Raw genomic sequence first — 55,391 nt, forward strand, 5'->3', positions numbered from 1 at the left:
CATCGGTGGGATGCGTCCCTTTGGCGTCCTGGCCTGGGAAATCCATCAGGTCAGCGAACTGACCCTCACAGGTTTGCTGACGGGCGAGTGGCCCATGCCGGAGTGGCGAAACGGCGTCTCGCAGGACCGTGCCGAACTTCTCGATGCCTGGGACGAACTGACGGCCCGTATCGAAACGGAGATGCCGAAGGTGGATCCGGCGTTCTTCCCGCGCCTGCATACGCTGCCCTGGGGAGAGATGAGTGGCTGGGCGGCAGCGATCTACAACATCGACAACGAGATTCATCACCGGGGTCAGGGCTACGTGTATCTGCGGGCGCTGGGCATCGAGCCGCCTGCCTTTCCCGCATACATGGGGCCATGAACGCGGCCAGAGGGGCAGAGCGTGGTAGAGATGCTGACCTTCATGACGCCCGTGGAGGGTTCGGCGGTGTATGTCGCCATTGAAGTCGTGCATGCCACGCTGAACGGCAGGCAGGGCGGGTTTGCCTTCTTCCATGCGGGCGTCAGCGAACGCGGCGGCCAGAGCCTGACTTACCGGGTGGTTCCCGATTCCGGCAGCGGGGAACTGCTGGGCCTGAGCGGAGAGTTGACGCTGAAAATTATGGACAAGGTGCATCATTACACCCTCGAATACACACTGCCCAGTCCATGATCCTGGAGTTCAGTGGTCCCCTGTGGTACTGGCGCGGCCCCTCCCCGTTCTACTTCGTGACTGTTCCTAAGGGACAGGCCGAAGAGATCAGGGCCGCTGCCCACCTCATCACCTATGGCTGGGGCATGATCCCGGTGCGGGCCAAGGTGGGCGACACCGAATGGAAGACGTCGCTGTTTCCCAAAGATGGGCTGTACATTCTGCCCATCAAGCTGATAATCCGAAAGGCCGAGAAGATTGAGGAAGGCGACGACGTGGCTGTGCAGCTAGCAGTGGGCTGAACGCCTGCGCAGAGGAGAAAAAATGACCGATTTGACCCTACTTCACGAATCCTTTGGCCGCAATGGCCGTGTCAACGTATTTCTGCTCCATGCCCTGACCGATGCCGATTTTGGTCTATCGGATGGTCAGGGTGGCTGGACCGTCGAGAAGCATCTGCGGCATATGGCGGGCTTCCGCGTCGGCTGGCTGTGGAACCTGTCGCGCCCCCACGCCGAGCCGTTGCTTGATCCAACACAAAAAGATGCGGACGGTGATCCCCAGTGGCGCTGGCACGACTGTCCGCCCGGCGAGCTGGCCGCTGCCTTTAAAGCTGGGGACGAGGCGGCACTAAAAGCAGTTCAAGCCGCGCTGGACGAAAACCGCGCCTTTGACGATCCCTGGAAGGAAGGGGCATACCAGACCAATCCGGCCCACTTCCTGCAGCACACCATCGTCCACGACAGCCACCACCGGGGGCAGATCATGGCGTTGTTGCGGATGGGTGGGCATACGGCAGAGGAAATGGACGCGCTGGACAACCACTGGGCGATCTGGAGAGAATGATGAAAATTCCCGAACTGTATGCCTACCTCGTTCGCGCCCGGCGTGACCTGTGGGCCACCCTGGAAACGGTGCCAGACGAGGTGCTGTCCCGAAAAATGCTGGACGGCGACCGGATGCAAAGCATCAAAGACCTGATCGCCCATACCGCAGGCGTGGAGGACGGCTGGCTGCATTACACGATCTTGCAGGACACGCCCGTGGAAGATTCCTTTCCTGCAATCAAAAATGCAGGGAGCGGCCCGGCCTACGCCAATTTTCCGCTCGCAGACCTGCTGGACTACTGGCGGGCAGTGGAGGCGAGTACGCTGAGTTATCTCACCACGCTGACCGACACAGATCTGGAACGGGTGATTGAGGACACGCCCGAGGAACACTTCAAACTGGATGGTCTGCTATGGCACGTCATGTTGCACGAGGTCCGGCACACTGCTCAGATCGCCGCGCTGCTGCGGACGCAGGGCATCAAACCGCCGTCGATGGATTTGCTGTTCTACCTGCCGAACCTTAAAGCGTAAGCAGCAGGCGCAGGCAGACACAAAAAACCCCCGCATCTCGGCGGGGGCTTTCAGTTCTATCGGTTGAAGAGGAGGCTTACGCCGTCGTCTGCGGCATCGGCATCTGCGGATTGGCAATCTTTGCCACCGCATCGCGCACCACGTCGCCAGTGATCAGTTCCTGGGTCAGTAGGGCGTCGGCCACCTCATGCATGGCAGCCTTGTACTCCACCACCAGATCGCGGGCGCGGTCAAAAGCGTGGTTCAGGATGCGCTTGACGTCCTCGTCCACCAGTTGGCTGGTGTGTTCGCTGAACGCTTTGGGGCGGGCCATGTCCTCGCCCAGGAAGACCGGGCCGGAATCGCTGCTCAGGGCCATGTTCTTGAAGTTCTCGCCCATACCCCATTCCAGCACCATCTTGCGGGCGATGTTGGTGGCCTTGCGGAAGTCGTCGGCTGCGCCAGAGGTCACGCTGCCCATGAAGACTTCCTCGGCGGCGCGGCCTCCCAGGGCCACGACGAGCTGGTTTTCCAGGCGTTCCTTGCTCATCAGCACCTGCTCTTCCGGCAGATAGAACGCTGCGCCCAGGGCACGTCCGCGCGGAATGATGCTGACCTTCTGGAGCTTGTCGCTGCCGGGGATCACGGCTGCCGTTACTGCGTGTCCGGCCTCGTGGTAAGCGATGGCCTTGCGTTCCTCGGGGCTGACGGTCAGTGAGCTGTTTTCCAGCCCCAGCGTGATCTTGTCCAGCGCGCGGTAGAAGTCGCTCATGTCGATCTGGGTCTTGCTCAGGCGGGCAGCTTCCAGGGCGGCCTCATTGGTGATGTTCTTAAGGTCCGCGCCGCTGAAGTACGGCGTGCTGCGGGCGACCTCGTTCACGTCCACGCCGTCGGCAATGGGCTTGTTGCGGAGGTGGACCTTCAGGATGGCCTCGCGCTCCTTCATGGTGGGCAGGTCGATGGTCACCTGACGGTCAAAACGCCCTGGACGCAGCAGCGCCGGGTCCAGCACGTCGGGGCGGTTGGTCGCGCCCAGCACGATCACGTTGCTGGACTGATCGAAGCCGTCCATTTCCGACAAGATCTGGTTGAGTGTCTGCTCGCGCTCGTCGTGACCGCCGCCGATGCCTGCACCGCGCTTGCGGCCAATCGAGTCGATCTCGTCGATAAACATGATCGCGGGCGCACTCTTGCGGGCATCCTCGAACAGGGCGCGTACACGGCTCGCACCGACACCGACGAACATTTCCATGAACTCGGAGGCGCTGACGCTGAAGAACGGCACGTCTGCCTCACCGGCAATGGCGCGGGCCAGCAGGGTTTTACCCGTGCCGGGAGGGCCGACGAGCAGCACGCCCTTAGGGATTTCTGCGCCGATCTGGTGGTACTTGCCGGGGTTCTTCAAGAAGTCCACGACCTCGATCAGTTCCTTCTTGGCTTCCTCGTGACCGGCCACGTCGGTGAACTTGGTCTGCACGCGGTTTTCCTTGCCATACTTCTTGGCCTTGCTCTGCCCGAACTGCATGACGCCGCTCTGGCCGCCCTGCGCCCGCATGAAGAAGAAGTACATCACGCCCAGCAGCAACACGATGGGCAGGAAGCTCAGGACGATGTTCAGCCACTGGCTGGGGGCCACGAAGCGGTAATCCACGTTCTGGGTTTCCAGCGCGCCGATCAGGCTGCTGTCGGGCACCGCCAGACTGCCCGGCAGACGCACCGAGAAGCTGGTGGTCTGGGTGGTCCGGGGAGGCTGACCAGGATTGACGGCCAGCTTGACCTCGGTGGGCGCTTTCAGGGTCACGGCGGCGTTGCTTTCGGTGATCACGACCTGCGAGACGCTGCCCTGATCCAGCAGGGCTTTGAATTCGTTATAGTTGACGTTGACGCGCCCGTTGGGCGTCTGCGAGAACATTAAAAAGAGTGCCAGAACAAATAGGACGATCAGCCAGGGATTGAGCCGCTTCAAGAACGTTCCTCCAGGGGAAAAGTGGGGAAATGGGGCGCATTTCGCCCCTTCTAGACTTGAGTGTACCAGACTCAAGGTGTATGAAATTGTCCCGCATTACAAGTGCTGAATGGGGGGTGTCTTTAGCGTTCCGAAAGGTTCTCCGGGGTCTGGAAAAGCCAGCATGGCATGGGCAAGCGGGGGGCGGATGGCGCAACGTTCATTCCCTCCGGGGCTGCATCTTTCCGCACACGGTCAACCCGCTGATGGATGGACTATCCTAGCGGGGAATGATTGACGCGGACACCACCTGGCAACAGGCTTGCACGGCCCTGGCTGGGGGCGACTATGAGACTGCTTTTGGCGTTCTGAGCGCTGCACTGGACGAGGCCATGCCAGCCGCAGTGGGCAAGGGCAAAGGCGCGGCGGTGTCCCCGGTTGCGGCGCGCATCTGCGTGTATCTGGGCAGCCTGCATGCCCTGTACGGCGACGGCGCAGCCGAGCAACTTGAGGCGACGCTGGCCGAGGCGCGTGGGCTGAATCCGGCGGTGGGCAGTGAGGCGCTGTATCTGGCCCTGAGCGCTGAGCTGGAAGCCCGCACGCGCGGCCCGGAGGCGGCCCCACCATCCGGGGCTGTGCGCGAGGCGCTGGATCCGGTGGCCCGTTTTCATGCGCTGTGTGCGCTGGCGCTGGCCGAGCAACCACAGGCGGCACTGGACATCCACCTGGCGGTGGGTGAACTGCCGCTGCATCTGCGCTGGCGGCTGCGCTCGTGGCAGGCCGATTGCCAGGAGCAACTGGGTCACACGGCGGACGCCATCAACCTGTACGCCGAGGCCGCGCATCTGGCGGGTGGTCTGGACCGCGCAGTGATGGTTCAGGAGCAGGCGGCGCTGCTGATCCAGGACGGGCAGCCCGAGGAAGCCAAAAAGATTCTGGACGGCGCGCGGCTGCTGTACGGCAGCAAGCAGACTCCACAGATCAACCCAGTACAGGGCGAGGACGAGGGCCTGAATCTGGCGACGTGGCACTACCTGTGTGCCCAGGCGCTGCTCCAGATGGATCAGGCGGACGCGGCTTACGAGATGATCCGCGAGGCAGACCGCCTGGAGCGGCAGTACGGCACCCCCGGTTACGTGGTGGCGCTGCTGACCGGCCAGATCCTGAGCCATCTGGGCCAGCAGGAAAAGGCCATCACTGCCTTTGAGTCGGCCCTGAAACTGGCCGAGGACAGTGACCGCCCCTACGCCAACCACGAGTTGGGTGTGGCCCTGCTGGACATGGACCGCCCGGTGGAGGCCCGTGACCGGCTGGAAGTGGCCCTGAACGAACCTGACTACCCTTATCAGCCCGAGGTCTTGGCCGATATCGCCGAGTGCGATTACCGCCTGGGCCGAATGCCCGAGGCGCAACTGGCCGCCGAGCAGGCATTGGCGCAGGGTGCGGTGATTCCCGCCAGTCTGGTGCTGGGTAGCGTGGCCCTGGATTATTTTCAACTGGACGAGGCCCTGGAACACTACGAGCGCGTGGTCCGCGAGGCCGCCCCGGACAGCCGCGACTGGATCATCGGGCACCAGATGGCTGCCGACGTGATGGCGCAGCAGGGCTTTCCAAATCCTGCCGCAGCCGTCGCACACGCCCAGCAGGCGCTAGACAACACGCCCGAGAGTGATGACTGGCACGGCACCTTGCAGGATCTTTTGGCGCGGGCACAGACGCTGATGGGGCAGCAGGACGGGCGGATGCTGAACTAGCGTTGGGCTTGGGAGTGTGCCGCTCAGGTGGGCGCTGGTCTTGACCATCATATTCTCCTCGTGAAAGGGCACTCTACTCACCGAAATCAAGGCACTGCTTGCTTATTCTCCTGAATTGCAATCTGCTGAATGGGTTTGGAGGCTGATGAACAAGCTGTAAAAAACTGCCCTTGTACGTAGCGCGTCTAGCGTAAGTTGAGCTACTGCTGAGGCGGCATATCGCGGGATGTGCTGGCTGGTCTCGAAGGTGAGGGAACCGTCGCCCATCGTGCCTGGGCTAAACGCTAGCGCAGCATGAGAATTACACCGGGTTGATGTGAGCAGAGCACGTTGATCTTCCAACGAAAAAGACCAGAATTCCCCGTCCAGAGCGGGGTTTTTTTTATGTGCCATGAATGTCCCAGTCCCAGCGTTCGTGAGCGTTCAGGGGTCGTTCAGGGGTCAGAGATCACAGTGGCCTCAGTTCAGAAAGGAAGCAGGGAAGCATCAGACAAGACAGGGAAAACTTCGGTTTCTGCCGCTCTGCGTTCGGTCACTCGCCTCAATCACCCACAGCACTATCCAAGGAGAACACCATGACCCAGCTCGTTAAGCAAGCTCATGTTCGCACCACCTTCCTCCTGACCGCCGCCCTCATGTTCAGCAGCATCGGTGCAGCCCAAACGGCCCTAACCACGGCTGCAAATACCACGGGCAGCGACATACTCGCTCAGCTCAGGCCATCAGTGCGTCAGGCTCCCGCCACCGCCACACCAATCACGGTGCCGGTTAACCCGACGATGGTGATGGATGATCGGGGGCTAACCTGCTGCCCAGCCGTCATGCAGGGGACGTTCTCGCAGTACTTCCGGTATCACCAGTTGCCGGGCAAGAACATCACGCAGTCGTATGGGCTGGAATTTTTAAGCACCTTCAACTATCCCGGAACTGAAACCATTCCCCAGACCCTGACGCTGGATCAGCAGATGATGCCATTCGCCTTCTATATCGGTTCCACTGGGGCGGGGATACTTCCAAGTGGATATGTTGCGAATTCCGTAATTCTCAGGGCCGAAATCAGGGAAATTACCACTCCGACTGGTCCAAATGGAACACCGACTTCAAATGATTGGAACCAACCAAGTGCAATCGCAAGTTCGACTGGGACACCCGCTGTCCGCGCTTGGTGGGCTGGGATTATGCCACCTTCCACGAACCCTTACAATGTCTGGGACGGTTCAGGCGGTGTCAGCGGTTTTCACACTGAATATATGGATGGCCGTCCTCACCTCAGTCCCACCTACCTACTCCCCAATCACACTTACATGATGAAGATGTCACTGGTCTTGGCATACAAAAAGACGCCAAACGACGATACTTGGTTCATCAAGGATATCAACTGTAGCAGTATGAGAGGCCCTTTCTGGTGGAATGTCAGGGATGGTAATCTAAAGACGGCACCAGGGGCGACTGCCCAGCCTCAGATTCAATTCAACGAAGTGAAGTAGGCAATCGACAGTCTGGTATAAAAAAACCGCCCTCCATATGGGGACGGTCTTCTTTTGCCTACTCAGAACTCAGTCTGCTGCTGACCCGTGGTTCTTGGCCTGCAAAAGCTCCTTGTCCTTTTTCGCATCGGCTTCCAGCTTGGCCTTGATCTTTTTCAGGGTAAAGCTGGCCTCGCGTTCGCGCTGGTCCAGCACGCTGCGAATAAAGCGGATGTCATCCTGAATGCCGGGAATCAGAACCTGCTCCAGCGCGTTCACGCGGCGCGAGGTTTTCTTGATTTCCTCGCCAATGCGGCGCAGCTTGGTCTCAGTTCCGGCCACCTTGACGATGCCGTCCATCACGCCGCCAAAATCGGTGGCGGCCTGGATGGTGCGTGCGCCCACGTTGATCGGGCTGAACGTGGTGGCCTTGTCGCGCTCAGGAACGGCGATGCGCGGCACTTTCACGCCGTACAGGTTGTCAATCTGCATGTCGATGGCGTAATCGCCGCTGCCCGCCAGGCTCAGGCTTTCAACGGCTTCCGGGCTGTCCCACGCTTTCGCGCCAAACAGGCTGGTGTACGCGCCCTTGCTCACGCCCGAAAGTTCCTCGCGGGCAGCCAGTGCGTCCTTGACCAGCGCAAAGAACTCGCCGATCAGGGCGTCGCGCTTGCGCTTCAGCAGGTCTGCGCCGCTCTGCGCGGTCTTGAGGCTGGCCTTGCTCGCCAGCATTGCGCTGCGGGTGGGGCTGATCTGTCCTGCCATTTGTGTTCACCTCCTTTGTCGGTGAATACCCGAAGGTCTAACTGCCGTGGAGACTGGCAATTAGACTTTCAGATTTGTTTACAGGCTCATGCTCCGTCCGCCGCGCCACATCTCGTCCATCTTCTCGCCGTAGAACTTGTCGATGGAGTCCTTGGACAGACGGGTCAACTGGCTCTGGGGCAGCTTGGACAGAATGCCCCAGGCCACGGTCAGGCTGTCGTCGATGCTGCGGTCCTGATCGCCCTGGCCGATGAAATACTGCTCGAAGTCGTCAGCAAAACGCAGGTACAGCTTGTCGGTGTCGGTCAGGGCGTCTTCACCCGTGATCGCCACCAGTTTCCGCAAATCCAGTCCGTTGGCGTAGGCGGCGAACAACTGATCGGACACGTTCTTATGGTCGGCGCGGGTCTTGCCCTTGCCGATGCCGTTGCCCTGGAGGCGGCTCAGGCTGGGCAGCGGGTTGATCGGCGGGAACACGCCCTTGGCGTTCAGCGTGCGGTCCACCACGATCTGGCCCTCGGTGATGTAGCCGGTCAGGTCGGGGATGGGGTGGGTAATATCGTCGTCGGGCATGGACAGAATCGGAATCTGCGTGACACTGCCGGGCTTGCCCTGCACCACGCCTGCGCGTTCGTACAGCGAGGCCAAGTCGGTGTACATGTAGCCGGGGAACCCACGGCGTCCGGGGATTTCCTCGCGCGCACCGCCGATTTCACGCAGCGCCTCGCAGTAGTTGGTCAAGTCGGTCAGGATCACGAGGACGTGGTAACCGTGTTCGAAAGCCAGATACTCTGCCGTCGTCAGGGCCATACGGGGGGTCAGCAGACGTTCCACGGCGGGATCGTCGGCGCGGTTCAGGAACAGCACGGCGCGGGCGAGTGCCCCGGTGCGCTCGAACTCCTGCGTGAAGAAGGAGACCTCGCGCTGCGTCAGACCCATCGCCGCGAAGACCACCGCGAAGGGTTCATCCGAGCCTGGAACCTTCGCCTGACGCGCAATCTGGGCGGCCAGTTCGTTGTGCGGCAGACCGGAGCCGGAGAAGATCGGCAGCTTCTGCCCACGGATCAGGCTGGTGTTCACGTCGATGGTGGAAATCCCGGTCTGAATAAATTCTTCGGGCTTGGCGCGGGCGGTGGGGTTCATGGCCTGACCGTTGATGCTCAGGCGCTTCTCGGCCACCACGGCGGGCAGCCCGTCGATGGGGCGGCCCAGGCCGTCGAAGCGGCGTCCGATCATTTCCTTGGACACGCCCAGGCGGGCCACGTCTTCCACCAGGCTCACCGAAGCGGTGGCGAGGTCGAGGCCGCGTGTTTCACCGAACACCTGGATCACGGCGTTCTGATCGGTCACTGAAATGACCTGACCGCCGCGCAGCTTGCCGCTCTCGTCCTTGATGTTCACGATTGCGCCGTAAGCCAGATCGCTGGCCGCATTCACGAACAGCAGTGGCCCGGAAATATAGGCGACATCGTTGTATTCCTTCTGGAGAAGGGTCATGCAGTCACTCCCTTGAAGGTCTGGTCGAGTTCGTTCATGACGCCCTCGCCGTAGGCATTGAATTCCGTCTCGGCGACGTAGCGGGCGCGGGCCAGCTTCTCGATCACCGGGTTCTGGATGATGTCGTCGATGGTTGCGCCGCTCTTGAGGGCCGCGCCCGCTTCCTCGTAGAACTTCAGGAACATCTTCATCAGGCCGTAGTTCTTGGGCATTGAGGAAGAGGCGTCCACGGCGTCAAAGCCGTTTTGCTGAAGGAAATCCTGACGCAGCATGCGCCCGGCTTCAATAATCAGCCGCTCGTTGTCCTGAAGGGCGTCTGGCCCGACAAGCTGCACCACTTCCTGCAAGGAGGCTTCTTCCTGGAGGATGTTCTGGATGCGCTGGCGCAGTTCGGGGAAGTCCTGCCCGACGTTCTGGCGATACCAGCCGTCCAGAATGGGGGTGAACAGGCTGTACGAGCCGTTCCAGTTGATCGCCGGGAAGTGGCGGCGGCGGGCCAGACCTGCGTCCAGACGCCAGAATGCGCCGGTAATACGCAGGGTGGCCTGGGTGACGGGTTCGGACATGTCGCCGCCTGCGGGGGAGACTGCGCCGATCACGCTGACTGCGCCGTCCTCGCCGCCCAGGGTCTTGACGGCCCCGGCGCGCTCGTAGAACGCCGCCAGTTTTGCGCCCAGGTAGGGGGGATACCCCTCTTCTGCGGGCATTTCTTCCAGACGCGAGGAGATTTCGCGCAGCGCCTCGGCCCAGCGCGAAGTGCTGTCGGCCATCAGGGACACGCTGTAGCCCTGGTCGCGGAAGTACTCGGCCAGAGTGATGCCCGTGTAGACGGACGCCTCACGCGCTGCCACAGGCATGTTGGAGGTGTTGGCGATCAGGATGGTGCGCTGCATCAGCGGGTTGCCGGTCTTGGGGTCTTCCAGTTCAGGGAATTCCACCAGCACGTCGGTCATCTCGTTGCCGCGCTCGCCGCAGCCTACGTACACCACGATGTCGGCGTTGCCGTACTTGGCCACGCTCTGCTGGGTCACGGTCTTGCCCGAGCCGAAAGGACCGGGGATCGCCGCTGCGCCGCCCATCACCAGGGGGAACAGCACGTCCAGAATGCGCATCCCAGTCAGGAAGGGCAGGCTGGGGTCCAGCTTCTTGGCCACAGGACGGGGCGCACGAACGGGCCAGTAGTGGGCCATCCGCAGCTTGGTGCCGTCTTCCAGCTCGGCAATCGTGTCGTCAATGGTGTACTCGCCCGCCGCCACAACGCTTCTGATCTTGCCGCTGCTTTCCGGCGGAACCAGAACCTTGTGGGTGAAGGCAAATTCCGGCACGGTGCCCAGGATCGAGCTGCCGATCACTTCATCGCCAACATTGACGCTGGGAGTGAAGTTCCACTTGCGTTCACGGTCCAGGCTGGAAACCTCGATGCCGCGTGCAATGAAGTCGCCCGACAGTTCGCGGATCTTATCTAGCGGGCGCTGGATGCCGTCGTAGATGCCATTGAGCATGCCTGGGCCAAGTTCGACCGACAGGGGCAGCCCGGTGGTTTCCACGGGTTCGCCCACGGTCAGGCCAGCGGTATCCTCGTACACCTGCACGAAGGCGGTGTTGCCGTCCAGACGAATAATTTCGCCCACCAGACGTTCTGTGCCCACGCGCACGATGTCGTACATTTTCGCGCCGTACATGCCGTCCGCGATCACCGCAGGTCCGGCGATGCTCTGCACGACGCCACTCTTGTTCTGAGTCATTGAATCTCCTTGGGAGAGGTCTGAAAGGCTAAGGTCAAACAGTCTAGAGGCGGAACAGAACAGCATTTGTGCTTTGTGCCGTCTGGCCGTTAGACGGTCTGACCTTTGGCCCGTTTAAAGCTTGATATCGAAGCCGATGGTTTCGCGCACCAGTTTGCCCATGTACGCCTTGGCGTCCACGGTTTCGGGCGAGAAGGCGTCTTTCAGGCTGGGAATGGGGAGCAAGATGGGCAGGTCACGGCCCCGCATGACGCGGGCGGTGGACGTGGCCGGGTCGGCGATCAGGCTGGTGTCGATGGCGATCAATCCATAGTCGCCCTCGGTGATCAGCTTTTCCAGCGCGGCCTGCGCCTTGTCGGGGGTGGTGTCCACCACCTCGGCCCCGGCCAGCCGGAAGCCGGTGGCGGTCTCGTGATCGGTCAGAACGACGACTTTACGCACCTTCCAACTCCCTTTGCAGCTCGTCCTTGGACAGGCCATAGAACTTGGCGCGGCCAATCAGGCGCATGCGGGCGATTTCCTGTTCCTTGCGGCGCAGGTAATCCAGGGCCACGCCCGGCCCCAGTGCGTCGGCCATCGCCACGTTGCGGCTGGCCTCGTCCAGGAGCCGCCGGGCAATCGCCTCGGAGCTGCCCAGATCGGGGGCTTCCAGCACCGCACCCAGATCGGGGGCCGAAACGCTGTTGTCGCCGCCCGCGATTCGCAGGAAATCGGCCTCGGACACGTCGCGCCCGCCGGGAATGAAATAGCGGACGTTGGGGGCCGCGCCGCGCAACTGGCGGGCAATCAGCAGGTTTCGCACATCGATCTCGCGCGTAAAATATCGGCGGACATTGGTGCCGCGCACGCCCGACAGCACGGCGCGGTAATAGCCCTGATCCAGCGCCACCTCTAAATCGAGCAGGCTGCTGGCCCCGCCACTGACGGCGGCGCGCAGAATCTGGCCGATCTTGCCGCCCGCCACGCTCAGGGTCTGGGCGAGGCTGGCGACGTCGGCACTCTGCGCCGCGCCCTGAAGGGCAGACCACGGCAGGGTTCCCGCCGGGATCAGGCCCGCCACGATGTCGTCCGCCGAGCGTCCGGTCTGCACGCCACGCACCAGTGTTTTGACGTTCTGGAGGTCATAGCGCAGCAGCAGCGCCTCGATCTCGCGGGCCGGTTGCCCGGTGGCAATCGAGCGCAGGTGCGAGATGGATTTGAGGTAATTGCGGCTCAGGGCCTCGTCGAGCTGCCCCAGACCCGCCCCCTGCGCGGTGGCCTCGCCCAGATCCTCGCGCAGCGGCGTCTCGCTGATCTGACGCAGGAATTCCTGGTAGTTCAGCGTGTTCGTCACGTCGTCCATCGCGCGGGCGTCCACCAGGGCCACGCGCATCATGCGCACGCGCCCGTTGATATACCCGTAGGGGTTGTTCATGTGTCCTCCCCCTAGACTTCGGCCAGCATGTGTGAGACTTCGGCGCTCAGGGTGGGGCGCGCGGCTTCCAGGCGGCCCAGCAGGGTGTTCTGCACGCTGGTCTTGCCGCCGGAGCCGACCAGCCGCACGCCGGTTTTCACCGTGTCGTTCACGCGCACGTCCATCTGGCGGCCCAGCCCGGACAGCGCCTGACGCACCGCGTCCTGCTCTGCCGCAGAGGTTTCGATGACCTCCGCCGTCGGCAGGGCGTTCAGACCCTCCTCGATCAGCTTGGTCAGCACCTGCGGGTATTCCGGCGCGTTCGTCATGCTGGCGATGAACTGCTGCGCGGTCTGAAAGGCCTTGACCTGCAAGGTGTCCGAGGCCGCCAGGCGCTGGGCATTGCTGTCCAGATCGGCGGCGCTGCGGGCGCGGGTCAGGCCAGCGGCGTAATCGCTGTCCAGGGCGCGGGTGCGGCCCTCGATCATGCTCTGGGCGCGTTCCTGGGCTTCAGAGACGATCTGCGCGGCCTTTTCCTGCGCGCCAGTGCGAATCTGGGTGATCTCGCCCTGGATTTCTTGTTCTAGGATGTCACCGAGGCTCATCGCTTACCCGCGCAGCAGGAAGAAGCCGACGAAGCCGAAGATCACCAGCGTTTCAGGGATAAAGAACCAGATCGCCATCTGCCCGAACTTCTCGGGACGCTCGGCCACCACACCTGCGGCGGCAGCACCAATGGGTCCCTGCGCCAGACCGGTGCCGACGGCTCCGAGGCCCAGGGCCAGGCCCGCGCCGATGGCCTTGAGGCCCGCAGCGTTGGCGTCTGCGCCGGTGGCGGCGACTTCCTGTGCGAAGGCGGAACCGGCGAAGGTCATCAGGGTCAGGGCGGGGGCGTATTTAGCGGCTTTCTGGATTGCAGTGTTCTTCATGTGTTTCCTCCGGGAAAATGGGGTGTACTTCTGACGAGTTTGAGAGGGTTTATTTCCGTGCCACGGGGGCAAAAGGAGCGTAACGGGTGCCGGTTTCCTGATAGAAGCCGGTGGGATTGAGGTACTCGACCCAGACCAGTCGGATGGGCTGCATGATGTGGCCCAGGATGGTCAGGACGAACAGGAAGCTGTGAACGAGGATGCCCAGCAGGATGCCCAGCAGCGGCCCGATGATCGGCAGCACTTTGCCCAGGCTCCAGCCCACGTCGGTGGCGAGGTTGGCGAGAATGGCCGCCGCCACACCCACCGCGAACAGACGGGTGAAGGAAATAATGTTACCGCCGTTGGACAGCACCTCGATCAGCATCAGCGGGGTCTTGCTGGCGATCAGTCCGATCACGAAGATCACGAAGCCCACCAGCATCAGCAGCACCAGCGGGTTGCCAAAGTTGCTCAGCGCCCCGAAGTCTTGCCCGGCGCGGCTGACATAGGCCACCATGATCAGGCCGACCAGACCGCCCAGCATGCCCACCGCTTCCCAGAAGTGGTGCATGTGCTTGTGCTTCCAGGTCAGTTGCGCCTTCAAGGCCCAGGACCACAGCACGAAGATCACGCCCACCGCGATGCAGATCAGCATGATGGTGTTGGAGAAGTCCGACAGCACGCGCGGGAACAGGATCGGGAACAGGCCCTTGTTGTGGCCTTCCTCGACAATCGTGTTCAGCGTGCTGGGGCTGAGGTTGACGCCCCACAGGCTCTTGATCAGACCAGGGTTGTAGAAGAAGACGTGCAGTTTCTCGAAGACGTTGCCGAAGAACTCGCCGGTCAACACGCCCCACAGGATGCTCCACAGGCCCATCGTACGGAGAACGACGCCCACCCGTTTGAGGGTGGCCGGATCGAGGGTGATGCCCAGCAGGCCCACGGGCAGGCTGACGCCGCGTGCGGCCCGCGCCAGTCCCCACAGCGCCACGGCCAAGTACAGCAGCCCGAACCCGATGTCCGCAACGATGAAGCCGAAGAACAGCGGGAAGAACCACGCCACCACCCACGAGGGGTCAAAGGTGCCGTACTTGGGCGGATCGCTGATGTTCAGCATGAATTCGAAGTTCTCGGTGTAGCTGCCATTCTTGAGCTGCACTGGGATGGCCCCGGAATCGCCGTGTTCATCGACGGGATGCAGTTCCATCATGGCGCTGGCCTTGTATGGCTCCAGCGCACCCTGAAGGGCGGGCACCCGGTCTGTGGGCACGAAGCCCTGCAACACGAAACCGTACTTGCCACGGGCGGTCTGCGCGCGGGCGTCGTCGATGCCCACCCGGTCCGCCAGTGCGTCCCGGATGGGAAACAGCGTCGCCGCGTGCTGCGAGGCCAGCGCGCTCTTCTCGGCGCGCACCCGCTCCAGCTCCTGCGGGTTGCTCTTGAGAATGGCGCTGAAGGCCGTGGCGACCTCAGACAGTGGCAGGCGCTCGAAGCGGCCCGGCAACCTCAGTTCGCCCAGACGGGCCTTGCCCAGCGCGGCGCGGGCGCGGTCACGGTCTGCCCGCAGCACCGCCACCACGACAGCCGTACTCTGCTGCCCGGTGCGCTCTGCACCGATGGCGAAGCGGTCTCCCAGTTCACCCTTGAGGGCGTCCTGCGCGGCTGCCAGTTCCTCCGACTTTTCAACGGTCAGGGGAATCAGCGTGACGCGGGTGCTGCGGTCCAGCGTTCCCGCCGCACGCGACAGCGCCGTGACCGTATCGCCGTAGGTGCGGGCGGTGTCCAGCTCGGTCCGCAGTTCCGTCTCGCGCTCCATCAGGGCGGAGGCGGGTTTTGCGGCGGCTTCCACCAGCGCTGACCACTGACCTTCGTCGGGCAGGGCGGCGGCGCGGTCAGGCCGCAGAGCCTCCAGCTCGCCCAGCGTGCTTTCGCTGCGGGCCAGCAGGCGTTCGGCGTCGCGGCGCTGTTCGGCAGCCGCTCCTGCCAGGGGACCGCTCTGAAAGCCCTGCGCTTCCAGGGGAACGATGTGCAGCACGCCTGCCGTTTGAAGGGCCTGCATGATCGCGCGGCTGTCGCTCTGACGGCCCGCCACCACCACCTGCTGCATCGGGTTGATCACGGCAGAACCGCCCGCATGATCGTTTCGACGGCGTGGCCCAGCTTGTCCTCGGCGAGGTCACGGGTGGCCTGCGCCTGGGTGCGGGCGTCCGCTCCCGCCGTTTCGCGAATCTGGCCAACTTCCGCCGACAGCTTCTGCTCATGCTCCGCAGACATCTGCCTGGCCTGTGCTTCGGCCTGTTGCATGATCTGGGCGGCCTGCGCCTCGGCGGCGGCAATCACTTGCCTGGCCTCCTCACGCGCCGCTTCGATCTGCGCGTCCAGCGCGGCTTCCCGCTGCGCCAGTTCGTTCAAGACCTTACTTGAGACGTCCAAAACTCCACTCCTCCTTTTCCTGCATTCCGGCAACCTCAGACTTCATCCGCTTCAAAAGCCCCATCCTTTGGGGGGATGAGGTCTTTTGGGGTGAACACCAAGAATTGCGGCGGCCCGACCCTTTTGTAATAGTTGCGTCAGACTCGCCCAGCATCGTAACACAGCCTCCACATTGGCCTGTGGGGGCAAGCGTCCCTGTTGCCGGGATTGACCACTCTGTCAGCGGGCATTGACCACTGCGGAGATTACTGCGGACCACACATTGAAACAGCCAGCCACCGGGGATGCGGTCGGGGCTGGCTGAACGTGGAGGTTCGGGAGTTAAGAGGTGCAGTCTCGCTTAAGGATTCAGTCGCCGCCCACGAACACTGGTGCGCCTAGGCCCGTCTCACTGTCAGCGTAGCCCTGCTCGCTGTGGGCACTGATGTCGATGCCGCTGACTTCCTGGCTGGCCGAAACACGCAGCGGCGTGATCACGCTGACCAGCTTGAGCAGGATGAAGGACCCGCCGCCCGCCCAGACCAGTGAGGCCGTGACGCTCAGGAGCTGCACCAGAAACTGCTCGCCTACGGGCTTGCCCTGCGAGGTGGTCCAGGCCAGCAGACCGGTCAGCAGCGCGCCCGCGATTCCGGCGACGCCGTGGCAGGCAAAGACGTCCAGTGAGTCGTCCGCGCCCATCCGGTGCTTGAGCTGCACCGCGCCGTAGCTGGCGGCTGCGCCCACCACACCGACGATCACGGCGGCCCAGGGACTGACGAAAGCGCAGGCGGGGGTGATGGCGACAAGGCCGACAACCAGTCCGGTGGCTGCCCCGACGGCGGTAGGCTTGCCGCCGCGCGCCGATTCAAAGCCCAGCCAGGTCAGCATGGCGGCGGCGGGGGCGATCAGCGTGGTGATAAAGGCCAGTCCGGCGGTTTGCCCGGCAGACAGCGCGCTGCCCGCGTTGAAGCCCATCCAGCCGAACCACAGCAGGCCCGCACCCAGCAGTACCAGCGGCACGTTGTGCGGCACATGGGCGTTGCGCGGGTAGCCGATGCGCGGCCCCAGCACGAAGGCGGCGACCAGTGCGCTGATGCCCGCAGAAATATGAATGACCGTGCCGCCCGCGAAATCCAGCGCGCCGTCCTTGAACAGCCAGCCGTCCGCGCTCCAGACCCAGTGGGCCAGCGGCGAGTAAATGAGCAGGGTCCACAGCGCCCCGAACAGGATGAAGGCCCCGAAGCGCATGCGCTCCACCACCGCGCCCGAAATCAGCGCCAGCGCGATGATGGCGAACATGGCCTGAAATGCCGCGAAGACATAGGTGGGAATGGTGCCCGTGAGTTGATCGGCCAGCCCGTTCAGCCCGAAGTTCGCCAGCGATCCGACGAAGGCATTGCCGCCCCCACCGAAGGCGATGCTGTAGCCCGCCAGCATCCACAGCACGCCCACCAGACCAATCGAGACCACGCTCATCATCATGGTGTTCAGCACGCTCTGGGCGCGGGTCAGGCCGCCGTAGAACAGGGCCAGGCCGGGGGTCATCAACAGCACCAGCGCGGCAGAGGCCAGCATCCAGGCAGTGTCGCCGGTGTCCAGCACGGGTTTGGCATCCTGCGCCAGTGCTACGCCGCCCAGCGCCACGATCAGGGGAAGGTAGGGTTTCAGTTTCATCGATTTCACGCTCCTTGCAAGTGCTGCGGCCATACGTATGTCGGTCATGCCGGGGCCAGCTTTTTCTCGGTCACGGGCGTCAGGGCCGAGTTGCCTTCCTCGCCGGTGCGGATGCGGATAACGCGCTCCAGCGGCTGCACGAAGATCTTGCCGTCGCCCACCTCTCCGGTGCGTGCGCCCTTGCAGATGGCGTCGATGGCGGCCTGCTCGAACGGTTCGCTGACCGCCATGCGGATTTCTACCTTGTCGCGGAATTCGATCATCACGCGCGTGCCCCGGTACTGCTCGACGATTTCCTGCTCGCCGCCGTGTCCACTGACCCGCGAGAGCGTGATGCCGCTGATTCCTGCTTGAAACAGGGCTTCCTTGACCTGCTGGACCCGTTCGGGCCTGATGACTGCCGTGATCATTTTCATGGCGTGTCCTCCTGCGTGTGCAATTTGCAGCGTTCGCATCCCTGCATGCCCAGAGCTTAGGGTTATAGCTGAGGAATGTCAAAATATTTCTGGACATTTGGCTAGATTTAGCCGATCAAATTGCAAAAAATGGATAGATGTTTGTTAGACGTCTAATTTGAATCGGACATATAGCCTAAAATGCGCCGACGGCCTGCTCACGACTCCCGTCCATGCGTACTGCCAGACCTGTTGTGCCTGAAACGTTTGGCCGATCAGCACCTTGACGCCCTGCCCGCGCTGGAGTTGCTAGAGCGTCAGCGTTCTTTCATCAGCATCTGCCCCAGTCCAGGCGAATCATCCTGATGGTCAATCAGCGCAACGGGCGGGCCAGACGGATTTACGAACGGGCCGGATTCACGGCCACGGCCACGCGCGAGGGCAAGACCAGGCTGCTATCGATAGAGGAGAGGCCCCGTGACCTCTCCAGCCAATTTCCCCCGCTACAACACCCGGCGTCGGCCCCGCAGCCGTGTCCACAACCTGTAGCCGATGAAGACCACGGCGGCCAGCAGAATCACAGCCAGAATGGGCACGAACACGGCCAGCAGCGACAGCAGCAGACTGGTGCCGTCCTCCAGGGTGCTGACCACCGGGTTCCCCAGCCCGCCCGTAGTGGCCGTGGCCACGGGGCGAACCACCGTGCGGGTGGCATGCACCCCGCCCGCCACGATCACGCCCAGCGCCAGACTCAGGGCCGGGGGTACGTCGGCCACACCCGCCTGTGCGGCAAACAGGATCGCGCCCGCCGCCGTGTTGACCAGTCCGCCCACCAGATGCAGCACGGTGTCTATGCCCGGAATCTTGTCGCCCACGAAATCCAGCAGGCCGATCACGCCCACGGCCAGCAGCACCCAGGGATTGCCCAGCAGGTTGAACGGCTCGTTCAGGTGCATCACGCCCATGCGGGACAGCAGGCCCACCACCAGCAGCGGCACGTAGGCATTCAGACCTGCCGCACCTGACAGGCCCAGCGAGGACAGCAGGCCGGAGAGGAGTTCCATAGGGCATTGTGACCTGCAAAGGCCACGAGGGGATGCTGGAAAAGCCTTAGCATTCCGGCTCCTGCTGTCCAGCGGAGGGCTTGCAATCTCCTGTCGTGGCAAGGGCAAGGCTCTCAGGACCATGGAGTTCCTGTTGGCCTTCTGGCACTGGGGAGGAAGGCGGAACGCGTCGCCCACTTACCAGCCCAACTTCATCATCCGCCGACTCCCGCCCTCTTTCGGATGACCCGCCGCTCGCCCAGATCGGATAGCCTATCGCCTTAGATGTCTTCCCTGATTGACGTGATCCTGTCCGCCTCCTACCTGGGGATATTTTTTATTGTGTTTGCCGAAACTGGGTTGCTGGTGGGCTTTTTTCTGCCCGGTGACAGCCTGCTGATCGCGGCGGGGCTGCTGGCGGCGGGCGGCAAGCTGAATCTGGCGGGCGTGATGGCGGCGGTGGTGGTCGGCGCTTTTCTGGGAAACACCGCTGGCTATTTTATCGGCCAGCGTTTTGGCCCCGCCGTGTTTAGCAATCAGAACTCGCGCTTTTTTAAGCCCGAGTACGTGTCTCAGGCCCAGACTTTCTTTGTTAAATATGGGGCGTTGGCCGTAATTCTGGCCCGCTTTGTGCCCATCGTGCGGACGCTGGTGCCCACGCTGGCGGGCGTCAGCCGCATGCCGTTTGCGTTGTACACCCTCTACAACATCATCGGCGCGGTGCTGTGGGGCGTGGGCCTGACCGCTCTGGCCTACTACCTGGGTCAGTTGATTCCCGATCTGGACAAGTACATCCTGCTGATCGTGGCGGTGGTGCTGGTGGTCAGTGTGATTCCGATTGTGCTGAAGTTCTTGCAGGCGCGCAAGCGTGCGGTCAAACCGTAAGCGCAGAGGCGAGATTCTGGGAGGCTTGGCCTCCTTTTTTCTTGTCTGAAACGCGGATTTGAAGAGGGCTGGCTGCGAAGCGGACTGAGGGGTCTCTGTGGGGCTTGCCATTCACCCCAGCTCAATCTCCAGCTTTTCGCTACGGTCTTGCCTGCCCCAGCCCCTCTAGCCTGTCTCCATGCCCGCCCGCCAGCCCCCGCCCAAGACAAAGCCACCCAAAAAACTGACGCTGAGCGAACAGCAACCGCCCCGTGAAGATCTGCCTGAAATCGCGCGCCGCCTCTCCGAGGAATACCTGCCTGATCCGCCGCAGCCCAGACGCTCCGCTGAGCCGCTGGACGGCCTGATCAGCACCATCCTCTCGCAGCAGAACACGGCCCCGATCACCCGGCGGCAGTTTCAGGGTCTCAAAACCGCCTACCCGCGCTGGGAGGGGGCGCTGGCTGATGGCCCGGACGGCATTGAAGCGGTGCTGAAGGCGGCGGGCGGCGGCCTCTCGCGGGTCAAGGCCGGGTACATCTACTCGCTGCTGGCGGAACTGGATGAAACGCGTCCGGTCCTCTCACTCAAGGAAACGCGTGATCTGGACGACAAGGCGGCTCGTGAACTGCTGGAAAGCCTGCCCGGCGTGGGGATGAAAACCGCCAGTTGCGTGCTGCTGTTTGATCTGGCGCGGCCCGCCATGCCGGTGGACACGCACATTCACCGCATCGCGCGGCGGCTGGAGCTGGTGCCGGAAGCCTGGAACGCGGTCAAGGTGGAGCGCTGGTTTGATGAGGTGCTGCCGCGCGAGTGGGCGGCCCGCTACACCTTCCACGTCTCGGCCATTCGCCACGGACGCCAGACCTGCCGCGCCCGCAATCCGGCGTGCGGTGCGTGCGTGCTGCGTGACCTGTGCCCGTCGGCGGCTATCCTGGGCCGATGACTGTTCCCGAATTGACCCATGAATTAGAGGTGGCCTCCAGACTGGCGCGCGAGGCCGGAGCGCTGCTGCTGCATCACCGCGCCGTGGGCTTCAGCGTGGAACACAAGACGAGTCTGGAAGACCCAGTGACGGCGGCAGACCGCGAGGCGTCCGCACTGATCGTGTCCGGGCTGGCCGAGGCATTCCCCGCAGACGGCCTGATGAGCGAGGAAGAAACCGACAGCGCCGCCCGCCTGTCGTGTGAACGGGTCTGGATCATTGACCCGATTGATGGCACCAGCGAATTTATCAAGGGGACGGCGGATTACTGCGTCAGTATCGGCCTTGCAATCGGGGATAACGCTGCGCTAGGGGTGGTCTACGCGCCAACCACCGACGAGCTGTTCGCGGGTGTCGTCGGTCAGGGTGTCTGGAAGAATGGGCAGGCGGTTCAGCGTGCGCCGCGTTCGGACAACTGGCGCATTGCCGTCTCGGACACCGAATTCGGGCGTGAGCTGAACCGTCATGATCTGCCAGGAATGCTCCCCAGCGGCAGCATCGCGCTGAAGCTGGCCCGCCTGAGCGCCGACGAGGCTGACGTTACTTTCACCATGTCGCCGCGCAGCGAATGGGACATTGCCGCCGGGGACGCGCTGTTGCAGGCGGCGGGCGGGAAGCTGCGCCGCCGGGATGGGGGAGAGGTTCTGTACAACCAACCGCAGCCGCATCTGGAGCAGGGATTGCTCGCCGGACTGCCGGACGCCGTGAACTGGCTGGAGGGCGAGTTGTCGCGCCGCCGTCTGCCCACCGCGCACCTGGGCATGAAAGCGTCGGCCCCCGCCTGGAAGTACCTGAAAACAAGCGATCAGGAGGTGCTGAGCGGTCATTCCGGTGTCAACATCCGGCACGCGGGCAACGAAGTTCTGGCGTTGCTGGTGGTCAATCCCGAAACGCGCACCGTGGAACGCGCCGAGGGCGACGCCTTTCACCTGGAACGCCTGACGCGGGATGTGGTTCGTGCGATGGGGTCACTGTCCACCACAGACGCTAAGCTCAGCCCATGATCAACTCCCCCGCCTCTCCAGACCTCCCGGCAGCGGGTGGGGCATGGGGGCGCGTAAGTCTCAAACCCATGTTGGAGCTGAGCGGCGGCGAATGGCACATCCTGCACGGCTTTTTCAAGGACCGTGAGCTGGCCGACTGGAATGACGCCAAGCCGATCAAGCTGCCCGAATGGCTGTTCCGCAAGGTCATGCAGGACGAGGAACGCGGCGGCGAGCGCGTGGGCTTCGGTGTGCTGGACGAACGCGGCGCACTGATCGGCAGCGCCGAATTGTATGACCTGCGGCCCTCGCCGCCGCTGACGCCCGCCACTGGAACGCTGGGCGTGATGATCGGTTTTCCCGCGCTGTGGGGTCAGGGCTACGGGCGCGAGGCGGTGCTGGCGCTGCTGGACTGGTCCTTCTCGGGCCGCGAGATCGCACTGAGGCGTGTGCGGCTGACTACTTTCGCCCACAACCGCCGTGCCCAGCGGGCCTTTCTCGCCTGCGGTTTCCGCGAGGTGGGCCGTACGCCGCAGGCGGGCCGCACCGACGTGCATATGGAAATTACCCGTGAAGAATGGCAGGCCCAGCATCCGTCAGCCCAACATCTGCCAGAGGGTGCGCCACAATAGACCCATGCGTGTCCTGCTGCCCGATCTGCCCGAATTCCACGCCCTCTCCGGCCACGATGAACACGGCGTTCCCGGCGTGGAATTCGCCTTTTATTCGCAGGACCACGTTCCCGGCGAGGCAGCCGAGGGCGTGGTGCTGTGGCTGGCGCGTGGCGAGACCCGCGAGAAGTTGCTGAGGACGCCGGGCCTGAAATGGGTGCTGACCCTGACCGCTGGGATTGACCACGTTCAGCCGCATCTGCCGCCCGGCGTGGCCCTGTACAACGCCAACCGCCTGCATGACCGTGCCGTGGCCGTGCATGTCGCGGCGCTGATGCTCTCGGCCATGCGCGGCCTGCACCATTTCCGCGACGCCCAGCACGAGGGGCGGTGGAGTTCGGCCCGAAACCCGAACGATTCCGGCCTGCACACGCTGGACGGGCAGAAGGTAGCGATCTGGGGCTACGGCCACATCGGTCACCTGCTGGAAGGGCTGCTGACGCCGTTTGGGGCAGAGGTCAGCGGTATTCGCAGTACTACCCCGGACCTCCAGCGCGATGGGCTGCTGTCCCGTGCCGACTGGGTGGTGTTGCTGCTGCCCAGCACGTCAGATACACGCGGCATCGTGAACGCCGAACTGCTGGGCAGGCTCAAGCCGGGGGCATGGCTGGCCAACGCCGGACGCGGCAACCTGATCGTCACCGATGACCTGCTGGCCGCCCTGGATTCCGGTCATCTGGGAGGTGTGGCGCTGGACGTGACCGATCCCGAACCGCTGCCGGAAGGGCATCCTCTGTGGGCACAGAAAAACGTGATCATCACGCCGCATATCGCCAGCACCACCACCGATCTGGTGGCGCGTGGGGCCAGTCTGACCCGTGATTTCCTGCTGACCATGCACCAGGGCCAGGAACCCGAAGGCCGCGTGCTGGACGGGCAGAAGTATTGAACTGGGCATAAAAAATCCCCTCTTGTACAAGTTGAGAGGGGAAACAGTCCAATTCAGCTTCGGCTAAATCCCCACCACCGTCAGCACCCAGTTCTGCACCGTGCGGATGAACTGGCTCAGGGGTTCGCGGGCCAGAAAAATGAAGCCGAAGACGAGGATAAGGCTGTAGGGCAGGGCCTCAAACTGCGACAGGCTGCGCCCCAGCGACGGCACCAGCGCGCCCAGAATCCGGCTGCCGTCCAGCAGCGGAATGGGAATCAGGTTAAAGACTGCCAGCACCACATTGATGCCCAGCACGGTCAGCAAGATGGTCAGGCCGATCTGGGTGATGGGCAGGACTTTGAGCAGCACCGCGCACAGAAAGGCGATGACGAGGTTGCTGATCGGCCCGGCGGCGGCCACCCACAGCGTTCCCCAGCGGCCCAGATTGTTGGGATTGATCGGCACCGGTTTGGCGAACCCGAAGCCCGCCACCAGCAGCAGTAGCGTGCCAATCGGGTCCAGGTGGGCCAGCGGATTGAGGGTTACGCGCCCATACCGGCGCGGCGTGGGATCGCCCAGCCGATCTGCCGTGTAGGCGTGTGCGAATTCGTGGACGGCAAGAGACAGCACCAGCGCCAGCGCGATGATGATGAACGCCGTGGGGTTAGAGGTCAGCAGACTGAGAAGGCCCATATCTTCTCATTCTACGGGCCTTTACTGGGGGCGTTCGGTTGCCAGATACCTTTGGAGGGCCGAGCGCTCCTCCTCCTGGCTGCTGATTTTCCCCTCCTGCCTGAGTTGCGCCAGATGCGCCAGCGCCTCGCCCACCGCGCGGCCCGGCGGCACGCCCAGCGCCAGCACGTCGCGCCCGGTCAGCGGCACCGGGGCGTCCGGGCGCAGCAGACCGCGCAGCACCCGCTCTGGCGTGCCGTCTGGAAAATACATATCTGAGAGGGCGCGGGCCAGCAGCGCGGCGGGGCGGTTCCCCAGGCCCAGCCGTTCGGCCAGCCGCTCCGGGTCAGGTGAGGCGTGCAGCGCGGCAGCCGCGTAAAGCTGGGGCGAGACAGGTTGTCCAGCGTCCTGAAGTTCATCCAACTGTTCCAGCCACTCCACGCCGGGCAAGAATTCTCCCGCGCCCCACCCCTCCAGCGTGCGTGCCGCCGCACCAGGCCGCGCCTCCGAGAGCAATAGCTTGAGTTCAGCCCATAGGCGCGGCGTCTGCTCAGATACAGCCAGAGCTTCCGGCACCTGCCGCAGCAATTCCGGGTCTGCCGTGAACCCCAGACGCGCCGCCAGCCGCGCCGCTCGGATCAGACGGCTGGCGTCCTCGTGAAAGGACCGGGGGTGCAGGGGCCGCAGCACCCGCGCTTCCAGATCGCTCAGGCCGTTCAGTTCGTCCAGCAGCGCCAGCTCGCCCCCTGGCCCGATCAGCAGGGCCAGCGCATTGACCGCGAAGTCCCGCCGCCGTAAGTCATCTTCCAGGGTGCTGGGGTGGGGCACGGGATTTTGCCCCGCCACCGGGTAAGACTCACGGCGGGCGCGGACAAGATCGGCCCCCCGGCCATCCGGCAGGGTCACGGTGGCGTTCTGGAAGGCCGGATGGTACAGAAACGGCAGGGCTGAAGCGCGGGCCAGGGCCTGAATGTCGGTGCCTTCCGCCACCACGTCAAGGTCCTGGGGCGTCTGTTCCAGCAGCGCGTCCCGCACCGCGCCGCCCACCAGCGCCACGCGGGCGTGCGGCCCCGCCAGCCGTGCCAGTGCGCCGAGCCAGTCACGGTCTTCGGGGCGAAGGCGATTCCAGATCAGGGGGGCGAGGTCCGTCATGGTTGCAGTGTGGCAGAGGGACCAGTCAGGCAGTCGCAGGCCCGATCAGAGAAGACCGGCAGAATAGCCCCATCTGGACTCCGATTGAATCGCTTGCAAAATGATAAAGACCCGAGCGGATGCGAAGAGAGGCGGGTTCCGGGCGCAGAGGGTAGAGATCAGAGCTGTTCCAATCTCTACTGCGTTACAAACGGCAGTCCGTATCAGTTGATGGGTGTGGCCGCGATCTTGCCCAGGTTGGTGGGGTACACCGAGATCGTGTACTCGTCGGTGGCGTTGGGCAGGCGCAGGGTGGTGCCCACCGTCTGGCGGGTGGTGGCCACCCGGAGCGTCACGCCACTGACCGGCACCGTCGCGCTGCTGTTGGTGGGCAGGAAACTGAACATGCTGTAGGCGCTGGCTATGGTTGTGAACCCAGGGGTAACAATGGTGGGGGCCACGAAATCGGCCAGCAGGTTGGCCGTGCCGTTTTGAGGCACTGCGGGCACTGCTGCCGGGGGGAAGACCGTAGGCACAAAGCTGGCGGGCATGTTGGCGCGGTACTCGGCCAGCACCCAGGTTGCCGCGTTATTGGCGTTGCTGCCGGGGTCAAGCCACGGTGTCGCCGTCACACCACTGATCCACACCGAGCGCACCACCGGGTAATAGGCCACGAAGCGGTAGCAGCCGTTGGCGTTGGTGGCGCAGGCCAGGGCCGTGTTGCTGGGCGGCAGGATCATTGCCAGGATGGGGTGGGTGCTGGTGTTCCAGCTCTGGTTGCTGGTGACCGGATTGCGGGTGGTCACTGCACTTGACAGTGTCAGCGTTTGCCCAGCAGGGTAGATGTACCACGCCTCGCGCAGCTTGCCCACGATCAGTTGCTGAACGTTCAGGACCTCCTGTTGCAGATCGGCGCGGCTGCTCGACTGCGATGAGATCCGGGTGCCCTGCGTGAAGAAGGACAGCAGTGCCCCCAGGACAATGCCCATCAGGGCCATGCCGACCAGCAGTTCCACCAGGGTGAAGCCGCCCGTTTGCGGCGCTGCGGCGCGGTTCACTGGGGCCTCAGCAGATCAAGGGTCAGGGTCACATCTTGCGGGCCGGTGCCCGAACTGACGATCAGGCGGCGCATCGGGTAGGGCGTGGCCGTGCTGCCGCTGCCCATCTGAACGGGGGACACTGTGGGGCAGGTGGCCGAGATCGTGACGTTCACTGCGCTGGGATTGGTCTGCACGACACCAGAGCCGTTGATCGGTTGCGCCCTGGAATTCAGATTGATGTACTGTGCGCTCAGGCCGTCCAGGGCCACCGAGGTGTTCGGCGCACAGGCCCGGTCATAGTAAAGAGACAGGGCGGTCCCGGCGGGCGGCACGGCCCAGGCCCCCCGGATGCTTTCCAGCAGTTGCTGGGCACGCGCCGAGGTGTCCAGTTGGCGCTGGCTCCGTTGGTTGAGGCTGAGGGTTCCAGTCAGGGTGCTGGTCAGTACGGCGGCCAGAATGCCGAGAATGGCGATGGAGACCAGAATCTCGATCAGGGTAAAGCCCTGAGATGCGGCCTGGGCGGGCGGGGAACGGAAACGTTGATTCATGTTCATTTCAGGATGCCCCGGTCAGAATGACCTTGCCGGTCACGCCGACGATTCGGATTTCCAGCGCGGCGACGCCACCCGCCGGACTCTGGACGGTGAAGACGCTGCCCAGATTTGTCAGTTCGCCGTAGGGGGCCTGATAGGTTGTGGCCGCCGCCGTGCCCGCGCCGCAGTTGGTCTTGCACACCAGTTTGATGTTGTTGGGCAGGGTCCGGGCCTGACCGTCCACGCTGTAGCTGCCGCTCGCCGTGCCTTTGGACGTGGTGATGGTCACATTGGTGCTGCCGCGCTGGGCCAGCGAACGCGCCCGCTGAAAGTCGCTGGCGACCTGATTGGCGGCCTCGCGCAGTTCTGCGGTGCGGATGCTGCGAATCAGGCTGCTGCCGAAGATGCCCCCCAGAATCCCGATGATGGCGATGACCACCAGAACCTCAATCAGAGTGAAGCCAGACATCTTGCCCCTCACGGCGCGGTCCCCTGCTTCCAGATCAGATCGGAGAAGTCACCGTCACGGCTGGAGGCGTCGTAGAAGTCCCACTTGGGCGAGACAGGGTAGTACGGCGGCGACAGGCCATCAAGGAAGCGGCGGTCATAGGAGTAATCGCGTCCGTAGCCAGCCTCGTAAGCCTGATTCTGATTGGCGTATGTTTTACATGAACCGTTGGAATTATATTTGGTACAGACCTGAACAGTACGCGTTCCGAATGAGCCGTTCGCGCCGTAATACTTCTCTACCAGTGAGCCGGTAAAATTCACTGCCCCTCTCGATCCTCTGTCCGCATCATCGTAACCGTCTACGGTAAATTCCTTCTGGCTGGCCATCATGGCCGTTTGAAGAACCACGTTGTCAGGAGTCTGTCGCCCGACGATGACGTTGCCTCCGCTGCTGAACATTCCCAGCACGTTCTGCCGATCCGAACAGGGCGGCGTCACCTGTACGCTGGCGTATTCGTCGTAGCGGCAGGGGGTCTGTGACATGGCGAGGTCGCTGCGAACGGTTACGTCTCCAGTGGCGGCCAGTGTGATGCCCGAGAACGAGGCCAGTGCCGGACGGGCCTGGACCACCGAATTGGAATCGGTGTAATTTCCGCGTCCCGGGCCGAGGATACTGACCCCACCATTCTTATAGATCACTCCGTTGAATTTTCCAGTGATTGATGTCCACGCGCCATTCCCAATCTTTTGCTGCATATTTTTGTTCGCATCAACCCGGTAAGTGGTGTTGCTATAGGTGTAAGTGCAACCATTGATATCGAAATTTGAATTGCAGCTCACACCCGTCGCAGGCTTGATGTACTGATAGGCTGGGCTGGGTTCAACCCACTTACGCTGATTTGCGTCGTACTGGGTCACTTGGTTTCCGTTGGCATCACCGACGTAGAGTTGTACACCTACCTCAGTGCTGCCAAGGGTCAAACCGCGCTCATTAATCAGGGGCTGGCCGTTCTCGTCCAGACCGTTGGCCGCGTTGGCCTGATTGCTGGAGTTTGTTGGAAACGGTTGGTATTGACCGGCGAAGTTGGGGGTAATGCCGTTGTAATTAACGTTCACACCATTATTCGCAATGTAATTCTGAATGGCCGTACTCTTCGCGGTATCTGTTCCCGAGAAATTGCGGTTGGGAGTCGGAGTACCAGTGGTGGCAACCCGTACACCAGGCTGACGGGTGCAGGTGATTTCGGTGGCATTTTCGATGCGGTCGATACACCCGGCGCTGGTCAGCTTGCCACTGAAGCTTGGATTGTTGTTGCCCGTACTGCTGTTGAACGCAAACACGTCATTGGTCTTGAGCGGACCCTGAAAATTGGTTCGACTGGTGAAATAGATAATGCCCCCTGCTTGTGAGGTCTGATAGTCGGTCTGAACAGTGGCTTCCAGCAGGGAAGGTTGCACGATGTCGAACCACCACTGGCCCGTATCAGTGCCGCTCGCCGTAACCACCCGGCGCACCCGCCCCGTAGACTCGGTGGCCGCTGAGTCCAGTTGCTGCACTCCCAGGTAAATCCGGCTGTGGTTGGCGGTCAGACGCAGCACGCGGGTAATCCCTACCTGCGTGCTGAGGTTCACGTTCCCGGAGGTGGAGGTGGAGCGCTGGGTCAGCAGCGTTTGCCAGAACGCCTGACGGGCTTCAGGTGTCGCTGCCGGTGCCTCGCCCGTCGGCAAGACCCCGTAGGCTTCAGGTGTCACGATATTGGCAAACAGCGCGAATTGCGACGCAGAATTCAGGTTGGCAGGCTTGCAGGACTGGGCTGTGGGATAGAATTTCTCGCTGGCGTCGTCGTTTGGATCAAGGGTGCGGTCCAGAAAGCCGCGCGCATTGGGTTCCCGGCCCTCGTACATATCCTGCCAGTTCGAGGTTCCGCAGAGGCGAAAAACCCAGTCTTGAACGGCGGTAATCTTGATGTTGGGGGCCAATTTCATGCCTGCGCCGCCCACAATACGCGGGCTGTTGAACGACAGCATGGCCTGCACGTCCTGCAAGCGGCTGCGCGCCAGCGCTACTCCCGACTCGGCGGCATACTGCGCCCGCAGCGTCGATGCCTGATCGGCGGTGGTCTGGCGGCTGCTCAGTCCCAGGCGCAGGGAGGCGGCCAGCACCCCGGCCAGCAGCAGCAGCGTGAATAGCACCACGATGATCATCGTCGCGCCCTGCGTGATCTGGGCGTGTGCGGAGAGACTGGATTGGGCCGGGCGGGTATCCGGTAGTTTCCTGAAAGTGGGAGGGGGAAAGGGTTGAAGGGGCATGACCCAATTCTGCGTCCCAGACCCTGCCAAAACCATTACCCGAACGGGGTTGCCATCCCCCCCAAATGTGTGTTCTCGGCAGTATTTTACTGACCGAGTAGGCAGTTCTGGCTAGTTCTGGCCTGCGCGTCCCATCAGATACAGCTCCAGAATCTGCACCGCCGCCGCCTCGTCCTCATCGGCGGCCCCCAGTTCGCGGGCGCGGCGGGTGGTGAAGCGCTCGTCCTGATAGGCCACCGCGTAACCCTGTTCCACCAGGATTTTCCCGAAGGCGCGAATCCGGTCTGCCGAGGGGCTGTGCAGGCCGTCGGTTCGCAGCGGCAGCCCCAGCAGCAGCAGCGTCGCCCCGGTTTCCTTCACTTTCAGGCGCAGCGCTTTGAGGTCCAGGGGCAGGCGTTTGCGGTCCAGGCTGCCGCGCCCGAAGGCCAGCCCCCCCATGTTGACTGCGAAGCCGATGCGCGATTTGCTCACGTCCAGCGCCAGCACCTTCGGCGGCGGTGTGGGGGGCAGATCGCCGGATTCGGGGGGCCGCTGCTCAGTCATTCCCGCGAGTGTAGCGAAGTCTGGCCGGTGGGACGCTAGGCTGGGCAGCATGACCCACGACAGCGTGATCCTTTCGCAGACCCGCGCGGGCGTCTGCACCCTGACCCTCAACCGCCCAGACAAGCTGAACGCCGCCAACGACGAGCTGTTGCTTTTGCTGACCGCCGAACTGAAGGAGGCGGAGGTGGACCCCGCCGTGCGGGTGGTGGTCATCACCGGCGCGGGCCGGGGCTTCTGCGCCGGACAGGACCTCGGGGACGTGTCAGGGCGCGACATGACCTTTACCGAACACCTGAACGCCACCTACAACCCACTGATCCGCACCATCCGCACGCTGGAGAAGCCCGTGATCAGTGCGGTCAACGGCGTGGCAGCGGGGGCAGGGGCCAGTCTGGCACTGGCCGGGGACATCCGGCTGTGGGCGCAGTCGGCCCGCCTGATCGAGATTTTTTCCAACATCGCCCTGGTTCCCGATTCGGGCAGCACCTGGTTTCTGCCGCGCCTAGTGGGCTACAGTCGCGCCTTCGAGCTGATGGCCCTGGCAGAGCGCGTGGATTCCGCCGACGCCCTGAAGATGGGCCTGTGCGAGCATGTCTTTGCCGACGAGACGTTCATGGACGAGGTCCAGGCGTATGCCGAGCGGCTGGCGGCACGCCCCGCCAACGCCCTCAAGCTGACCAAGCAGGCGCTGAACGACGCGCTGACGGGCACGCTGGATCAGGCACTGGATCAGGAGGCGGCGTTGCAGCAGCTCGCGGGGGACCACTGGGAACACCAGGAAGGCGTGACGGCCTTCAAGGAAAAACGCGCACCGAACTTCGTGCGCGCCCAGGACTGAGTTTTTAAAGGTTCGCTGGGTTTACATATCCAGCGGATCGGATTTCTCGCTGGCGCGTTTGCCCTCTTCGAGCATGCCCTCGTGGCGGGTGAACTTGTCGCGCTCGCCTTCCTTGCCCATGCTGGCGGTCTTGTCGCCGGGTTCCAGCAGTTCGTCGGAGTGCTGCACGGTGGGATCGGGAGCCGAGTAATCGCCATCAGCAGCGTCGTGGTGGCTGCGGTCCGTCTGGTTCAGGTCGATCTTGCCACGCTGCTGCTCCAGTTCCTCTTTGTCTGGACGTGTATTGGTCATGGTGGCCTCCTGCGGAAAGTGGGGTTGCTGTGGGTGGGGTACCGAGGCGGGAATGTTGGGTTCAGTGTCTGCTGCTAAACCGTCCGGCTTGGTGAAATTGGGGCGGTTGCCCGCACCAGAAGGCTCCACATTGCCCTCAGCATCCCTTTCGGCACCGCTGACCCGGCCCACCCCGTCCGGCGTGTACACGGTCATCTCACCGTCCGCTTTCGGGTCCTCGCCCAGTTCGGTGATCAGGCGTTCGCGGGCGCTGATCTCCTCTTCGGCACGGCGGATGTCGTCCTGAACGCCGCCCAGGGTGTCCTTCTCGGCCCCGGCGTGATAGGCGCGGCCCAGGCGGGCAAAATGGCCGTCCAGCTCGCGGCCCAGTTGAAAGATTTCCAGGCGCAGACGGGCCACCTGCGCGACTTCCTCGCCCCGGCGTTGCACGCGTTCCGCCCCACGTTGCAGGGAATTCAGGATGTTATCCAGCATGAACCCAGTCTGCACGCTGGGGGCGCTCAGGCGGGTGAGGGTGGGTTTAGAGATTCTGAGCAGCGGGGCAGGGGCTGCCCCCGTGGTGTGGTCTTCGGGGCAAAAGGGTGCCGCTTCAATTCATCAGTTTCATGTCCCTGGGAACTGCGCCCAGCAGCACGTCCAGCCGGTCTAGCAGGCTGGGGGCGCGCAGGGCGTCTTCACGCTGCTGGGCACTGAGACCCGGCAGCAGGCCCGCAACGAAACTCGCCAGCAACATGGAGTCTTCCGGGGCATTGGCGCGGATCAGGTCCGCCTCCGTGGGGCGCAGGCGCAGCAGGTCACTCAGGAGCTTGCGGGCGCTGGCCTGCACCATTTCTTCCTGGCCGGACAGCACGTCTTCCAGCGGCCACAGCGTCACCTCGGCACTCAGGTAGGGCCTGCTGAAATCGAAGTCCTGCACGGTGAAGCGCTCGCCGCCCACCACGACGATGGTGCTGGTGCCGTCCTCGTGGGTCTGGGCCTGTTGCAGGTGCGCCATCGTGCCCACCCTGGAAATCCGCTCGTGAAAGGGGGTGGACACCTCTTCTGAAGTTTCCACGATCTGGACGATCCCAAACGGTTCACCGCTGGCCTGCGTGTCCAGGAGAAGCGCGCGGTAACGCTGCTCGAAAACGTAGAGCGGCAGTATCACGCCTGGAAACAGCACCAAGTTATGCAGGGGAAACAGGGGAACGGTCATCTGGCCCTCATGGTGCGCCCGTTGGGAGAAAGGGACTTGAGCGGAACCCACAATAAAAAGGTGAAAAACGCTTGGATTTCATTCGGATTGTTCGTTTGCATCAATGTTTTTCCTGCGCCGTGCCCGTCTGGGGACAGGAGCGGGGGGTGCATTCCAGCCCTGTAACTGCTCTGCCGTAACGCCCAGTTCCAGCAACGTGGCGGTGTCCTGCGGCGTCAGTTCCGCGCCCGACAACAGATCGGGACGGCGGGTCAGGGTGCGCCTTAGCGCCTGCTCCCGCCGCCAGAGGGCCACCGCGCCGTGGTTGCCGCCGCGCAGCACGTCCGGCACGCTCTGGCCGTGCCAATCGGGAGGCCGGGTGTATTCGGGGTAATCCAGCAGGCCGCTGCTGAAGCTGTCGGCGCGGTGCGAGTCCGGGTCACCGATCACGCCGGGCAGCAGCCGGGCCACCGCCTCCAGCACGGACGCTGCCGCCGCCTCGCCGCCCATCATCACAAAATCGCCGATACTCAGTTCGCGCGTGACCAGCCCCTCGGTGCGGGCATCGAAGCCCTCGTAGCGCCCGCACAGGAAAGCCAGATGGCTTTTTCTTGCCAGTTCCTCGGCCACCGCCTGCGTGAAGGGTTGACCTGCCGGACTGAACAGAATGATCTCGTCCGCCGGGGGCAGGCTGGCGAGTGCGCGCTCGGCCACGTCCACCCGGATCACCATGCCCGCGCCGCCGCCGTAGGGCGTGTCGTCCACTTTCATGTGCTTGTTGTCCGCAAACTCGCGCAATTGCACCAGCTTCACGTCCAGCAGCCCGCGCTCCCTGGCCCTGCCGATAATCGCCTCATTTGCAAAGGGGGCCAGCAGTTCAGGGAACAGGGTCAGGAAGGAGAAGGTCAACACGGTGGAATTCTCAAGCGTCTTCCTGCTCTGGCTCGTCCGTTTCATCGTCCAGGTCGCCCAGCAGTCCTTCCGGCGCATCGGCAGTCAGCGACAGGGAGCTGGGCCGTAACTTGGCCGTTAGATTCACGGTCACATACGGCGCTTGCAGCGGAATCAATGCCTCTCCACCCTCATGCGTGACCACCAGCAGATCCTGATGCCCGGCGTCCAGCACGTCCTTGACCGTTCCTAACTCCACGCCTTCCGCGTCGCTGAGGGTCAGGCCGCGCAACTCGTGGAAGTAGTACACGCCGTCTTCGGGGGTGGGCAACTCATCATCGGCGGCGTAGACGTTCAGGCCGCGTAGCGTTTCGGCCCCCTCACGTGAGGACAGACCCGCCAGTTGCAGGGCCACGCCGGGAGCGAGCTGAGTGGTCCGCACCACCCCCAGCCAGCCGCGCCCCTCCACGTACACCCGCCTGAGTTTCTTGAACTGCGCGGCGTCGCCCAGCACGTAGACCTTGGCTGCGCCCTGAACGCCGTGTGGTCCCAGGAAATAGCCCAGACGGGTAATCTCGGTTCCTGCCGCCGTATTCGGATCAGTCACGCTCAACCCTTGCGCGGGGCGTCCAGGTCGACGTTCACGCGCTCGCGGGGGTCACTGGCGGCGCGCACCAGCGTGCGGATGGCCTGGATCACGCGGCCCTGCCGTCCGATCAATCGGCCTTCCTCGCCGGGGGCGACGCGTACCATCACGGTTGGCCCCTTCTTGGACACGCGCACCAGCGACGGCTGATCCACCACGCTTTGCGCCAGGAACAGGGTCAGGTCAGTCGGATCGCTTTTCATGGCGTGCATTCTAAAGGGAGTGGCGTGACGGCAGGCTGACAGACGCACGGGGAAAACGAAAAAGGCCCCCGTAGGAGCCTCATTCTTAAATTCAGACGTTCAGGAAAACTTGACGCCCTGCGACTTCAGCAGGCGACGGGCGGTATCGGTGGGCTGTGCGCCGACGCCGATCCAGTACTGGGCGCGCTCGTTGTTGACCTTCAGGTACGTCTCGGAGGTCTTGCGGGGATCATAGTGACCGATGTTCTCGATGTAGCCACCATCGCGCGCGACGCGGCTGTCGGTCACGACGATGCGGTAGTGGGGGTTATGGGTGGAACCAAAGCGGGACAGGCGAATCTTGACCATGATGGAGAACCTCTGATTTGCGTCTTCACGCGTGTATTTGAAGGTGTTGCACCCGCAAGGATGGCGGGGATCATACGGGCCGACAGCAGCCAACCGGGCCGCGCACCGAAGAAGAGTATCAGAGCCGGAGGCGGGGAGGCAAGGGGCGCGAGGCTCCCGGTCCCGCTGCTTCTGCCCAGCTTGACAGTTCGCCCACCCTGGCCCGATGGTGCGCCCATGAGCGACACGCCCCCCCGACGCGCCGAACTGCTGACCCGGCTGGCCTCCCAGGTGAAGGTAGAGGGGCAGTTGCCCGTCTATCTCCAGCTTCGACAGGCGCTGACGGAGGCCATAGGTGACGGCGTTCTGGAACCTGGCGCGTCTCTGCCCGCCGTGCGTGCGCTGGCCTCGGCGCTGGGGCTGGCCCCGAACACCGTGGCCAAAACCTATGCCTTATTGCAAGAGGACGGCCTGACCGAGAACCGCGCCGGGGCCGGAACGCGCGTGCGGCCAGACAGCGCGGCAGGGCAACAGGGTGGACTGCTGGAGTTGCGGCGGCGGGTGCGGGAATTGAAGGCTGCTGGGATCAGCGATGCGGAACTGAGGGCTGTTGTTGATGAAGAGCTGACAGGTGAACCGTCTATAAGTGTATGTGGTACACAATCACCGGGCAGAGTAGGATGAGGCCCATGACACAAGCCACTGAAGCGGGTCTCGAACAGCTCAGCATCAACACCATTCGCACCCTGTCCATCGACGGCGTGCAGGCCGCCAACAGCGGTCATCCGGGCGCGCCGCTGGGCATGGCCCCGATGGGCTACGTGATCTGGCACGATTTCCTGCGCCACAACCCTGGCAACCCGCACTGGCCGGGCCGCGACCGCTTCGTGCTGTCGGCGGGCCACGCCAGCATGCTCATTTACAGCCTGCTGCACCTGACGGGCTACGACATGCCGTTGCAGGAGCTGAAAAACTTCCGGCAGTGGGGCAGCAAGACCCCAGGTCACCCGGAGTTCTTCCACACGCCGGGGCTGGACGCCACCACCGGGCCGCTGGGCCAGGGCGCGGCGATGACAGTGGGCATGGCGATGGCCGAGCGTCATCTGGCCGCCCAGTACAACCGCGACGGCTTCGAGATCTTCAACAATTACACCTACTCGGTGATGGGCGACGGCGACTTGCAGGAAGGCGTCAACCACGAGTCCGCCGCGCTGGCCGGACACCTCAAGCTGGGCAAGCTGATCTGGTTCCACGACGACAACCACATCCAACTGGACACGCCCACCGACAAGGCCGAGTCCGAGGACACCGCCGAGCGTTACCGCGCCTACGGCTGGGAAGTGCTGAAGGTGGAGGACGGCAACAATCTGGAGGAAATCCGCGCCGCCGTGATCAACGCGCGCAACAACACGGCGCAGCCCACCCTCATTCAGGTGCGGACCATCATCGGCTTCGGCAGCCCGCGCGCCGGGACCAGCAAGGCGCACGGCGAGCCGCTGGGGGCAGACGGTGTGGCCGCGACGAAAGCCGCGCTGGGCTGGGATTACCCCCCCTTCACCGTGCCGGACGGCGTAGCGGAGCATATGGATGCCAAAGAGCGTGGCGCACAGCAGGAACAGGAGTGGCAGGAATTGATGGACGGCTACCGCGCCGCGCATCCTGACCTGGGCAAGGAAGTGGACGCGCTGCTGGCCCGCGAACTCCCGGCCAATCTGGAAGACAGCCTGCCCAAATACGAGGTGGGCGGCAAGGCGATGGCGACGCGCAACGCCAGCGGCGAGGCGATCAACGCGCTGGCCGCCGTCGTGCCGGGCCTGATGGGCGGCAGCGCGGACCTGTCGGGCAGCACCAAGACCACCATCAAGGACGCGGAAGTCCTGAACCCGGATCACTACGCCGGGCGCAACGTTTACTTTGGCGTGCGCGAGTTCGGGATGGCCGCCGCCGCCAACGGTCTGAGCCTGTACGGCGGTATCCGCCCGCTCGTGGGCACGTTCATGGTCTTCGCCGACTACCTCAAACCCGCCTTTCGCCTGAGCGCCATTCAGATGCAGCCCGTGACCTACGTGCTGACCCACGACAGCATCGGTCTGGGCGAGGACGGCCCCACGCACCAGCCGATTGACCAACTGGCCATGCTGCGGGCCGTACCAGGGGCGCACGTCATCCGCCCCGCCGACGCCAACGAAACATCGGTGGCGTGGCAGATGGCCCTGGAATACGAGAAAGGCCCCACGGCACTGGCCCTGTCCCGCCAGGACCTGCGAATTCTGCCCCGCAACCCTGAGGGCGTGAAGAAGGGTGCATACGTCTTGCAGGATGCCGAGAACCCCACCGTGATTCTGGTGGCCAGCGGCTCGGAAGTCGGGCTGGCACTGGACGCCGCCGAGGCGCTGGGTAAGGCAGGCACCGCCGCCCGCGTCGTCTCCATGCCGTGTATGGAAGTCTTCCGCGAGCAAGATAAGGGCTACCGCGACAGTGTGTTGACCCCTGGTGTGAAACGCATCGCCATTGAAGCCGCCAGTAAATCCCCCTGGTACGAGTGGGTGGGGCTGGAAGGCGCGGTCATCGGCATGGACACCTTCGGGGCCAGTGCCCCCGCCGAAATCCTGTTCGAGAAGTTCGGCTTCAGCGTGGAGAACGTGGTGAAGGTGGTCAAGAGCATTCTCTAACCGTTAATTTCGTTTTCGGGCCATCCTGAACCCTGCCCCCTTCCATCCTCTCCGTGAGGTGGGAGGGGGTTGTCAGTTGGGGGCTGCTATTCATGGCGCGGCCAGCTCTTACTGAAACGCCGAGGCGTCCAGCGTGACCGTCACGTCCTGCTTCTGGCCACCGCGCAGCACGGTCAGGTCCACGGTGTCGCCCTGCTTCTTGTTGATCAGGGCGGCTTGCAGGTCTTCTAGCGCGTCTACCGGCTGGCCGTCGGCGGCCACGATCACGTCGCCGCCCAGGCTGATCACGCCGCCCCGGAACTCCTGGGTACGGGTGCCGCCCTTCAGCCCGGCGGCGGCAGCGGGCGTTCCGGGCTGGACCTGACCCACCACCAGTCCTGTGTCGGGCAGTTTCAGTTGCTGCTTGCCCTGGCTGGTCAGTGCGCCCAGGCCCACAGCCATCTGCCCCCGCTGTCCCTGCACCACCAAGCCCACGCTGATCCCGATGCGCGGCAGGGTCACCACGCCGCCCTTCGCCGCTTGCAGGCGCGGCAGCAGGTTCTTGGCGGCGTTGATGGGAATGGCAAAGCCCACGCCTGCGCTCTGGCCCACACCGTTGGCTTGGCCGCTGGGTGAGAGAATCTGGGTGTTGATCCCGATCACCTCGCCCGCGCTGTTCAGCAGCGGTCCGCCGGAGTTGCCGGGGTTGATGGCCGCATCGGTCTGGATGGCCTTTTGCGTGATGCCCTCGCCGCCGCCCGAGAAGCCGATGGGAATCTGGCGCGCGGTGCTGCTCACGATGCCCTGCGACACGCTGAAATCCAGGCCGAAGGGTGCGCCCATCGCAATGGCTTTCTGGCCCACCTTCAGGCTGTCGCTGTTGCCCAGCGGAATGGGCCGGATCAGCGATTTGTCCAACCCCTCGGCGCGGATCAGCGCCAGATCGTACTGCGGCGCGTAGCCGATCACCTTCGCCGCCACCGTCTTGTCCTGATTCATCACCCGGATGCTGATCTTGCTGGCCCCGCCGCTGCCGCCGCCGCCCTCGCCCGCCACGACATGGAAGTTGGTCAGGATATCCCCGGCGTCGTTGACAAAAAAGCCGCTGCCCACGCCCTGCTGCACCTGCGAGCCGCCGCCGCCCATCATGCCGAAGGGGTCCTGCGCCGCCACCTGCTGCTCGGTGCTGATGTAGACCAGTCCCGGCTCGAAACGCTGCACCACGTCGATGGTGTTCTGCTCGTACTGCAACCGCGCGCCCGCCTTCAGCCCCAGCGCGTCGGGGGCGGCACTGTCGCCTGCATTGCCTGTGGCAAAGGGAACTGCTGGGTTGTCTGTTGAATTGGCTGAAGTTGTCTGTGTTGCACCGGTCTGTGCTACACCCGTCTGGGCCGAATCGGCCTGCGCCGGAGCGGTCTGGGTTGTCGTCTGGGCAGTGGTCTGCTGCGATCCGGTGTCGCACCCGGCCAGCCCTACGGCGAGGCCACCCAGCAGCAGGGCCGTTGCGGTTGCTTTGGCGTTCATAGGTTCAGTATCCCCAGTTGGGGTGCGCTCAGCATAAGAGCGGATGCGGCAAGGGCTTCACCCATGCTTTCCTTGCAGGATGCCTGATCTCAATGCGGCCATCCATGAGCTGAAGAATGCGCTGGGCGATTATCTGGAGGGTGGGCGGCAGGAAGGCGTTTTTCACGTCCAGATCGGTGGGCCGGGTAGCGTGCCCGCACTGTCTGGGCTGGACCTTCCCGAACTTCATCTGGACCTGATGCCGGAGCGGCCCAGCGAGGAGCAATGCCGCGTACTGGAATCCTTGGGCTACGTATCAGAAGGGGAATTTTACCTGCACCCCGCTGGCTGGCGGCTGGTGCTGCCCGATCACAGCAGCGGCTGGAGAGCCGAGCAACAGGCGCTGCGGGCGTTGCTGCTGGAAGATTCGGACGCCGCGAGCCGCTACCGTCAGGTCTTTCTCGCAGAGGGGCGGCAGATGGCAGACGAGGCGCTGAAAGCTGAGGCCACCGCCCACCACGCCCGCACTGTGGGCTTTGGCCCCTCGCAAATGGTGGCTGGGATGCTGGCCGAATTGGACGCGCCGTGGATGTTCGCCGGGGGAGTTGCGCTGGACCTGCATCTGAACCGGATCACCCGCCCGCACGACGATCTGGACGTGGCGGTGGCCCGCGATGCCCAGCCCCAGCTTCTGCAACTGCTCTCGGATTGGAAACTGGACGCCCCGCAAGGCGGCATGTACCAGCCCTGGACCGCCCCGCTGGAGCCACCGCTCCACCAGATTCACGCCCGTCACCCTGCCTTGCCGGATGTGCTGATGCTCGACCTGTTGCTGACCGACCTGAGTGACGGGCTGTGGCACTACCGCCGTGACCCGCGCGTAACGCTGCCGCTGGCTGAAGCGCGGCGATGGTCCCCTGATGGATGGCCGTATCTGGCCCCGCAGGCGGTGTTGCTGTTCAAGGCCGCCGCAGACCGGAAGCTGCGTGGCAAGGATGCGCGGGATTTCGAGCGGATGTGCCCCACCCTGGATGGACAGGCGCTGAAGTGGCTGCGGGGTGCGCTGGAACTGCTTGACCCTGAGCATGAATGGCTGGAACGCCTGCACTAGAAAACCCCTCTCCGCAGGGGAGAAGGGTTGTTTGAGGCCGGTCCTCTACGCCTGCGCCCGCTCCACCGTGGCGTCCAGCGCGGCAATTTCCCCTGGCGTGATGTGGTATTTCTCGCCGCACCAGTGGCACACGACTTCCTGGCCGCCGGTGTCCATCATGTCCTGGCGTTCCTCGGCGTTAAAGAACTTCAGGCTGTCCTCGGCCTTCTGGCGCGAGCAGCGGCACCCGAAGCGGGCAGCCTGTGCGCCGGGAGCCAGCGTCAGGCCCAGCCCCTCGGTCACGCGGTTCATCACGTCCAGGATTCCGCCCCGGCGCAGGCCGTCGGTGATCTGGCCCAGCGCGCGGATGTTGGCTTCCAGATGGGCCAGCGTTTCATCCGATACGCCGGGCATGGCCTGAACCAGCAGACCGCCCGCGTGGGCCACCCGTCCGCCTTCCTCGTAGACCCCCAACAGCACGGCATTCGGAATCTGCTCGGAGACGCCCAGGTAGCTGCTGATGTCCTCGGCGATCTCGCCGCTGACCAGTTCGATGCTGCCGGTGTACGGCTCGCCGTTGTCCAGCAGCCGCGTGACCGCCAGTTCGCCCACTGTGCCCACGATGCCGCTCACGTCCAGCTTGCCGTCCGTTTCGCGCAGGGGCAGGTCCGCGTCGGGCTGGCGCACGTAGCCGCGAATCTGGCCGTCGGCGCTGCCCTCGGCGACGATCCAGCCCACCGGGCCGCCGCCCTCCACGCGCACGGTCACGCGGCTGTCGGGTTTCTTGCCCAGCACCACGGCCAGCAGCGCCGAGGCGGTCAGCGTGCGCCCCAGGGCGGCGGTGGCGGTTTTACTTAAATGGTGGCGAAGTCGGGCGTCTTCCACGATGCGGGTGGACTCCATGCCCACCAGCCGCAGCGTGTTGCCTGCCGCCGTGCCGCGCAGCAGGAAAGAGTCGGAAATAGAAGAAGCAGTCATTAGGAAATCTTACACGAAGGCGCTCAATTCCGGCTGTGGGAGGTCTTTCATTGTTGGCCGTGCGGATGGGCTGAAAGGGCCGTCTGACACGGCGGCCTGGACATCCCATGTAGCGCTTTTGTTCCCAGGGAGCCGCTATGCACCTGACGGGCCGATTGCCGTCTGGAGAAAATCTTAGTAATGTTCCTAATTCGCTCTCATGGGCGTTGTCTAAGCTGATCTGCTGAACAATTTGCGTGTGCAACACTGTTTCGGCAATGTCTTCTTCTTCTCATTTGAACACTTTCGTTCTGATCACCGAGATTTCAGACTTCACCCGCCTCAATCAACCTTCTCTCAAGGAGTGACCCCATGACCATTTTCAAGCCATCCAATAAAAAAGTTCTGAGCGCCATTGCCCTGACCACCCTGACCTTGAGTCTGGCGGCGTGTAAGAACGACACGGTCAGCAGCACGACCACCGATACGACGACGAGCGACAGCGCAAGCAACGTGGAGCCTACCGGCGTTCTGGTCATTCAGGAATCTGCCGACATTCCCACGCTGGACCCCGGCACCACCTACGACACCGCCAGCGGTCAGGTGGTGGAAAACCTGTACGAGACGCTGGTGACCTACAAGGGCAACAGCCTGTCCGAACTCAAGCCGCTGCTGGCCACCGAGTGGCAGGAGGAAAACGGGGGCACCGGATACCGGTTTACCCTGCGTGACGGCGTCAAGTTCCACACCGGCAACCCCTTCGAGTGCAAGGACGCCGAGTACACCTTCCGCCGCAATCTGGTGACCAACACCAGCGACAGCGGCAACTGGTTCCTGTCTGAAAGCCTGCTGGGCACCCAGAGCAACGCCAACGATGACAAAGGCGTGACCTGGGCAAAGATCACCGACGCCGTGAAGTGCGACGGTCAGACGCTGGTGTTCAAGCTGCCCAAGGCCGATCCTGCCTTCCTGGCCAAGCTGGCCTATACCGGTCAGGGCATCGTGGACAGCGAACATGCCAAGAAGATCGGCGAGTGGGACGGCACCGAGGCCACCTGGAAGGCCGCCGTGGGCAAGGACATCACGGGCAGCCCGCTGTCTCAGGACCCCAGCGGCACGGGCGCGTACAAGTTGCTGGACAAGACGGCCACCGCCGTGACCGCCACCGCTTTCCCCGACTACTGGGGTCAGAAGCCCAGCATCAAGGACGTGATCCTCCAGAAGATTCCCGAGCAGGCCGCGCGCCTCCAGGCTTTCGAGAAGGGTGACGCCGACATTGTTGAAACGGGTGGCCGTTCGATCATCGAGGCGCAGCTCACGGATAAGCCCGGCATCGCCATTCTGGATGATCTGCCCAGCACCAGTGCTTTTGGCATCAGCATGAACCAGAAGATCAGCGGAAAGGGGGCCATCGGCAGCGGCAAGCTGGACGGCAAGGGCATCCCCGCCAACTTCTTCAGTGACGCTGACGTGCGCCGGGGTTTCGTGGCGGCGTTCAACACCCCGCAGTACATCGAAGACGTGCAGAAGGGTAAGGGCGAGGCCCTGAATTTCCTGTTGCCCACCAGCTTCCCTGGCTATGACCCGTCCATCGAAGCCGCCGCTTACGACATCGACGCGGCCACCGAGTACTTCAAGAAAGCCTGGGACGGTCAGGTGTGGGACAAGGGCTTTACCGTGAACGTGTCCTACCGTGCAGGCAGCGCCACCGCCCAGACCGGGATGGAAATCCTGAAGAAGAACATCGAGTCTATCAGCCCCAAGTTCCGTGTGAACATCGTGGCCAAGGAATGGAGCCAGATCATCAAGGGCAGCAACCAGGGCAGCGAGGCGATGGTCATGACCGGCTGGGCACCCGACTACGCCGACGCGGACAACTTCGTCTACACCTTCTACGATTCCAAGGGCTACTACAACCCCCGGATCAACGCCAAGGACGAGCAGATCGACACCTGGATCGGCGAGGCGCGCAGCATCACCGACACCGACAAGCGCAACGCGCTGTACGCCGATATCGCCAAGCGGGCCATTGATCAGGCGTGGTACATCAACATGCCCAATCAGCCGGGCGTGCTGGCCTACCGTGACAATCTGAAGGGCGTCAGCCTGGAGACCTTCAACCCCATGCTCTCGTTCACCACCGGGACGTACTGGAAGGATCTGAGCAAGAGCTAACCTGCTTTCTGAGTTTCCGGGGCCACCTCTCCAACTGGGGGGTGGCCCTTCTCTGTGGCAGGGCCGCGTATTCTGCCCCTATGCCCGACTCTGCCCGTGATCCCGACAGTGTTTCTGAACTTGGTCTGCCCCGCCGTATCTCCTTGCTGCTGGTAGACGATCATCCGGTGGTCCGCAAGGGCACCCGCGAACTGCTGGAGGGCGAGGATGACCTGTACGTGGCCGGGGAAGCCGCCAGCGGCGAGGAAGCCATTGCCCAGGCCCGCGCGTTAAGGCCGGACGTGATCCTGATGGACGTCTCCATGCCCGGTATGAACGGTATTGAGGCCACCCGCGCCATTAAAGCCGAGCAACCGCGCGTGGGCGTGCTGGTGCTGACCAGTTACGACGACGACGCCTACGTGTTTGCGTTGCTGGAAGCCGGGGCGGCGGGCTACCTGCTCAAGAACACCAGTGAGGACGATCTGCTGGGCGCGGTGCGGGCGGTGGCTGCCGGGGAAAGTGCGCTGCACCCCAGCGTGGCCCGCAAGGTGCTGGAACGTTTCAGCGCCGCCGCCCAGCCCACCCCGCCCGAGGACAGCCTCAGCCCCCGTGAGCTGGAAGTTCTGCGCGTGGCCGCCACCGGGCGCACCAACAAGGAAATCGCCCGCGATCTGGACATCAGCCCGCGCACGGTGCAGGTGCATCTGGCGAACATCTTTTCCAAGCTGGGCGTGGGCAGCCGCACAGAGGCGGTGCTGTACGGCATCAAGCGCGGCTGGATCGACCCGAAGATGCTGTAGAGGGCCGGGCAGGTCTGATCCCGGCAACAACGGGGAGCAGGTCAGGTGGATAGAGGCGGGCCGCTGTGACCCGCCCGCTACTTCTTCTTTTGCAGAAAACTGAGCCAGCCTGCGCGCTCTGGCCGGGGGCCGGGAGCGAAGTCTTCCAGCTTGATCTCGGCTTCCGGGTGGGGGGCGGCTTCCCAGCCCAGTGGCGTGGCGATCAAGCCGCCGAAGCGTCCGGCAGCGTACAGGGCGTGTTCCTGTTCCTGCGCCTCGGTGAGGGCGCGGGGGTCGGCCAGGGCCTGCAACATGGCCTGCAAACTGTCGTCGTCGCAATTCCAGCAGCCCTGCGAGAAGCTGGCTTCCTTGCCGTAAATCCTGATCCTGACGGGCATGCGTGTTCTCCGGTGTTTCAATCCACGGCCCTGATGGGTGGACAGCCCAATGAAATGAAGATCGGGCCAGGGCTGAGCGGCTTGGGACGGGGCGTAGATTTTAAGACCCGTCCAGAATAGCGCAGCCGCGCCCTGCCCTGCGGCACTTCAGCGAACTTTCTCACCGATCCGCGATTCCTTGCCCGCCGTCAGCCGCTCGATGTTGCTGCGGTGTTGCCAGATCAGCAGCGCGGCCAGGAATAGGACCGACAGCATCAGCCAGACGGGCCGTCCCAGTGCCACCACCAGAATGCCAGCCGTAACGGCCCCCAGAATGCTGCCCGCGCTGACAAAACGGGTCAGCCACATGGTCGCCACGCCCAGCACGAACACTCCCAGCCCGGCCACCGGGTCCAGGGCCGCAATGGTGCCGAAGGTGGTGGCCGCGCCCTTGCCGCCCCGGAAGCTCAGGAACGGGCTGAAGTTGTGGCCGATCACGGCGGCCACTCCGCACAGGCCCACCCACTCTGGCGGCAGCCCCAGCGCGCGGGCCAGCCAGACTGCCAGTGCCCCCTTCAAGATGTCGAACATAGCCACCAGCAGCGCCGGACCCTTGCCCAGCGAGCGCAGCACGTTGGTGGCCCCGCTGTTGCCACTGCCCACCTTACGGATGTCCACGCCGCGCGAACGCGCCAGCCATGACGCCGCCGGAACAGAGCCGATCACGTACGAAACCAGCGCCGCCGAGAGTGAGAGAAAAAGGGTGGACACAATCACGCCCCCGATTGTAGGCCCCAGCACCGCCCCGGTGACCCGCCGGAAAATTGAACTGGGTCTGAGCGCGGCAGCCGGGACGCTCAGGTGGGCGGCGTTTGATTTTCCTGCCCCTACCCGTTACTCTGCTGTGCGCCTGTCGGGTTGAGGGCGGCGGTGTTGGAGCGGTGTCCGAGTGGTTGAAGGAGCACGCCTGGAAAGCGTGTATAGGGGCAACCTTATCGAGGGTTCGAATCCCTCTCGCTCCGCCAGAAATAAAAAAATACGCCCCGAATGGAGAAGTCCGTTCGGGGCGTATTTCCATGTCCGGTGGATGGATGTGGGCCTGTCTCTGATCCTCCTGCAAGTTCTCCACGGCTAATAGGCAGACGGACAGGCTGATATGCAACGCGTACCGCACGACACGAGTGAAAAGAAGAATGTGCTAGAAGAACCATCATGAGTCATCCATTCCCCGGTCTGGAAGCCCTGATTCCCGCCGACGCCCTCCTGGAAAAACTTGCTGGCGGGGCCACCTGGGGCGAGGGGCCAGTGTGCCTGGACGGCGGCGCGGTGCTGTGGAGCGATATCCCCGGCAACGTCGTGTTGCGCTGGCACCCGCAGGAGGGGGCTGGCGCGGCGCTCCAGCCCTCGCATTTTCACAACGGCCACACCCGTGATGATCAGGGGCGGTTATATGCCTGCTCGCACGGCGAACGCGCGGTGCTGCGCTCAGCGGATAACGGACACAGTTGGGAGCCGATTGCCACGCACCACGCGGGCAAACGCCTGAACAGCCCCAATGATGTCGTGGTGGCCCGTGACGGCGGCGTGTGGTTCTCTGACCCGCCCTACGGCCTGATCCAGCCCCGCGAGGGCTACGGCGGCGAGCAGGAGCAGGCTGTGTGCCGCGTCTACCGCTTGGACCCCGATACAGGCGAGGTAGAGTCGAAAGTGAGCGACATGCTGTGGCCCAACGGTCTGGCCTTCAGCCCCGACGAGGCCACGCTGTATGTCACCGATACCAGCCGCACCCATGATCCGGCGGGCCATCACCACATCTGCGCCTACCCGGTGGCGTCAAACGACGTGGGCGCGGGCCGCGTCTTTGCCGTCGTCTCGCCGGGGATGCCCGACGGGATTCGCACCGATGAACATGGTCACCTCTGGAGCAGCAGTGGCAGTGGCCTCCAAGTCTTTGCCCCAGATGGCCGCAAGCTGGGCGAGGTGCCCGCGCCGGAGGCCATCACCAACCTGACCTTCAGCCATCTGGAGCCGTACCTGTACATCACGGGCAGCGACAGCCTGTACCGCCTGCCTGTTTCGGTGCGAGGCGCGCGGTTCTGATGGCCCAGCAGAAAGTGGCCGTCATCGGCACGGGACTCATGGGCCGCCCGATGGCCGAGAATCTGCTCAAAGCGGGCCATGACGTGACCGTTTTTAACCGCTCGCCCGAGAATCCGCAGGCCCTGGCAAAGCTGGGCGCGACGGTGGCCGCCACTCCTACCGAAGCTATCCAGCACGCCGATCTGGTCATCACCATGTTACCCAACGGCTCCGTTGTTTCGCAGGTGTTACTGAATGGAGTTTTTGGGGCCGCGCAACCTGGCACGCTGTTCGTGGACATGAGCAGCATCCATCCGGCGATTGCCCGCGACCTGGCGGTGGCGGCGCAGACGGGCGGACTGCGCTTCGTGGATGCCCCGGTCAGTGGCGGTACGGGCGGAGCAGAGCGCGGTGAACTGGCGATCATGGCCGGGGGGCCGGAAGACTGGATTGCCGAGGCCCGGCCCGTACTGGACGTGCTGGGCAAGGTCACGCATGTCGGCCCGTCCGGCAGCGGGCAACTGGCGAAACTGGTCAATCAGGTGATCGTGGCCGTAACAATAGGCGCGGTGGCCGAGGGCCTGACCCTGGCCCGTGCGGGCGGCGCGGACCCGGCCCGCGTGCGCGAGGCGATTCTGGGCGGCTTCGCGCAGAGCCGCATCCTGACCGAACACGGCGCGCGCATGATCGAACGGCGCTTTGAACCCGGCGGCACCATGACCAATCAGATCAAGGATCTGAACGCCGCGCTGGACGTGGCTGACAGTTTGGGGGCCGCCATGCCCCTGACGGCGCGCGCCCGTGACCTGTTTGCCGATTACGCGGCGGGTGACGGTGGCGTGCGGGCCGGGGACGATCACAGCGCCCTGGTGCGGCACATTGAGGCGCTGAGCGGCCTGCTGGTGGGAGGCTGACCTCTAGCTCAGTTCTGGACCAAGTCCGTTACAGCACATCCTCGGCGCTGCCGCGTTTGCGCTTGTTGTTCTGGGTCTTGCGCCAGCGCAGCGCCTTGACGATGGCCGGGGCGGCGGCGTTCAGCGGCAGATCGTAGGCGGGATACCACGCCCGCTGCTCGCTGAATTTCAGCTTCATCTTGAAGACGCCGAACGAATGTTTTTCCTCGTCCAGAATGCGCGGGATGCCCCAGAAGTCGAACAGGGTATAGCCGCGCTGTTTGGCGTCCAGCATGGCGTTCCAGTAAAAGGCGTCGGGGGCCTTGCTGTCTTTCAGGGGCTTGCCCGCCTCGTCCACGCGGTCATCCCGCACGCTGCCGCCGAACAGGTAATAGGTGCCCGCGCCCATGCCCAGGAAAAAGCCGCCCGCCAAAGCCTTGCCCTGGTGCCGGGACAGCACGATGTACGCCTCGCCGCCGTGGGCATTGCCCTCGCGCAGCAGGGTTTCGTAGTACGCGCGGGGGTACGCGCCCAGTTTGGCGCGCTCGTTGGTGGCCGTAAAGATTTCCCAGAAGGCGTCGAAGTCGTCGTCGCGGCCCGCCACCACGCCCAGTTTCTGCGCGGTGCGCACATTGCGGCGGGCCATGCTGTGCAGGCCAGCGAACAACTCGTCCTCGGAGCGGCCCAGATCGGCCAGAATGGTGTGTTCGGGCTGCTCGGACTCGGCGCGGCGGAAGGGGCCGTAACTTTCCGGAATCTCGCTGCCTTCCTCTGCGGGAAGGGGCACGGGCGGCTCGATCTTCAGGATGGCGTCGGTGGGTTTCGCCACCGCCTTTATGGCCTCGGCCACGGCAGGCAGCAGGTCCAGGCTTTCCAGCGCCGGGCCGCGCGGCGCGTACAGCGTGCTGAAGCCGGGCACCAGCCGCTTGCGCAGCAGTTGCAGCGCGCCCACTGTGCGGCCCGCTTCATCCGCGATCAGGTAGCGCATGGGGGTCTGGCCCAGCACCCGCCTCGCCTCGCCGTAGCCCCAGCCTTGCAGGGCGCTGGTGATCGGCATATTCCGCACAGCGTCGTCATAGACGCGCGGATCGGTGGTTTCCAGAAGCTTCAGGCGCACGCGGGGGATTGTAGCAGGGGCGGCAGAGTGGGGGAGACGGTGAGACAGATAGGCCCGTTAGAGGAGGGCGGGTGGTTTGTGCCCCACAACCGTCGTGAACAGTCCCTACGATGGGCAAGACTCCTTGAGGGATGACTCAAGCAGATGTAATTGCGAGACCGGATGGAGCGTTCAACCGCAGGACCGTCCCAGACCCGCAGTGGCAGGCTGCGGTTGCCAGATGTCCTGACTTTCCCCCTGGCCTCCAGCTTTTGCCACCATCCCTCATGCCCAGGCAGGCTAAACTGCCGGGCGTGAAGAAAATCCTGCTGACCCTGGCGCTGCTCGGCGGCGTCGCCCTGGCCCAGACCACTCCGCCCGTGCCTGCCCCGGCCCCCACCGCGCCTGCGCCCGTTCCAGCCCCGGCCCTGGAAGCCGCGCCCGCTGCCCCGGAGGCTCCGGTCAGCACGGGTGACCCCGCCGCAGTGGTGGGCAAGGTCGGCGCACAGACCTTTACCCTGGCCGACTTCGACAAGGCGTTCCGCGTCGCCGCCGCCCGCGTGGTCAATGCCCAGGGCATTCCCTTCGAGGATTCGTACCTGTCCGAGTTCGCCTCGGCCCGCCCCGATTACCTCAAGCAGTTCCTGCGGGACCGCGCGGTGGCGCAACTGGCCGGGTCGCGCGTCAAGCTGGATCAGGCTGCCGTGGACAAACAGTTCGAGGACGCCCGCGCCAACTTCGAGACCGACGAAGCCTTCGCGGAGGCGCTGGTCGCCACCGGCTACGGCGACCCCGAGGACCTGCGCGCCGAGTTGGGGCGGCAGGCGCTGATCAATGCGTATCTGGAAACCCTCCAGGACCGCTTCAAGTTCGGGGACGCCGTGGTGGCCGGGTATTACCAGCTCAACCGCGACAAGCTGACCCGCGAGGCCGAAGCCTGCGTCAAGCACATCCTGGTGCCCACCGAGGCCGAGGCCAAGACAATCGTGGCAGACTTGAAGGGTGGCGCGGACTTCGCCAAGATCGCCGCCGAGAAGAGCCAGGACCCCGGCAGCGCCCCGCAGGGTGGCGATCTGGGTTGCTTTGCGCCTGGGCAGATGGTGGATACCTTCGACAAGGCCAGCTTCACCGGGCCGGTGGGGGAGGTCCAGACCGTGCAGTCCCAGTTTGGTTATCACGTTCTTGTGGTCACCAAGCGCACTGACGCGGGCGTGACCCCACTGGCCGAGGCCGCCCCGCTGATCCGTCAGCAACTGTCGGGTGACGCCGCCCAGAAGTACCTGGATTCCCAGATCGCCCGCCTGAACACCGAATCCTTCCCAGAAGTGGTCACACTGACACCAGCCAGCGAGTAAACGTCCAGCCTGACTTTTTCCACTGAGCAGGATGCAAGAAATGGAGGCCGTTCTGAATCCTAGAACGGCCTCCAAACTGTCTTGAACAGCCTCCTGCCCGGTGGTGACGGTCATACGCGCAATCCATCTTCTTTTCTGCTCGCCACCGTCGCCAATAGATGTCCATGACTGGTTGAGTTCAAAGGGAGGAGGTCTTTCCTCTGCGTCGCAGCTTTACCAGCTCCGTTGACCTGTCCTGCCCGGATTTCCCCGGTGTTTCCAACACTTTTCAATCAGAGTCCGTATGACACGCTCCCGCCCTGAACGCGACACAATGCAAGGATGGAATTTTCCGCAACGCCTGTATTTTTTCCGGTCTGCCGCCATGTCCTCTGAACTGGACCTTCGGGCACTGGAGGCCCTGGGCTGGGGGCCAGATTTCGGGGACGCCTACCAGACCTTCCGTGCGGCCCTCTCGTCCGGCGAACAGGAGCGGGTCACGCCGGTCCGGGTGGTGGGGGTCCAGCGCCAGACTTTTCAGGTGCGGGGGGTGGACGGCGAGCAGGAAGCCCGTCTGGCTGGGGCGTCGCGCCACAGTGGGGCACTTACGCCTGCCATCGGTGACTGGTGCGTGCTGGAAGCCGCCTCTGATGGCAGCGGGCGACTGCTGGAAGTGCTGCCACGCCGTACCACCTTTGCCCGTGCGGTGGGCGGCGAGGAGGGCAAGCGGGCCGGAGCAGTACGCCAACAGGTTATCGCGGCCAATGTCGATCTGGTCCTGATCGTCACGTCTCCTGACCTGGACTTTGATCTGGAGCGGCTGGAACGTTACGTACTGGCCGTGCAGCACAGCGGCGCGCGGCCTGTGCTGGTGCTGAACAAGGCCGATCTGCATGCACAGGCGGACTGGTGGGTGGAGCAGCTCCGCAGTCTCGGACCCGATCTGGAAATTCACGTCACCTCTGCCCAGGCCAGTTCGGAGCAGAACGCTGAGGCACAGCAAGGCGAGGGACTGGATGGCGTGCGGGCACTGCTCACGCCGGGCGTCACGCTGGCGCTGATCGGCTCGTCCGGGGTGGGCAAATCCACCCTGACCAACGCATTGCTGGGCCGCCCCGCCGCGCCCACCGGGGAAGTGCGGGCCAGTGACCAGCAGGGACGGCACACCACCACCAGCCGCACTCTGTATGCCGTTCCCGGTGGAGGGCTGCTGATCGACAACCCAGGGTTGCGGGATATCGCAGTGTGGGATGCGGACGCGGCTGGGTTTGAGGACCTGGAGGCGCTGGCGACGCAATGCCGTTTTCGCAAATGCACCCACACCACCGAACCCGGTTGCGCGGTACAGGCGGCGGTGCGGGCGGGCGAGGTGTCTGCCGCGCGGCTGGCGGCCTTTCAGAAGCAGTCGGGCAGGCGTGGGCGACGCTGAGTAGGGTAGGCCCACAATGATGGCGAATCTGGGAATGCCGATTGACATTGTTGCCAGGATAGCCGGGCACAAGAACTCCGACATCACGTGTGACGTCTACCAGCGCGTCCTTGAAGATGAAATTCAAAGGGCAGTTCAGGCCATGCCGTCCCTGTTCATCTTTCCTCATCTTGAGGTGGGGAGCGTGCATCGTCAGGGACACAACATGGCCAGAGGGCCGCCCCGCACCGTCGCGGCCACCGCCTGAGCAGCAGGCTGAGGCCGGGCGAAGTAAAACCCCTGGCCCAGGTCGCAGTGCAGTGCCTGCAACTGGGCGACGGTGGACGCGTCCTCAATGCCCTCAGCCACCACCTCCAAGCCCAGGCTGTGTCCCATCGAAATTATGGCCTGGATGAACGCCGCGTCGGTGCGGCTGTCCTGAATGAACACCCGGTCGATCTTGAGGACGTCGACCGGCAGTGAGCGCAGTTGACCCAGGCTGGAGTGGCCAGTTCCGAAATCGTCCAGGGCCACGCGCACGCCCAGGGCGCGCAGGTCCAGCAGTTTTTGTCGGGCCTGCGCCGCGTCCGTCATCACCGCACTTTCAGTCACCAGCCCGGGCGCGCCGCCGTACTCAGCCAGCGCAGCGCAGGTATCAGCCACGAAGTGTTCGTGGGCGAACTGGGTGGGCGACACTGACGCCGGGGAGCGTCACCTGCCACGCGCACATCTGTCGGATCGACTCGCGCATGGCCCAATGGCCCAGCCCGCCCATCATCTCGCGCGTTTCGGCCACGGGAATAAAGTCGGCGGGCGAGACTGACCCGAGTACCGGGGACGTCCAGCGCATCAGGGCCTCGAAACTGCGCACCCGTCCACTGCTCAGCTCGATCAGGGGCTGAAAGTGCATGGAGAATTCGCCCCGTTCCAGTGCGCCGCGGAACTGCACTTCCAACTGGGCCTGCGGCATGTGCAGTCCGTTAAGCTGCTCGTTGGTAAAGCGCCAGGTGCCTTTGCCAGCCTGCCTGGCCTGGTACATGGCCCCATCTGCGTGCTCGATGGCCGCCGTGGCCTGCTCGGCGTCGCCAGGAGCCAGGGCCACTCCGAGGCTGGCCGAAATGTGTGAGGTCTCCTGGCCGATCTGGAAGGCCTGGCTGGCAGTGTCGAGCAGGGTCTGCGCCACTCTGGCAGCGGCCGGCGCATCGTGACCGGGCAGCACCACCACAAACTCGTCCCCACCAAACCGGGCGAGTATTGCGTCGGCTGGCAGGGTGTTGGAAAGCCGGGCGGCCAGTGCCTGAAGGAGCTGATCGCCCATCAGATGCCCGAAGGTGTCGTTGATCTCCTTCATGCGGTCAAGATCCATGAACATCACTGCGACCACACTGTTCCAGGTGCGTGCCTGGTCAATCTGCTGTTGCAGGTTGCTGCGGTTCCGCACGCTGGTCAGTGGGTCATGTTCGGCGCGGTGGGTCAGGCGCAGTTGCAGGCGCTGGTTGTCGGTCAGCACCAGGAGCTGACGCAAAGCGAACAGGCCCACGATCAGCCACAACAGCACCTGTCGCCGGAGACGGTGACGCTCCTGCGTGAGCACCGCGCAGCACAGATGGTGGAACAGAGCGGGGCGAAGGTCTGGGAGGAGACGGGACAGGTGTTCACGAACGCGCGTGGGCAGCGGCTGTACCCGGATTCGCTGACGAAGCTGGCGCGCAAGCTGGCGGCGCGTGCGGGACTGGGACGCGTGCGCTTCCATGACCTGCGGCACACCTACGCGAGCCTGATGCTGTCGCGGGGCGTGCCGATGGAGGTGGTCAGCGAGAAGCTGGGGCACTCGCGTATGAGCACGACAGCGGACATCTACCGCCACGTGTACGCCGAGGAACACCAGCAGCACACGTTGGCCCTGTCAGACATGCTGACGCCCCGGCCTCTAAAGCTGCGGAGCGCGGCCCTGGAAGTGCCGGAGCTGGAGCAAGGCGACCGGGTGGCTTGAGGGCAGGCAGGGGCGGGGCAGGGGTCACTGTTTTGACTCTGCCCCGTCTCTGGGCTGTGACGTTCCATGAGATGGGCATAGATTCGCGGATAGATGGACTGGGCACCCTCGGTCTCTCTCATCCGCCTGAGATGAGCGTCACCACCTGATAGGGCCTGATTCCTTCCTCAGCCTTCGCGGAATCTGAAACCACTTCCTCCAGTAGATTCACCGTCTGCCACTGGTGAACATCCAGGGCGCTCAGGCCGTCCAGCGTGGCCTGCTGCCCGTGGGCCTCATAGACGCGCAGAACGGCGTCATCTGAAGCCTCGGCCAGTTTGAGAGCGCTCAGGCGCAGGCCAGCAGGGAGGCTCATCAAGCGCGAACGAACAGGTAATGTGCCGCCCGTTGCCGCGCTGTGAAGGGCGATCAGGGGGGCGTTGAGGTCCTGGGCTTCTCTCAAGGTGCCCCCGCGCCAGTCCCCCGCGTGCGGGTAAAGCGCGTAGGTGAACTGGTGTTGCCCCTCATCAGCCGTGGGATCAGGATAGACAGGCGATCTGAGCAAACTCAGGCCCAGCACATTGCCCCGGCACGAATAGCCGTACTTGCTGTCATTGAGCAGGCTGACCCCGCAAGCCCCATCGTTCAGATCAGCCCAACGGTGGGCTGGCACCTCAAATTGCGCGGCGTCCCAGCTTGTGTTGGTGTGGGTGGTGCGAACGACGCTGCCGTAAGCCGTCTCATAGGTGGCGTGCGGGCTGCGAATGTTCACAGGCGTCAACGAGCGCAAGAAGGTGTGACGGCCATGCCAGTCCACTTCCGTCTTGATGTCCAGCCGGGCACTGCCGGGCCGCAGCTCGTAGACCTGGGTGATGGTGCTGTTGCCATGCTTGCGGATCACCTGAATGGCCGGATATGGCGCGTCTGATAGCCGTTGTGGAGGTTGAGCGGCCAGCAGTTCTTCACCGTCTTCGGCGTAGGCAGCGTCCACCTCCCAGGCGTCATACTCGCGGGCGATATCCACGTAGGCCCACACCTGGTTGCCGCGCCCGGCGAGCATCTCGCGGGCCAGCCGTTTGTCATAGATGGACGTGAGGGTGCCGTCTCCGCCTACCGTCACGCGCAGACAATCGTTGTCCAGCGTCAGGTCGTGAGGGTTGGTGTTCATGGCTGAAGCTGGAGCCTCCCCCTGCCCCACCTTGAGTGCCAGGTAGCCCAGACCCGGCACAGTCATCTCAGCGTGAAGGTGAAGCTGCCCACCCTGGAAGTGCGTCTGGACAGGCAGCCCTTCTTCAGTCGCGAGTGTTAACGGACGCCCAGACTCAAAAGCAGCGTGCAGCGGGCGGTCATCGGAGGACAGGTTCCAGATGACGAGGCGTTCTGGGCCGCTGACCGCGTCGCTGAGAGCTTGCAGCGCTGCATTTCGTACGGCAGTCGCCTTTTCCAGTGCCGCGCCAAGTTCCTGGTGGGCCACGTCGTACACGGCCTTGACGCTGGAACCTGGCAGAATGTCGTGAAACTGGTTTCTGAGCAGGGTCTGCCACAGCGTGGCCAGGTCCTGTCGGGGGTAGGGCTGTCCCAGCAGACGGTGGCCCAGGGTGCAGGCGGCCTCGGTTTCCATCAGCGTGTGTTCCAGACGGCGGTTGAAATTCTTCATGTGGGCCTGGGAAGTAAACGTGCCCCGGTGCATTTCCAGGTACTGCTCGCCGGACCAGGTGGGCAGGTTCGTGGCCTTCACCTCGTCGTAGAACTCGGCTACCCGTGTCATCTTCAGGCGCGGTAGACCAGGAAACTCCTTGATGCGCCCGTAGTCTTCCAGCATCTGGGCTGTGGGGCCGCCGCCGCCATCGCCGTGGCCAAAGCTGAGCAGCGAGGCGTGACTCTGGCGCTTGCCCCGGAAATTCTGCCAGGTTTGCAGGGTGTCCAGCGGGGCAATATCGCCGTTGTAGCCCTCTGCGGGCAGGGGGTTGTAAAAGCTGTGGGCCAGCACCCGGCTGCCGTCCAGCCCCTCCCAGTGATACAGGTCATAGGGAAAGGTATTGGTCTCGTTCCAGGTCAACTTGGTGGTAAAGAAATAGGGAATATTCGAGAGCCGCAGGAGTTGCGGCAGGTTGGCGGCGTAGCCGAAGGTATCGGGCAGCCAGCAGACACGGGCGGCCTTGCCGAACTTCTCGGCAAAATAGCGCTGGCCGTAGAGCAACTGCCGCGCCCACGATTCGCCGGAAATCAGATTGCCGTCGGGTTCCACCCACATGCCGCCGACCACGTCCCAGCGGCCCTCCTGGACGCGCTGCTGGATGCGCCCGAACAGTTCGGGGGCGTCTTCCTCGACGTAACCGTAAAGCTGGGCCGAGGACTGGTTGAAGGTGAAATCGGGGTACTGCTCCATCAAGGTCAGCACGGTGGAAAAGGTGCGCTGGGCCTTGAGGCGCGTCTCGGAGAGCGGCCACAGCCAGGCCAGATCAATATGGGCATGGCCCGACAAACTGATGTACCCGGTGGGTGGAAAGCGTTTCAGCAAGTCTGCCAGGCGCTCGCCCCAGACCTGGCGTGCCTGCCTGAGCGCCGGACACAGGTCATCAGGGAACGGCGGACTGTCGTCGCTGGCAAAATCCCACTCGTCCCAGATCCCGGCGATCTGGTCCGCCTGCTCGCGCTGCTGGACCGCGCGTGAAAGGTACACGGCGCTGTCACTGCG

55 protein-coding genes, 1 tRNA gene and 1 pseudogene (2 of these 57 only partly in view) are annotated in these 55,391 nt (G+C 63.8%); 24 read left to right on the plus strand and 33 right to left on the minus strand.

Translation table 11 applies throughout. From position 1 onward, the window contains the following. The 5 genes in view from DAAJ005_RS03580 to DAAJ005_RS03600 are tightly spaced (at most 30 nt apart) and all read left to right on the plus strand, a layout consistent with a single transcriptional unit that may run on beyond the window. On the plus strand, window positions 1-364 hold the 3' portion of the coding sequence (locus DAAJ005_RS03580) for a DinB family protein (RefSeq protein ID WP_151845913.1). It extends 152 nt beyond the left edge of the window; only the last 364 of its 516 coding nucleotides appear in the window; its start codon lies off the left edge, out of view; the stop codon is at window positions 362-364. Between the two features lie 30 nt (window positions 365-394). Beyond that, window positions 395-655 (plus strand): DUF3224 domain-containing protein, encoded by a 261-nt coding sequence (locus DAAJ005_RS03585; protein ID WP_151845914.1) that lies wholly within the window; start codon window positions 395-397, stop codon window positions 653-655. Then, complete coding sequence (locus DAAJ005_RS03590; protein ID WP_151845915.1) at window positions 652-936, plus strand: DUF1905 domain-containing protein; 285 nt, start codon at window positions 652-654, stop codon at window positions 934-936. The genes DAAJ005_RS03585 and DAAJ005_RS03590 overlap by 4 nt, the downstream gene beginning before the upstream one ends. Before the next feature lie 22 nt (window positions 937-958). Continuing rightward, the gene (locus tag DAAJ005_RS03595; protein ID WP_151845916.1) at window positions 959-1,480 is read left to right on the plus strand and encodes a DinB family protein; all 522 of its coding nucleotides are present in this window, start codon (window positions 959-961) and stop codon (window positions 1,478-1,480) included. Then, complete coding sequence (locus DAAJ005_RS03600; protein ID WP_151845917.1) at window positions 1,480-1,995, plus strand: DinB family protein; 516 nt, start codon at window positions 1,480-1,482, stop codon at window positions 1,993-1,995. The genes DAAJ005_RS03595 and DAAJ005_RS03600 overlap by 1 nt, the downstream gene beginning before the upstream one ends. A gap of 76 nt (window positions 1,996-2,071) precedes the next feature. Here DAAJ005_RS03600 and ftsH read toward each other — a convergent pair whose 3' ends face one another. Next, the gene (gene ftsH, locus DAAJ005_RS03605) at window positions 2,072-3,940 is read right to left on the minus strand and encodes an ATP-dependent zinc metalloprotease FtsH (RefSeq protein WP_151845918.1); all 1,869 of its coding nucleotides are present in this window, start codon (window positions 3,938-3,940) and stop codon (window positions 2,072-2,074) included. 269 nt (window positions 3,941-4,209) lie between these two features. Between ftsH and DAAJ005_RS03610 the strand changes: the two genes are divergently transcribed. Together DAAJ005_RS03610 and DAAJ005_RS03615 are read left to right on the plus strand one after the other, a co-directional pair. After that, window positions 4,210-5,673: a tetratricopeptide repeat protein gene (locus DAAJ005_RS03610; protein WP_151845919.1), complete on the plus strand. Its 1,464-nt coding sequence runs from the start codon at window positions 4,210-4,212 to the stop codon at window positions 5,671-5,673. A gap of 575 nt (window positions 5,674-6,248) precedes the next feature. Beyond that, the gene (locus tag DAAJ005_RS03615) at window positions 6,249-7,160 is read left to right on the plus strand and encodes a hypothetical protein (RefSeq protein WP_151845920.1); all 912 of its coding nucleotides are present in this window, start codon (window positions 6,249-6,251) and stop codon (window positions 7,158-7,160) included. 69 nt (window positions 7,161-7,229) lie between these two features. Here DAAJ005_RS03615 and DAAJ005_RS03620 read toward each other — a convergent pair whose 3' ends face one another. From DAAJ005_RS03620 to DAAJ005_RS03675, 12 genes are all read right to left on the minus strand, one after another. After that, complete coding sequence (locus DAAJ005_RS03620) at window positions 7,230-7,904, minus strand: V-type ATP synthase subunit D (protein WP_151845921.1); 675 nt, start codon at window positions 7,902-7,904, stop codon at window positions 7,230-7,232. A gap of 78 nt (window positions 7,905-7,982) precedes the next feature. Beyond that, a complete protein-coding gene (locus DAAJ005_RS03625; protein ID WP_151845922.1) occupies window positions 7,983-9,401 on the minus strand; it encodes a V-type ATP synthase subunit B in 1,419 nt (472 codons plus the stop codon). Then, on the minus strand, window positions 9,398-11,146 hold the full coding sequence (locus tag DAAJ005_RS03630; RefSeq protein WP_151845923.1) for a V-type ATP synthase subunit A: 1,749 nt from the start codon (window positions 11,144-11,146) through the stop codon (window positions 9,398-9,400). The genes DAAJ005_RS03625 and DAAJ005_RS03630 overlap by 4 nt, the downstream gene beginning before the upstream one ends. 114 nt (window positions 11,147-11,260) lie before the next feature. Then, window positions 11,261-11,626, minus strand: coding sequence for a V-type ATP synthase subunit F (locus tag DAAJ005_RS03635; protein ID WP_151848368.1), 366 nt, complete (start codon window positions 11,624-11,626; stop codon window positions 11,261-11,263). Continuing rightward, the gene (locus tag DAAJ005_RS03640) at window positions 11,580-12,560 is read right to left on the minus strand and encodes a V-type ATPase subunit (protein ID WP_151845924.1); all 981 of its coding nucleotides are present in this window, start codon (window positions 12,558-12,560) and stop codon (window positions 11,580-11,582) included. The genes DAAJ005_RS03635 and DAAJ005_RS03640 overlap by 47 nt, the downstream gene beginning before the upstream one ends. A gap of 11 nt (window positions 12,561-12,571) precedes the next feature. Further along, complete coding sequence (locus DAAJ005_RS03645; RefSeq protein WP_151845925.1) at window positions 12,572-13,144, minus strand: V-type ATP synthase subunit E; 573 nt, start codon at window positions 13,142-13,144, stop codon at window positions 12,572-12,574. Window positions 13,145-13,147: 3 nt separating this feature from the next. Further along, a complete protein-coding gene (locus tag DAAJ005_RS03650) occupies window positions 13,148-13,468 on the minus strand; it encodes a V-type ATP synthase subunit K (protein WP_139322952.1) in 321 nt (106 codons plus the stop codon). A gap of 49 nt (window positions 13,469-13,517) precedes the next feature. Then, a complete protein-coding gene (locus DAAJ005_RS03655; protein WP_226342553.1) occupies window positions 13,518-15,569 on the minus strand; it encodes a V-type ATP synthase subunit I in 2,052 nt (683 codons plus the stop codon). After that, complete coding sequence (locus tag DAAJ005_RS03660; protein WP_151845926.1) at window positions 15,566-15,883, minus strand: V-type ATPase subunit subunit G family protein; 318 nt, start codon at window positions 15,881-15,883, stop codon at window positions 15,566-15,568. The genes DAAJ005_RS03655 and DAAJ005_RS03660 overlap by 4 nt, the downstream gene beginning before the upstream one ends. Before the next feature lie 348 nt (window positions 15,884-16,231). Next, on the minus strand, window positions 16,232-17,536 hold the full coding sequence (locus tag DAAJ005_RS03665; RefSeq protein WP_151845927.1) for an ammonium transporter: 1,305 nt from the start codon (window positions 17,534-17,536) through the stop codon (window positions 16,232-16,234). 44 nt (window positions 17,537-17,580) lie between these two features. Next, window positions 17,581-17,952, minus strand: a complete 372-nt coding sequence (locus DAAJ005_RS03670; RefSeq protein ID WP_151845928.1) for a P-II family nitrogen regulator — start codon at window positions 17,950-17,952, stop codon at window positions 17,581-17,583. Between the two features lie 482 nt (window positions 17,953-18,434). Beyond that, window positions 18,435-18,995 (minus strand): DUF4126 domain-containing protein, encoded by a 561-nt coding sequence (locus DAAJ005_RS03675; RefSeq protein WP_151845929.1) that lies wholly within the window; start codon window positions 18,993-18,995, stop codon window positions 18,435-18,437. A gap of 264 nt (window positions 18,996-19,259) precedes the next feature. Between DAAJ005_RS03675 and DAAJ005_RS03680 the strand changes: the two genes are divergently transcribed. The 5 genes from DAAJ005_RS03680 to DAAJ005_RS03700 all read left to right on the plus strand — a co-directional run bounded on the left by DAAJ005_RS03680 (window position 19,260) and on the right by DAAJ005_RS03700 (window position 23,366). Next, window positions 19,260-19,859: a DedA family protein gene (locus tag DAAJ005_RS03680; protein ID WP_151845930.1), complete on the plus strand. Its 600-nt coding sequence runs from the start codon at window positions 19,260-19,262 to the stop codon at window positions 19,857-19,859. Window positions 19,860-20,037: 178 nt separating this feature from the next. Beyond that, a complete protein-coding gene (nth, locus tag DAAJ005_RS03685) occupies window positions 20,038-20,784 on the plus strand; it encodes an endonuclease III (RefSeq protein WP_151845931.1) in 747 nt (248 codons plus the stop codon). Further along, window positions 20,781-21,827, plus strand: coding sequence for a 3'(2'),5'-bisphosphate nucleotidase CysQ (locus DAAJ005_RS03690; RefSeq protein ID WP_151845932.1), 1,047 nt, complete (start codon window positions 20,781-20,783; stop codon window positions 21,825-21,827). The genes nth and DAAJ005_RS03690 overlap by 4 nt, the downstream gene beginning before the upstream one ends. Continuing rightward, window positions 21,824-22,438 carry a GNAT family N-acetyltransferase gene (locus DAAJ005_RS03695; protein ID WP_151845933.1) on the plus strand — a complete coding sequence of 205 codons (615 nt, stop codon included), beginning with the start codon at window positions 21,824-21,826 and terminating at the stop codon, window positions 22,436-22,438. Before DAAJ005_RS03690 ends, DAAJ005_RS03695 begins: the two co-directional genes overlap by 4 nt. 4 nt (window positions 22,439-22,442) lie before the next feature. Continuing rightward, window positions 22,443-23,366: a D-isomer specific 2-hydroxyacid dehydrogenase family protein gene (locus tag DAAJ005_RS03700; RefSeq protein ID WP_151845934.1), complete on the plus strand. Its 924-nt coding sequence runs from the start codon at window positions 22,443-22,445 to the stop codon at window positions 23,364-23,366. A 63-nt stretch (window positions 23,367-23,429) separates the two neighbouring features. On the opposite strand, the gene DAAJ005_RS03705 is transcribed toward DAAJ005_RS03700, so the two are convergent. The 7 genes from DAAJ005_RS03705 to ruvX all read right to left on the minus strand — a co-directional run bounded on the left by DAAJ005_RS03705 (window position 23,430) and on the right by ruvX (window position 30,027). Further along, a complete protein-coding gene (locus DAAJ005_RS03705) occupies window positions 23,430-24,041 on the minus strand; it encodes a site-2 protease family protein (protein ID WP_151845935.1) in 612 nt (203 codons plus the stop codon). A gap of 21 nt (window positions 24,042-24,062) precedes the next feature. Beyond that, window positions 24,063-25,172: a CCA tRNA nucleotidyltransferase gene (locus DAAJ005_RS03710; protein ID WP_151845936.1), complete on the minus strand. Its 1,110-nt coding sequence runs from the start codon at window positions 25,170-25,172 to the stop codon at window positions 24,063-24,065. A gap of 203 nt (window positions 25,173-25,375) precedes the next feature. Beyond that, window positions 25,376-26,209 (minus strand): PilW family protein, encoded by an 834-nt coding sequence (locus DAAJ005_RS03715; protein ID WP_226342554.1) that lies wholly within the window; start codon window positions 26,207-26,209, stop codon window positions 25,376-25,378. Beyond that, complete coding sequence (locus DAAJ005_RS03720; RefSeq protein WP_151845937.1) at window positions 26,206-26,739, minus strand: type II secretion system protein; 534 nt, start codon at window positions 26,737-26,739, stop codon at window positions 26,206-26,208. Before DAAJ005_RS03720 ends, DAAJ005_RS03715 begins: the two co-directional genes overlap by 4 nt. A 7-nt stretch (window positions 26,740-26,746) precedes the next feature. After that, on the minus strand, window positions 26,747-27,193 hold the full coding sequence (locus tag DAAJ005_RS03725; protein WP_151845938.1) for a Tfp pilus assembly protein FimT/FimU: 447 nt from the start codon (window positions 27,191-27,193) through the stop codon (window positions 26,747-26,749). Between the two features lie 8 nt (window positions 27,194-27,201). Continuing rightward, entirely contained in the window at window positions 27,202-29,484 is a 2,283-nt protein-coding gene (locus DAAJ005_RS03730; protein WP_151845939.1) for a hypothetical protein, read from the minus strand. 111 nt (window positions 29,485-29,595) lie between these two features. After that, complete coding sequence (gene ruvX / locus DAAJ005_RS03735) at window positions 29,596-30,027, minus strand: Holliday junction resolvase RuvX (protein WP_151845940.1); 432 nt, start codon at window positions 30,025-30,027, stop codon at window positions 29,596-29,598. A 49-nt stretch (window positions 30,028-30,076) separates the two neighbouring features. Here ruvX and DAAJ005_RS03740 point away from each other — a divergent pair, with 49 nt between their 5' ends. After that, entirely contained in the window at window positions 30,077-30,865 is a 789-nt protein-coding gene (locus DAAJ005_RS03740; RefSeq protein WP_151845941.1) for an enoyl-CoA hydratase-related protein, read from the plus strand. A 21-nt stretch (window positions 30,866-30,886) separates the two neighbouring features. Here the strand turns inward: DAAJ005_RS03740 and DAAJ005_RS18850 are convergent, their stop codons facing one another. The 6 genes from DAAJ005_RS18850 to rpsP all read right to left on the minus strand — a co-directional run bounded on the left by DAAJ005_RS18850 (window position 30,887) and on the right by rpsP (window position 34,418). Further along, window positions 30,887-31,630 carry a hypothetical protein gene (locus tag DAAJ005_RS18850; RefSeq protein WP_192930850.1) on the minus strand — a complete coding sequence of 248 codons (744 nt, stop codon included), beginning with the start codon at window positions 31,628-31,630 and terminating at the stop codon, window positions 30,887-30,889. 115 nt (window positions 31,631-31,745) lie between these two features. After that, window positions 31,746-32,351: an LON peptidase substrate-binding domain-containing protein gene (locus DAAJ005_RS03750; RefSeq protein ID WP_151845942.1), complete on the minus strand. Its 606-nt coding sequence runs from the start codon at window positions 32,349-32,351 to the stop codon at window positions 31,746-31,748. Between the two features lie 78 nt (window positions 32,352-32,429). Next, entirely contained in the window at window positions 32,430-33,242 is an 813-nt protein-coding gene (trmD, locus tag DAAJ005_RS03755; RefSeq protein ID WP_151845943.1) for a tRNA (guanosine(37)-N1)-methyltransferase TrmD, read from the minus strand. A 10-nt stretch (window positions 33,243-33,252) separates the two neighbouring features. After that, the gene (rimM, locus tag DAAJ005_RS03760) at window positions 33,253-33,828 is read right to left on the minus strand and encodes a ribosome maturation factor RimM (protein ID WP_151845944.1); all 576 of its coding nucleotides are present in this window, start codon (window positions 33,826-33,828) and stop codon (window positions 33,253-33,255) included. 2 nt (window positions 33,829-33,830) lie between these two features. Next, window positions 33,831-34,070 (minus strand): KH domain-containing protein, encoded by a 240-nt coding sequence (locus DAAJ005_RS03765; protein ID WP_029477680.1) that lies wholly within the window; start codon window positions 34,068-34,070, stop codon window positions 33,831-33,833. A gap of 99 nt (window positions 34,071-34,169) precedes the next feature. Next, on the minus strand, window positions 34,170-34,418 hold the full coding sequence (rpsP, locus tag DAAJ005_RS03770; RefSeq protein ID WP_029480322.1) for a 30S ribosomal protein S16: 249 nt from the start codon (window positions 34,416-34,418) through the stop codon (window positions 34,170-34,172). A 216-nt stretch (window positions 34,419-34,634) separates the two neighbouring features. Here rpsP and DAAJ005_RS18855 point away from each other — a divergent pair, with 216 nt between their 5' ends. Beyond that, entirely contained in the window at window positions 34,635-35,081 is a 447-nt protein-coding gene (locus tag DAAJ005_RS18855) for a GntR family transcriptional regulator (RefSeq protein ID WP_192930851.1), read from the plus strand. Window positions 35,082-35,086: 5 nt separating this feature from the next. Beyond that, complete coding sequence (tkt, locus tag DAAJ005_RS03780; protein WP_151845947.1) at window positions 35,087-37,069, plus strand: transketolase; 1,983 nt, start codon at window positions 35,087-35,089, stop codon at window positions 37,067-37,069. Between the two features lie 108 nt (window positions 37,070-37,177). Here tkt and DAAJ005_RS03785 read toward each other — a convergent pair whose 3' ends face one another. Continuing rightward, entirely contained in the window at window positions 37,178-38,572 is a 1,395-nt protein-coding gene (locus tag DAAJ005_RS03785; protein WP_151845948.1) for a S1C family serine protease, read from the minus strand. A 79-nt stretch (window positions 38,573-38,651) separates the two neighbouring features. On the opposite strand from DAAJ005_RS03785, the gene DAAJ005_RS03790 reads away from it, so the two are divergent. Then, complete coding sequence (locus tag DAAJ005_RS03790) at window positions 38,652-39,662, plus strand: nucleotidyltransferase domain-containing protein (protein ID WP_151845949.1); 1,011 nt, start codon at window positions 38,652-38,654, stop codon at window positions 39,660-39,662. Between the two features lie 45 nt (window positions 39,663-39,707). Here the strand turns inward: DAAJ005_RS03790 and hslO are convergent, their stop codons facing one another. Next, window positions 39,708-40,619: an Hsp33 family molecular chaperone HslO gene (gene hslO / locus DAAJ005_RS03795; protein ID WP_151845950.1), complete on the minus strand. Its 912-nt coding sequence runs from the start codon at window positions 40,617-40,619 to the stop codon at window positions 39,708-39,710. Between the two features lie 351 nt (window positions 40,620-40,970). On the opposite strand from hslO, the gene DAAJ005_RS03800 reads away from it, so the two are divergent. After that, window positions 40,971-42,773, plus strand: coding sequence for an ABC transporter substrate-binding protein (locus DAAJ005_RS03800; RefSeq protein WP_151845951.1), 1,803 nt, complete (start codon window positions 40,971-40,973; stop codon window positions 42,771-42,773). Window positions 42,774-42,853: 80 nt separating this feature from the next. Further along, window positions 42,854-43,555, plus strand: a complete 702-nt coding sequence (locus DAAJ005_RS03805; RefSeq protein WP_151845952.1) for a response regulator transcription factor — start codon at window positions 42,854-42,856, stop codon at window positions 43,553-43,555. 77 nt (window positions 43,556-43,632) lie between these two features. Here DAAJ005_RS03805 and DAAJ005_RS03810 read toward each other — a convergent pair whose 3' ends face one another. Both DAAJ005_RS03810 and plsY read right to left on the minus strand, forming a co-directional pair. After that, the gene (locus DAAJ005_RS03810) at window positions 43,633-43,932 is read right to left on the minus strand and encodes a hypothetical protein (RefSeq protein ID WP_151845953.1); all 300 of its coding nucleotides are present in this window, start codon (window positions 43,930-43,932) and stop codon (window positions 43,633-43,635) included. Window positions 43,933-44,079: 147 nt separating this feature from the next. Further along, the gene (gene plsY, locus DAAJ005_RS03815; protein WP_370519815.1) at window positions 44,080-44,697 is read right to left on the minus strand and encodes a glycerol-3-phosphate 1-O-acyltransferase PlsY; all 618 of its coding nucleotides are present in this window, start codon (window positions 44,695-44,697) and stop codon (window positions 44,080-44,082) included. A gap of 149 nt (window positions 44,698-44,846) precedes the next feature. Between plsY and DAAJ005_RS03820 the strand changes: the two genes are divergently transcribed. From DAAJ005_RS03820 to DAAJ005_RS03830, 3 genes are all read left to right on the plus strand, one after another. Then, window positions 44,847-44,936: transfer RNA gene (locus DAAJ005_RS03820), tRNA-Ser, on the plus strand. Window positions 44,937-45,123: 187 nt separating this feature from the next. Further along, window positions 45,124-46,011, plus strand: coding sequence for an SMP-30/gluconolactonase/LRE family protein (locus DAAJ005_RS03825; protein WP_151845954.1), 888 nt, complete (start codon window positions 45,124-45,126; stop codon window positions 46,009-46,011). After that, window positions 46,011-46,904 (plus strand): NAD(P)-dependent oxidoreductase, encoded by an 894-nt coding sequence (locus tag DAAJ005_RS03830; RefSeq protein WP_151845955.1) that lies wholly within the window; start codon window positions 46,011-46,013, stop codon window positions 46,902-46,904. The genes DAAJ005_RS03825 and DAAJ005_RS03830 overlap by 1 nt, the downstream gene beginning before the upstream one ends. A gap of 28 nt (window positions 46,905-46,932) precedes the next feature. On the opposite strand, the gene DAAJ005_RS03835 is transcribed toward DAAJ005_RS03830, so the two are convergent. Further along, the gene (locus DAAJ005_RS03835; protein ID WP_075833470.1) at window positions 46,933-48,000 is read right to left on the minus strand and encodes a peptidoglycan bridge formation glycyltransferase FemA/FemB family protein; all 1,068 of its coding nucleotides are present in this window, start codon (window positions 47,998-48,000) and stop codon (window positions 46,933-46,935) included. 293 nt (window positions 48,001-48,293) lie between these two features. On the opposite strand from DAAJ005_RS03835, the gene DAAJ005_RS03840 reads away from it, so the two are divergent. Next, complete coding sequence (locus tag DAAJ005_RS03840; RefSeq protein WP_226342556.1) at window positions 48,294-49,334, plus strand: peptidylprolyl isomerase; 1,041 nt, start codon at window positions 48,294-48,296, stop codon at window positions 49,332-49,334. A gap of 364 nt (window positions 49,335-49,698) precedes the next feature. After that, a complete protein-coding gene (gene rsgA / locus DAAJ005_RS03845) occupies window positions 49,699-50,742 on the plus strand; it encodes a ribosome small subunit-dependent GTPase A (protein WP_151845958.1) in 1,044 nt (347 codons plus the stop codon). Window positions 50,743-50,934: 192 nt separating this feature from the next. On the opposite strand, the pseudogene DAAJ005_RS19085 reads toward rsgA, so the two are convergent. Further along, window positions 50,935-52,315, minus strand: a pseudogene (locus DAAJ005_RS19085) (putative bifunctional diguanylate cyclase/phosphodiesterase). Between DAAJ005_RS19085 and DAAJ005_RS03860 the strand changes: the two are divergent. After that, window positions 52,295-52,714: a tyrosine-type recombinase/integrase gene (locus DAAJ005_RS03860; RefSeq protein ID WP_226342557.1), complete on the plus strand. Its 420-nt coding sequence runs from the start codon at window positions 52,295-52,297 to the stop codon at window positions 52,712-52,714. The pseudogene DAAJ005_RS19085 and the gene DAAJ005_RS03860 sit on opposite strands and share 21 nt — an antisense overlap. 118 nt (window positions 52,715-52,832) lie before the next feature. On the opposite strand, the gene DAAJ005_RS03865 is transcribed toward DAAJ005_RS03860, so the two are convergent. Beyond that, window positions 52,833-55,391 carry the 3' portion of a glycoside hydrolase family 38 C-terminal domain-containing protein gene (locus DAAJ005_RS03865; protein WP_151845961.1) on the minus strand. The gene runs 579 nt beyond the window's last position, so 2,559 of the gene's 3,138 nt are visible here — the last part of the coding sequence; its start codon lies off the right edge, out of view — the gene reads right to left on this strand; its stop codon occupies window positions 52,833-52,835.

Source organism: Deinococcus sp. AJ005 (genome assembly GCF_009017495.1).
Taxonomy (GTDB): Bacteria; Deinococcota; Deinococci; order Deinococcales; family Deinococcaceae; genus Deinococcus.

What these genes read in the sequence shown, in the direction of transcription:
- DAAJ005_RS03585 (WP_151845914.1), top strand. Translation starts at nt 395, where the DNA reads ATGCTGACCTTCATGACGCCCGTGGAGGGTTCGGCGGTGTATGTCGCC.
- DAAJ005_RS03590 (WP_151845915.1), top strand. Translation starts at nt 652, where the DNA reads ATGATCCTGGAGTTCAGTGGTCCCCTGTGGTACTGGCGCGGCCCCTCC.
- DAAJ005_RS03595 (WP_151845916.1), top strand. Translation starts at nt 959, where the DNA reads ATGACCGATTTGACCCTACTTCACGAATCCTTTGGCCGCAATGGCCGT.
- DAAJ005_RS03600 (WP_151845917.1), top strand. Translation starts at nt 1,480, where the DNA reads ATGAAAATTCCCGAACTGTATGCCTACCTCGTTCGCGCCCGGCGTGAC.
- DAAJ005_RS03610 (WP_151845919.1), top strand. Translation starts at nt 4,210, where the DNA reads ATGATTGACGCGGACACCACCTGGCAACAGGCTTGCACGGCCCTGGCT.
- DAAJ005_RS03615 (WP_151845920.1), top strand. Translation starts at nt 6,249, where the DNA reads ATGACCCAGCTCGTTAAGCAAGCTCATGTTCGCACCACCTTCCTCCTG.
- DAAJ005_RS03620 (WP_151845921.1), bottom strand. Translation starts at nt 7,904, where the DNA reads ATGGCAGGACAGATCAGCCCCACCCGCAGCGCAATGCTGGCGAGCAAG.
- DAAJ005_RS03625 (WP_151845922.1), bottom strand. Translation starts at nt 9,401, where the DNA reads ATGACCCTTCTCCAGAAGGAATACAACGATGTCGCCTATATTTCCGGG.
- DAAJ005_RS03630 (WP_151845923.1), bottom strand. Translation starts at nt 11,146, where the DNA reads ATGACTCAGAACAAGAGTGGCGTCGTGCAGAGCATCGCCGGACCTGCG.
- DAAJ005_RS03635 (WP_151848368.1), bottom strand. Translation starts at nt 11,626, where the DNA reads ATGGCCTGTCCAAGGACGAGCTGCAAAGGGAGTTGGAAGGTGCGTAAA.
- DAAJ005_RS03640 (WP_151845924.1), bottom strand. Translation starts at nt 12,560, where the DNA reads ATGAACAACCCCTACGGGTATATCAACGGGCGCGTGCGCATGATGCGC.
- DAAJ005_RS03645 (WP_151845925.1), bottom strand. Translation starts at nt 13,144, where the DNA reads ATGAGCCTCGGTGACATCCTAGAACAAGAAATCCAGGGCGAGATCACC.
- DAAJ005_RS03650 (WP_139322952.1), bottom strand. Translation starts at nt 13,468, where the DNA reads ATGAAGAACACTGCAATCCAGAAAGCCGCTAAATACGCCCCCGCCCTG.
- DAAJ005_RS03665 (WP_151845927.1), bottom strand. Translation starts at nt 17,536, where the DNA reads ATGAAACTGAAACCCTACCTTCCCCTGATCGTGGCGCTGGGCGGCGTA.
- DAAJ005_RS03670 (WP_151845928.1), bottom strand. Translation starts at nt 17,952, where the DNA reads ATGAAAATGATCACGGCAGTCATCAGGCCCGAACGGGTCCAGCAGGTC.
- DAAJ005_RS03675 (WP_151845929.1), bottom strand. Translation starts at nt 18,995, where the DNA reads ATGGAACTCCTCTCCGGCCTGCTGTCCTCGCTGGGCCTGTCAGGTGCG.
- DAAJ005_RS03680 (WP_151845930.1), top strand. Translation starts at nt 19,260, where the DNA reads ATGTCTTCCCTGATTGACGTGATCCTGTCCGCCTCCTACCTGGGGATA.
- nth (WP_151845931.1), top strand. Translation starts at nt 20,038, where the DNA reads ATGCCCGCCCGCCAGCCCCCGCCCAAGACAAAGCCACCCAAAAAACTG.
- DAAJ005_RS03690 (WP_151845932.1), top strand. Translation starts at nt 20,781, where the DNA reads ATGACTGTTCCCGAATTGACCCATGAATTAGAGGTGGCCTCCAGACTG.
- DAAJ005_RS03695 (WP_151845933.1), top strand. Translation starts at nt 21,824, where the DNA reads ATGATCAACTCCCCCGCCTCTCCAGACCTCCCGGCAGCGGGTGGGGCA.
- DAAJ005_RS03700 (WP_151845934.1), top strand. Translation starts at nt 22,443, where the DNA reads ATGCGTGTCCTGCTGCCCGATCTGCCCGAATTCCACGCCCTCTCCGGC.
- DAAJ005_RS03705 (WP_151845935.1), bottom strand. Translation starts at nt 24,041, where the DNA reads ATGGGCCTTCTCAGTCTGCTGACCTCTAACCCCACGGCGTTCATCATC.
- DAAJ005_RS03710 (WP_151845936.1), bottom strand. Translation starts at nt 25,172, where the DNA reads ATGACGGACCTCGCCCCCCTGATCTGGAATCGCCTTCGCCCCGAAGAC.
- DAAJ005_RS03720 (WP_151845937.1), bottom strand. Translation starts at nt 26,739, where the DNA reads ATGAATCAACGTTTCCGTTCCCCGCCCGCCCAGGCCGCATCTCAGGGC.
- DAAJ005_RS03725 (WP_151845938.1), bottom strand. Translation starts at nt 27,193, where the DNA reads ATGTCTGGCTTCACTCTGATTGAGGTTCTGGTGGTCATCGCCATCATC.
- DAAJ005_RS03730 (WP_151845939.1), bottom strand. Translation starts at nt 29,484, where the DNA reads ATGCCCCTTCAACCCTTTCCCCCTCCCACTTTCAGGAAACTACCGGAT.
- ruvX (WP_151845940.1), bottom strand. Translation starts at nt 30,027, where the DNA reads ATGACTGAGCAGCGGCCCCCCGAATCCGGCGATCTGCCCCCCACACCG.
- DAAJ005_RS03740 (WP_151845941.1), top strand. Translation starts at nt 30,077, where the DNA reads ATGACCCACGACAGCGTGATCCTTTCGCAGACCCGCGCGGGCGTCTGC.
- DAAJ005_RS18850 (WP_192930850.1), bottom strand. Translation starts at nt 31,630, where the DNA reads ATGCTGGATAACATCCTGAATTCCCTGCAACGTGGGGCGGAACGCGTG.
- DAAJ005_RS03750 (WP_151845942.1), bottom strand. Translation starts at nt 32,351, where the DNA reads ATGACCGTTCCCCTGTTTCCCCTGCATAACTTGGTGCTGTTTCCAGGC.
- DAAJ005_RS03765 (WP_029477680.1), bottom strand. Translation starts at nt 34,070, where the DNA reads ATGAAAAGCGATCCGACTGACCTGACCCTGTTCCTGGCGCAAAGCGTG.
- rpsP (WP_029480322.1), bottom strand. Translation starts at nt 34,418, where the DNA reads ATGGTCAAGATTCGCCTGTCCCGCTTTGGTTCCACCCATAACCCCCAC.
- DAAJ005_RS18855 (WP_192930851.1), top strand. Translation starts at nt 34,635, where the DNA reads ATGAGCGACACGCCCCCCCGACGCGCCGAACTGCTGACCCGGCTGGCC.
- tkt (WP_151845947.1), top strand. Translation starts at nt 35,087, where the DNA reads ATGACACAAGCCACTGAAGCGGGTCTCGAACAGCTCAGCATCAACACC.
- DAAJ005_RS03785 (WP_151845948.1), bottom strand. Translation starts at nt 38,572, where the DNA reads ATGAACGCCAAAGCAACCGCAACGGCCCTGCTGCTGGGTGGCCTCGCC.
- DAAJ005_RS03790 (WP_151845949.1), top strand. Translation starts at nt 38,652, where the DNA reads ATGCCTGATCTCAATGCGGCCATCCATGAGCTGAAGAATGCGCTGGGC.
- hslO (WP_151845950.1), bottom strand. Translation starts at nt 40,619, where the DNA reads ATGACTGCTTCTTCTATTTCCGACTCTTTCCTGCTGCGCGGCACGGCG.
- DAAJ005_RS03800 (WP_151845951.1), top strand. Translation starts at nt 40,971, where the DNA reads ATGACCATTTTCAAGCCATCCAATAAAAAAGTTCTGAGCGCCATTGCC.
- DAAJ005_RS03805 (WP_151845952.1), top strand. Translation starts at nt 42,854, where the DNA reads ATGCCCGACTCTGCCCGTGATCCCGACAGTGTTTCTGAACTTGGTCTG.
- DAAJ005_RS03810 (WP_151845953.1), bottom strand. Translation starts at nt 43,932, where the DNA reads ATGCCCGTCAGGATCAGGATTTACGGCAAGGAAGCCAGCTTCTCGCAG.
- DAAJ005_RS03825 (WP_151845954.1), top strand. Translation starts at nt 45,124, where the DNA reads ATGAGTCATCCATTCCCCGGTCTGGAAGCCCTGATTCCCGCCGACGCC.
- DAAJ005_RS03830 (WP_151845955.1), top strand. Translation starts at nt 46,011, where the DNA reads ATGGCCCAGCAGAAAGTGGCCGTCATCGGCACGGGACTCATGGGCCGC.
- rsgA (WP_151845958.1), top strand. Translation starts at nt 49,699, where the DNA reads ATGTCCTCTGAACTGGACCTTCGGGCACTGGAGGCCCTGGGCTGGGGG.